Source organism: Vibrio sp. R12-SW3-ISO1, from assembly GCF_059834005.1.
On record NZ_JCBDGK010000052.1, the window covers coordinates 115343 to 173013 of the forward strand.

At 49.2% G+C, this 57671-nt stretch carries 49 protein-coding genes (2 of these 49 running past the window's edge); 34 read left to right on the forward strand and 15 right to left on the reverse strand.

The window, feature by feature from the left end; genetic code table 11:
* On the reverse strand, positions 1 to 406 hold the 5' portion of the coding sequence (locus AC6R0R_RS17310) for a hypothetical protein (RefSeq protein WP_500627622.1). 2 nt of this gene lie to the left of the window's left edge; the window shows 406 of its 408 coding nt (coding positions 1-406); it begins with the start codon at positions 404 to 406; only part of the stop codon is in view: it crosses the left edge, with 1 base visible at position 1.
* Between the two features lie 314 nt (positions 407 to 720).
* On the opposite strand from AC6R0R_RS17310, the gene AC6R0R_RS17315 reads away from it, so the two are divergent.
* The 5 genes from AC6R0R_RS17315 to AC6R0R_RS17335 all read left to right on the forward strand — a co-directional run bounded on the left by AC6R0R_RS17315 (position 721) and on the right by AC6R0R_RS17335 (position 4997).
* The gene (locus AC6R0R_RS17315) at positions 721 to 984 is read left to right on the forward strand and encodes a hypothetical protein (protein ID WP_500627623.1); all 264 of its coding nucleotides are present in this window, start codon (positions 721 to 723) and stop codon (positions 982 to 984) included.
* Positions 985 to 1077: 93 nt separating this feature from the next.
* A complete protein-coding gene (locus tag AC6R0R_RS17320) occupies positions 1078 to 1587 on the forward strand; it encodes a hypothetical protein (protein WP_500627624.1) in 510 nt (169 codons plus the stop codon).
* A gap of 215 nt (positions 1588 to 1802) precedes the next feature.
* Entirely contained in the window at positions 1803 to 2846 is a 1044-nt protein-coding gene (locus tag AC6R0R_RS17325; protein WP_500627625.1) for an AI-2E family transporter, read from the forward strand.
* Positions 2839 to 3096 (forward strand): YrhK family protein, encoded by a 258-nt coding sequence (locus tag AC6R0R_RS17330; RefSeq protein ID WP_500627626.1) that lies wholly within the window; start codon positions 2839 to 2841, stop codon positions 3094 to 3096. Before AC6R0R_RS17325 ends, AC6R0R_RS17330 begins: the two co-directional genes overlap by 8 nt.
* A gap of 233 nt (positions 3097 to 3329) precedes the next feature.
* Positions 3330 to 4997, forward strand: coding sequence for an EAL domain-containing protein (locus AC6R0R_RS17335; RefSeq protein WP_500627627.1), 1668 nt, complete (start codon positions 3330 to 3332; stop codon positions 4995 to 4997).
* An 86-nt stretch (positions 4998 to 5083) separates the two neighbouring features.
* Here AC6R0R_RS17335 and AC6R0R_RS17340 read toward each other — a convergent pair whose 3' ends face one another.
* The 3 genes from AC6R0R_RS17340 to AC6R0R_RS17350 all read right to left on the reverse strand — a co-directional run bounded on the left by AC6R0R_RS17340 (position 5084) and on the right by AC6R0R_RS17350 (position 7211).
* The gene (locus tag AC6R0R_RS17340; protein WP_500627628.1) at positions 5084 to 5986 is read right to left on the reverse strand and encodes a homocysteine S-methyltransferase family protein; all 903 of its coding nucleotides are present in this window, start codon (positions 5984 to 5986) and stop codon (positions 5084 to 5086) included.
* Between the two features lie 112 nt (positions 5987 to 6098).
* Positions 6099 to 6494 carry a hypothetical protein gene (locus AC6R0R_RS17345; RefSeq protein WP_487903783.1) on the reverse strand — a complete coding sequence of 132 codons (396 nt, stop codon included), beginning with the start codon at positions 6492 to 6494 and terminating at the stop codon, positions 6099 to 6101.
* Between the two features lie 174 nt (positions 6495 to 6668).
* Positions 6669 to 7211: a carboxymuconolactone decarboxylase family protein gene (locus AC6R0R_RS17350; protein WP_500627629.1), complete on the reverse strand. Its 543-nt coding sequence runs from the start codon at positions 7209 to 7211 to the stop codon at positions 6669 to 6671.
* A 110-nt stretch (positions 7212 to 7321) separates the two neighbouring features.
* Here AC6R0R_RS17350 and AC6R0R_RS17355 point away from each other — a divergent pair, with 110 nt between their 5' ends.
* The 3 genes from AC6R0R_RS17355 (at position 7322) to AC6R0R_RS17365 (ending at position 8642) form a co-directional block, all read left to right on the forward strand.
* A complete protein-coding gene (locus tag AC6R0R_RS17355; RefSeq protein WP_500627630.1) occupies positions 7322 to 7915 on the forward strand; it encodes a TetR/AcrR family transcriptional regulator in 594 nt (197 codons plus the stop codon).
* 118 nt (positions 7916 to 8033) lie between these two features.
* On the forward strand, positions 8034 to 8255 hold the full coding sequence (locus AC6R0R_RS17360) for a VF530 family protein (RefSeq protein ID WP_334552347.1): 222 nt from the start codon (positions 8034 to 8036) through the stop codon (positions 8253 to 8255).
* 162 nt (positions 8256 to 8417) lie between these two features.
* Positions 8418 to 8642 carry a hypothetical protein gene (locus tag AC6R0R_RS17365; protein WP_500627631.1) on the forward strand — a complete coding sequence of 75 codons (225 nt, stop codon included), beginning with the start codon at positions 8418 to 8420 and terminating at the stop codon, positions 8640 to 8642.
* 60 nt (positions 8643 to 8702) lie between these two features.
* Here AC6R0R_RS17365 and AC6R0R_RS17370 read toward each other — a convergent pair whose 3' ends face one another.
* Positions 8703 to 9059 carry a CcdB family protein gene (locus AC6R0R_RS17370; protein ID WP_500627632.1) on the reverse strand — a complete coding sequence of 119 codons (357 nt, stop codon included), beginning with the start codon at positions 9057 to 9059 and terminating at the stop codon, positions 8703 to 8705.
* Between the two features lie 8 nt (positions 9060 to 9067).
* Positions 9068 to 9304 (reverse strand): type II toxin-antitoxin system CcdA family antitoxin, encoded by a 237-nt coding sequence (locus AC6R0R_RS17375; protein ID WP_500627633.1) that lies wholly within the window; start codon positions 9302 to 9304, stop codon positions 9068 to 9070.
* Positions 9305 to 9465: 161 nt separating this feature from the next.
* Between AC6R0R_RS17375 and AC6R0R_RS17380 the strand changes: the two genes are divergently transcribed.
* On the forward strand, positions 9466 to 9900 hold the full coding sequence (locus AC6R0R_RS17380; RefSeq protein WP_500627634.1) for a GNAT family N-acetyltransferase: 435 nt from the start codon (positions 9466 to 9468) through the stop codon (positions 9898 to 9900).
* 27 nt (positions 9901 to 9927) lie between these two features.
* Here AC6R0R_RS17380 and AC6R0R_RS17385 read toward each other — a convergent pair whose 3' ends face one another.
* From AC6R0R_RS17385 to radD, 6 genes are all read right to left on the reverse strand, one after another.
* Positions 9928 to 10494: a hypothetical protein gene (locus AC6R0R_RS17385; protein ID WP_500627635.1), complete on the reverse strand. Its 567-nt coding sequence runs from the start codon at positions 10492 to 10494 to the stop codon at positions 9928 to 9930.
* A gap of 95 nt (positions 10495 to 10589) precedes the next feature.
* Complete coding sequence (rplY, locus tag AC6R0R_RS17390) at positions 10590 to 10868, reverse strand: 50S ribosomal protein L25 (RefSeq protein ID WP_334552334.1); 279 nt, start codon at positions 10866 to 10868, stop codon at positions 10590 to 10592.
* A gap of 187 nt (positions 10869 to 11055) precedes the next feature.
* Positions 11056 to 12462 carry an ATP-binding protein gene (locus tag AC6R0R_RS17395; protein ID WP_500627636.1) on the reverse strand — a complete coding sequence of 469 codons (1407 nt, stop codon included), beginning with the start codon at positions 12460 to 12462 and terminating at the stop codon, positions 11056 to 11058.
* A complete protein-coding gene (locus AC6R0R_RS17400; RefSeq protein ID WP_500627637.1) occupies positions 12455 to 13111 on the reverse strand; it encodes a response regulator transcription factor in 657 nt (218 codons plus the stop codon). The genes AC6R0R_RS17395 and AC6R0R_RS17400 overlap by 8 nt, the downstream gene beginning before the upstream one ends.
* 15 nt (positions 13112 to 13126) lie before the next feature.
* Positions 13127 to 13513: a PepSY domain-containing protein gene (locus AC6R0R_RS17405; RefSeq protein WP_500627740.1), complete on the reverse strand. Its 387-nt coding sequence runs from the start codon at positions 13511 to 13513 to the stop codon at positions 13127 to 13129.
* An 87-nt stretch (positions 13514 to 13600) separates the two neighbouring features.
* A complete protein-coding gene (gene radD / locus AC6R0R_RS17410) occupies positions 13601 to 15340 on the reverse strand; it encodes a DNA repair helicase RadD (protein WP_500627638.1) in 1740 nt (579 codons plus the stop codon).
* Between the two features lie 270 nt (positions 15341 to 15610).
* Between radD and AC6R0R_RS17415 the strand changes: the two genes are divergently transcribed.
* From AC6R0R_RS17415 to AC6R0R_RS17430, 4 genes are all read left to right on the forward strand, one after another.
* Positions 15611 to 16516 (forward strand): LysR family transcriptional regulator, encoded by a 906-nt coding sequence (locus tag AC6R0R_RS17415; RefSeq protein WP_500627639.1) that lies wholly within the window; start codon positions 15611 to 15613, stop codon positions 16514 to 16516.
* Between the two features lie 60 nt (positions 16517 to 16576).
* Positions 16577 to 17278 carry a 16S rRNA pseudouridine(516) synthase RsuA gene (gene rsuA / locus AC6R0R_RS17420; RefSeq protein WP_500627640.1) on the forward strand — a complete coding sequence of 234 codons (702 nt, stop codon included), beginning with the start codon at positions 16577 to 16579 and terminating at the stop codon, positions 17276 to 17278.
* 141 nt (positions 17279 to 17419) lie between these two features.
* Positions 17420 to 18625, forward strand: a complete 1206-nt coding sequence (locus tag AC6R0R_RS17425; protein ID WP_500627641.1) for a Bcr/CflA family multidrug efflux MFS transporter — start codon at positions 17420 to 17422, stop codon at positions 18623 to 18625.
* Entirely contained in the window at positions 18625 to 19278 is a 654-nt protein-coding gene (locus AC6R0R_RS17430; protein ID WP_500627642.1) for a DUF2913 family protein, read from the forward strand. Before AC6R0R_RS17425 ends, AC6R0R_RS17430 begins: the two co-directional genes overlap by 1 nt.
* 61 nt (positions 19279 to 19339) lie before the next feature.
* Here AC6R0R_RS17430 and AC6R0R_RS17435 read toward each other — a convergent pair whose 3' ends face one another.
* Entirely contained in the window at positions 19340 to 20767 is a 1428-nt protein-coding gene (locus AC6R0R_RS17435) for a DUF2867 domain-containing protein (RefSeq protein ID WP_500627643.1), read from the reverse strand.
* 118 nt (positions 20768 to 20885) lie between these two features.
* Between AC6R0R_RS17435 and AC6R0R_RS17440 the strand changes: the two genes are divergently transcribed.
* The 12 genes from AC6R0R_RS17440 to mnhG all read left to right on the forward strand — a co-directional run bounded on the left by AC6R0R_RS17440 (position 20886) and on the right by mnhG (position 34263).
* Complete coding sequence (locus AC6R0R_RS17440) at positions 20886 to 22259, forward strand: MATE family efflux transporter (RefSeq protein WP_500627644.1); 1374 nt, start codon at positions 20886 to 20888, stop codon at positions 22257 to 22259.
* Between the two features lie 123 nt (positions 22260 to 22382).
* On the forward strand, positions 22383 to 23054 hold the full coding sequence (locus AC6R0R_RS17445) for an ABC transporter ATP-binding protein (protein ID WP_334552321.1): 672 nt from the start codon (positions 22383 to 22385) through the stop codon (positions 23052 to 23054).
* The gene (locus tag AC6R0R_RS17450) at positions 23035 to 25488 is read left to right on the forward strand and encodes an ABC transporter permease (protein ID WP_500627645.1); all 2454 of its coding nucleotides are present in this window, start codon (positions 23035 to 23037) and stop codon (positions 25486 to 25488) included. Before AC6R0R_RS17445 ends, AC6R0R_RS17450 begins: the two co-directional genes overlap by 20 nt.
* Positions 25488 to 26612, forward strand: coding sequence for a lipocalin-like domain-containing protein (locus AC6R0R_RS17455; RefSeq protein ID WP_500627646.1), 1125 nt, complete (start codon positions 25488 to 25490; stop codon positions 26610 to 26612). Before AC6R0R_RS17450 ends, AC6R0R_RS17455 begins: the two co-directional genes overlap by 1 nt.
* Before the next feature lie 337 nt (positions 26613 to 26949).
* A complete protein-coding gene (nhaA, locus tag AC6R0R_RS17460; RefSeq protein WP_500627741.1) occupies positions 26950 to 28116 on the forward strand; it encodes a Na+/H+ antiporter NhaA in 1167 nt (388 codons plus the stop codon).
* 392 nt (positions 28117 to 28508) lie between these two features.
* Complete coding sequence (locus AC6R0R_RS17465; protein ID WP_500627647.1) at positions 28509 to 30794, forward strand: putative monovalent cation/H+ antiporter subunit A; 2286 nt, start codon at positions 28509 to 28511, stop codon at positions 30792 to 30794.
* Complete coding sequence (locus AC6R0R_RS17470) at positions 30794 to 31231, forward strand: Na+/H+ antiporter subunit B (protein ID WP_500627648.1); 438 nt, start codon at positions 30794 to 30796, stop codon at positions 31229 to 31231. The genes AC6R0R_RS17465 and AC6R0R_RS17470 overlap by 1 nt, the downstream gene beginning before the upstream one ends.
* Positions 31232 to 31585 carry a Na+/H+ antiporter subunit C gene (locus AC6R0R_RS17475; RefSeq protein ID WP_334552316.1) on the forward strand — a complete coding sequence of 118 codons (354 nt, stop codon included), beginning with the start codon at positions 31232 to 31234 and terminating at the stop codon, positions 31583 to 31585.
* Positions 31582 to 33075, forward strand: a complete 1494-nt coding sequence (locus AC6R0R_RS17480; RefSeq protein WP_334552315.1) for a Na+/H+ antiporter subunit D — start codon at positions 31582 to 31584, stop codon at positions 33073 to 33075. Before AC6R0R_RS17475 ends, AC6R0R_RS17480 begins: the two co-directional genes overlap by 4 nt.
* 1 nt (position 33076) lies before the next feature.
* On the forward strand, positions 33077 to 33550 hold the full coding sequence (locus tag AC6R0R_RS17485; RefSeq protein ID WP_334552314.1) for a Na+/H+ antiporter subunit E: 474 nt from the start codon (positions 33077 to 33079) through the stop codon (positions 33548 to 33550).
* Between the two features lie 7 nt (positions 33551 to 33557).
* The gene (locus tag AC6R0R_RS17490) at positions 33558 to 33830 is read left to right on the forward strand and encodes an MrpF/PhaF family protein (RefSeq protein ID WP_500627649.1); all 273 of its coding nucleotides are present in this window, start codon (positions 33558 to 33560) and stop codon (positions 33828 to 33830) included.
* The gene (mnhG, locus tag AC6R0R_RS17495) at positions 33820 to 34263 is read left to right on the forward strand and encodes a monovalent cation/H(+) antiporter subunit G (protein WP_500627650.1); all 444 of its coding nucleotides are present in this window, start codon (positions 33820 to 33822) and stop codon (positions 34261 to 34263) included. Before AC6R0R_RS17490 ends, mnhG begins: the two co-directional genes overlap by 11 nt.
* A gap of 111 nt (positions 34264 to 34374) precedes the next feature.
* Here the strand turns inward: mnhG and AC6R0R_RS17500 are convergent, their stop codons facing one another.
* Together AC6R0R_RS17500 and AC6R0R_RS17505 are read right to left on the reverse strand one after the other, a co-directional pair.
* Positions 34375 to 34992 (reverse strand): OmpA family protein, encoded by a 618-nt coding sequence (locus AC6R0R_RS17500; protein ID WP_500627651.1) that lies wholly within the window; start codon positions 34990 to 34992, stop codon positions 34375 to 34377.
* Between the two features lies 1 nt (position 34993).
* Positions 34994 to 36268 (reverse strand): TolC family outer membrane protein, encoded by a 1275-nt coding sequence (locus AC6R0R_RS17505; protein ID WP_500627742.1) that lies wholly within the window; start codon positions 36266 to 36268, stop codon positions 34994 to 34996.
* Positions 36269 to 37131: 863 nt separating this feature from the next.
* Here AC6R0R_RS17505 and AC6R0R_RS17510 point away from each other — a divergent pair.
* The 9 genes from AC6R0R_RS17510 to AC6R0R_RS17550 form a co-directional block, all read left to right on the forward strand.
* Positions 37132 to 40020 carry a pyridoxal phosphate-dependent class III aminotransferase gene (locus AC6R0R_RS17510; RefSeq protein ID WP_500627652.1) on the forward strand — a complete coding sequence of 963 codons (2889 nt, stop codon included), beginning with the start codon at positions 37132 to 37134 and terminating at the stop codon, positions 40018 to 40020.
* A 13-nt stretch (positions 40021 to 40033) separates the two neighbouring features.
* Positions 40034 to 41278: a carboxynorspermidine synthase gene (locus AC6R0R_RS17515; protein WP_500627653.1), complete on the forward strand. Its 1245-nt coding sequence runs from the start codon at positions 40034 to 40036 to the stop codon at positions 41276 to 41278.
* 129 nt (positions 41279 to 41407) lie between these two features.
* Positions 41408 to 42541, forward strand: coding sequence for a carboxynorspermidine decarboxylase (nspC, locus tag AC6R0R_RS17520; RefSeq protein WP_500627654.1), 1134 nt, complete (start codon positions 41408 to 41410; stop codon positions 42539 to 42541).
* A 284-nt stretch (positions 42542 to 42825) separates the two neighbouring features.
* Positions 42826 to 51936 (forward strand): T1SS-143 repeat domain-containing protein, encoded by a 9111-nt coding sequence (locus AC6R0R_RS17525; RefSeq protein WP_500627655.1) that lies wholly within the window; start codon positions 42826 to 42828, stop codon positions 51934 to 51936.
* A gap of 18 nt (positions 51937 to 51954) precedes the next feature.
* Complete coding sequence (locus AC6R0R_RS17530; protein WP_500627656.1) at positions 51955 to 54099, forward strand: type I secretion system permease/ATPase; 2145 nt, start codon at positions 51955 to 51957, stop codon at positions 54097 to 54099.
* Entirely contained in the window at positions 54092 to 55411 is a 1320-nt protein-coding gene (locus AC6R0R_RS17535) for an HlyD family type I secretion periplasmic adaptor subunit (RefSeq protein ID WP_500627657.1), read from the forward strand. The genes AC6R0R_RS17530 and AC6R0R_RS17535 overlap by 8 nt, the downstream gene beginning before the upstream one ends.
* Positions 55412 to 55429: 18 nt before the next feature.
* Positions 55430 to 56740 carry a TolC family outer membrane protein gene (locus AC6R0R_RS17540; protein ID WP_487903135.1) on the forward strand — a complete coding sequence of 437 codons (1311 nt, stop codon included), beginning with the start codon at positions 55430 to 55432 and terminating at the stop codon, positions 56738 to 56740.
* Positions 56737 to 57351 (forward strand): OmpA family protein, encoded by a 615-nt coding sequence (locus AC6R0R_RS17545; protein ID WP_420378205.1) that lies wholly within the window; start codon positions 56737 to 56739, stop codon positions 57349 to 57351. Before AC6R0R_RS17540 ends, AC6R0R_RS17545 begins: the two co-directional genes overlap by 4 nt.
* Positions 57341 to 57671 carry the 5' end (the start) of a PstS family phosphate ABC transporter substrate-binding protein gene (locus AC6R0R_RS17550; protein WP_500627658.1) on the forward strand. 596 nt of this gene lie beyond the right edge of the window, so the window shows 331 of its 927 coding nt (coding positions 1-331); its start codon is at positions 57341 to 57343; the stop codon falls past the right edge of the window. Before AC6R0R_RS17545 ends, AC6R0R_RS17550 begins: the two co-directional genes overlap by 11 nt.

Sequence of the window (57671 nt, forward strand, 5' to 3'; positions counted from 1 at the left end):
AGAGTTGGAGCTGCTTTTCTATTTCATCATTTTCCATCTGCATTGCGGCGACCCAATACGAAATTTGCAGGGTCAATGAACGATCCGTTATCTCTTGTAAATTAGTGCGAAGAGCTGTGATCAGTTGGGTATTCGCATGATACATGTGCTGATAGCCATCAAACGATTGGTCATCTTTTGAGTGAGAACGTTGTGCTTGAGCAAGGCGTGACAATACCTGCTGAGACTTCTGTTTGAAAAGCAGCTTGGCGACTCTATTCATTAGCGCTTGCTCTACAACGACAAAGCGATGAGCACTTCTCGTTAATGTATTGTTGGGCCGCTTTTTAAGCAGAGTTAGACTACGGGCATGATGATGGATAATAGAGGTCAGCATATTCTCTAGCGTATGGGTAGTTAACTTCATTGATACCTCTCATGATTCATCAAGATTATTTCTCACATTTCAATTTTTAAAAATCATCTGTTTTATTGGTGCAGGTAATATGCCAGTACGAGTTGTTTGTTTAGTGTTGTTCTGTACGGTGATATTTTTATTTGTTCTCTATATGCTATGAAAAATTTACCGACTTTTTGGCTTAACAAAGAAAAAATTACATCAACATTCAACCATGAGAGCATTTAAAGTCATTATTTTATGAGGTGTGGAAATAAATTTATGGGTGGCACGGTTCTCGCTTGTTCTACTTTGAACTCATTACTCATTGTTAGGAGATTTCCATGGCTACAGCAAAACAAACAACAGCGAAAGAAACAGCAGAGAAATCCAAAGAGCAGTTGGAAGAGGCGTACGAACTCGCAGAAAAAGCGGCGTTCGAAGCCGTTAATGCTATCAAGCAAGAAACACAACAAAAGTTGGGTGAAAGTAGTCACCAAGCAGAGCAGGTCGCTCATTCAGCGGGCGATGTCATTAAGCAGAGGCCACTGTTGAGTATCGGCTGTGCGTTTTTAGCTGGTTGGGCAGTATCTAAATTGATCAAATAGCACTGAGACAAATACGGAACGATTGATGCGCGCAACAGGCACGTTGCACGTTTGAATCCACCTGTTTAAACAGCATAACCAGTGAGTAACCGAATGACAAAAGACGAACAACACAGTGACAGTGCAGGTATCGACTCAGAGGTGGAGAAAGCGCAGTTGAGCGAGCCTCATCGATCACAGCCTCAGGAGATCTGCGACGACTTGGCTGGCATCGCAGCAGAATCAGAACGCTTGAGCGTCCTCATTCGCTCTTGGCTGCTGTCGAGCGCGAAGCTATTTCGGCTAGAAAGTCAATTGAGTGCAAGAGCGTTGGGATCGGCGCTGCTATGCTCGATCCTATTTGTGCTGTTATTGGTGCTTTTTATTTTTAGTCTTTCGGTTTCACTCGGCATCATCATTTATTGGTGGACATCCCAACTCCCGCTTGCGGTTTTGACTGCGCTATGTTCACTTGGTTTGAGCCTTATCTTGCTGATATGGCGACAAAATCAGTTACTGAGGCTTGTGGGCTATACACACACTAAACAGCAAATTAAGGAGGGTTGGGATGCGCTCACTCAAGCAGTTGAAAAAGGAAACCGAGCTCACTCGAATGGAGAGTAAAGTGGCACTCAATCAGTGTTTACTGCATTACCGATTATGTCGGCACTTAACGGCTCGTTTCATTGATAGGCACCCTTGTTTTGCCTTTGGTGGAATGGCGCTTTACGGTGCAGCTGTGGCACATCAAGCCAGTCTGAGTCCGTCACTTTCGAGGTCCTTCAGTCGACTCGTTGTCCGGTCTGTGTTACCACGCATCGCGGGGAGTGCATAGCAAGATGAAGAGTTGTATCACCATTTCCATGAGTCTCGTCCTATCGGTACTGCTTGTCGTTGTCACGGTAGTGCCGGCTCTTTACTTTGCGAAAGCGTTTTTAATGCCGCTGGTTGTCAGTAGTTTTATTGCGCTGATGTGTAGTCCTTTCATCAACTACGTCGAATCCAAGGGGATACCTAGAACCTTAGTCGTTGTTCTCGTGCTGTCTTGCTTAGTGGGCGTGTCGTTGGTAGGTTTTTCGGCTATGTCAGAGCCCGTCAAGCAGTGGTGGTCACAACTGCCTGATATCGTAAAAAGCGTCACTCAGGAAGTGAGCGAAGTGGCCAAGACGACAGAACAACAAACCGGAGAGTCGCTATCCATAGCCGGTGATATGGATGACATGGGTGACAGTACGCTTTTTTCGTTGCTGAAAAGCTTAGCAACGGCAACGCCCGCCATCGTTATTAACGCGATGATGGTGCTGTTTATGGTGTATTTTATGCTCAATCACGGTCGTGGTTTATATAGGCAAACGGTACATTGTCTGGATAGTTTTTCGCAGCAAAAACAAGTCGTGGGGTTAGTTAAAGCATTGCAAAGCGATCTCTCGCGTTATGTCAGTACCATCACTTTGGTCAACGTAGGGTTGGGTGTCGCGGTGGGCTTAGTGTTCTGGATATTAGGGATGACTGACCCCTTTCTTTGGGGGGCATTGGCAGGCATGCTGAATTTTGCCCCTTATGTCGGACCGCTCATTTCAGCCTTAAGTTTTACTCTTGTGGGCTACTTGCAGTTTGATTCCTTGAGCTTAATGTTGGCGGCGACCTCGCTTTATTTAGTGTTGAACTTAGTTGAGAGCCAATTCGTCACGCCGACGCTGCTCGGCCGACGATTCAATTTAAATCCACTGGTTATCTTCGTATGGTTATCCTTCTGGGGATGGCTCTGGGGGGGGATCGGATTTTTGGTTGCAGTTCCTTTGCTCGTCAGTGTCAACTTGTTGAGAGAGCGTGTCCAATTGGTCGACTGGCCAACACTGAGCCAAGGAGGTGAGCATGAATGAATATGTGAATGAGCTCGATTTGGGTCTGGGAAAGCGTCACCTTGTTGTTCAAAGGCGTTATGACGCCCTCGGGGCAGTCAACGATTTACTCATAGCGATTTGGTTTTTGGTCGGTAGTATTTTTTTCTTAAACGATGCACTTGTGTTGGGTGGTACTTGGTTATTTATTGTCGGTAGTGCCCAGTTGCTTGTTAAACCGGCTATCAAGCTAACTAACCTTGTGCATGTCAGTCACATCCAGCGAGAATGATGCCTACAAACATTGCTCCGTTCACAGTCATCTTTTTATCCATGAAGTCCGTATATATGAAAAATTGTCGTCGATTCGTTAATCGGTCACATTTCTTATTTATTTATGGTAAGTGTTTGACGATATTAGGCAACCTAACGTATTGAGAACTATAATAAGTCTGTTGTGGTCAAGGATGGCACGCAGCGAAAAATGACGTCGTGAGACTGGTTGAACCGTTGATGGAGTACGGAATGAAAGAAAAAGAGATCGAATTGCTGCTAAGCAAAATGAGCCATATTTTCGATATGAGTCGAGATGGTTCATGGTTTATGGGTAGGGATAGAGTGATTCGACACTACAACCAGCACTTTTATAGTCAGTTTGATCTGCCCTCCGATGAGATTACTTTGGAACAGTGGTTGTCATTGGTTCATCCTATCGACAAAGCACTGTTGAGTGAACGTGTGGACGAGCATGAGCAAGGCGACTCTCGTGAAATGGTCACGGAGTACCGCGTGAAAACAAAGAGCAACGGGTACATTTGGCTTGAGGCAACGGGCGTCATTGTTGCCGATGAGGGAGGCAATTATATGGTCGGCTCTCACCGTGATATCAGTGAACAAAAGTTGCTAAGAGAGTATTTCTATCGTGTCGCCTATCACGATGGCGACACTGGGCTGTACAACAGGCTTAAGTGGATCGAGGATATCGAGCATAGTGAAGATTCTGCTGTGCTTCTCACTGTTTCCGTAGACAACTTCAAAGATTACGACCGCCTCTGGGGTGGTAGCTTTGCTAAAGAAGTCGTTGCACGACTCGTTAAGTGGGTTAACGAGCAAAATAATGATTACGAAATCTATCGAGTTTCCGAAACCCAATTCGTATTAAGAACCCTATCTGAACTGTCTGTTGATGCGTTGGCTCTGGCATTGAAATCATTGCTTGAAGCGTTCAATGACGAGATCTATGTCGATGAGCATCTGTTGACCGATGATGTTGCAGTCGGCGGTTTGTATGAATGCGATTTGGATCGCGATAGCCCATTAAGTCTTCTTTATCAGATTACCGATTATGCGTCTGATAATGGCGGGATCACCGTCTATCAAGGGGATGTGAAAAATGCTATTGACCGCTGGTTTGTTATCAAAGATTCGATTCGATCGGCGATAGAAAATGAAGACATCACCATCGCTGTGCAACCGATTTTTGACAGTGTAACGAATCAAGTCATCAGTTATGAGGCTCTCGCCAGGTGGACACATCATGACTTAGGTTATGTGTCGCCGGTTGAATTTATTCCACTCGCTGAGCAGCGTGGTCTCATTTCTGCATTGGGAAAGCTAGTCTTTAGTAAAGCGTGTGAGTTTGTGCGTCGTTGCCCCATTGATAGTGATAATCGACCTAAGGTCAATATTAATGTGTCGGTGATTCAATTGAGAGATCCAGACTTCGTGACCGATATCGTGTCGATTGCAAGTCAACACAAGGTGCCGACTTCGAGGATTGTATTGGAGTTGACGGAGTCTCACATTCTCGATAGTAGTACGGTGTGTCATGACCAAATCTCAAAAGCAAAACAGGCGGGATTTGAGATATCTCTGGATGATTTTGGCGCAGGTTACAGCTCGATCATAAGCTTATTTCGACAACCACTGAATCAAATTAAACTCGATAAAAGCTTAGTTGAAGATTGTCAGCACGATGCGTCCTGCCGAAACTTGGTGACTTATCTGGTTCAGCTATGCAAAGACAAAGGAATGAGCCTTGTCTCTGAGGGGATTGAAAGTGCGGATATGCAAGCTTTTATGCAAGAGCTAGGCGCTTCTCATCTGCAAGGTTTTGGATTGGGTAGGCCTAAACCGATCGAGGCGTACCTACACGAAGAGCCGATTGAAGAATTGGATCAGAGTGTCGAGTGATAGGACACCTCAGTGCAGAGGCTAAAGCTAGGCTATCTCACATCGTTATCACATTTGTTTGTCGACAGGTGGGCGTTGTAACCCACCTAGCGACACCTCAGAGTATGCTTCCACTCTGAGAGGTGATAAATGTGCTCAGGTCCAATCCCACAACAGCCACCAATGACGCTCGCGCCACGTTTCGCCCACACTTTGGCGAGCTCTAAGTACTCTTGCGGTGAAAAGTGTCGCATTTCTTGGAGTGTACCGTTGGCTTGGTGCCCCGATAGAATAGGAGAAAAGCTATTGGCATAAACCCCTAGCGTCATCGTAGCATTGAGGGCGTTGATGACCGAAGTCGTGTCGATAAGTGCTTGTTCGATCACTTCGGGAATCGAACAGTTAAAAAACAGACCATCTGTTTGGCGGCTTAGCATTAAAGTCACCGCCTCTTTTACCGATTCACCCGAACGAAGTTTTGCTTCCTCAGTGACTTCATCGATAAGCGTAAAAGCAAAGTGGACGGGCTTGTCGCTGATACTCATTGCCTTTGCTATCACGCGCGCTTCTTCCAAACTTGAAATCGTCTCGACCAGCCAGAGATCAACATAAGGTGCTTGAGCTTGATACAACGCGTGAGTCAAAGCGCCGGCTCTCTCGGCGTCGAACAATTCAGGCCGATATGAGCCAAAGAAAGGCGGAATAGCACCTGCGACAAGAACGTCGCGTTTGCTTTCGTCAGCGGCTTGTCGAGCAAGCTTTGCTGCTAACTTGGCCAGCTCGGGCCCTCGTTCTGAAAACAAGGTTTCACCCAGGTGAAACGGTACGCACGCGTAGCTATTTACTGTGATGATTTCAGCGCCTGCATCGATGAAGCTTTCGTGGGCTTGTTTCACGTAATGAGGCGCCTCAATTAGGGCTTGAGCACTCCAAAGTGGTTGAGAAAAAGGAGCGCCAATTCGCTTGAGCTCTCTTCCCATTCCTCCGTCAAGAATCGTCAATGTTGTCATTTTTAGCCATCTATACTTCTAACTTTTCTAAGTCCCAATGTAGATCACTTTTTCTTTAGAGTAAAACCCAGCCTTATTCAATTTCATCATGAGCTATGTACAGAAGATGCGCTCAAGTCATTTGGTCGAAGTCACAGATCAACGTTGGCGCCTGGCGTCTAAACATTTTGTTGAATAGTGATTTGTGCTGCCACCCAAGATTTAATAGCCGTTTTGCTAGGCTCTGGTTTTGTATGGTGGCCACCTCAACACCTCGATATTGGTAAGGGTGGCTTTGAATGTAGCGAATAAACCGCTTTAACACACCTTGACCACGAACATAGGGGGCAAAATTTACCGAAACAATGGAGAGTCTCTGGCTGCCGAGCGGGCAGTGAACCAAGCAATGTCCGTGTTCATGACTTATGGTGGCGGAAAACTCGGGAAATGGACTCGTTTGATGAAGTTCTGAGAGCGAGTCGTACTCTTGGCAAAGGTGTTGAAGTAAGTGCTGGGCGTGAGGATCCATAATTAGCCTCCAAGTTGGGTGCTTTGGGTTGCGATGCTTCAGTGGCTATTTTAAGGGTAAAAGTAGAAAGAAAAACGGAAAAGAACAGCGGGGCTATTTACCGCATTTTTTCTTCATTAGAAGAAACTAGCGCTGGTCCTTGATTCAGAACCAGCGTTACTCGCTGAATGCGGGTTATTTGACGAACTTTTTAAAAGGCGCGTCGATCGGTGTATCAGCAAGGTGATTGGTGTAGTTACTCATTACTTTTTGTGCAAGTCCAAGTACGATTTCCAACAGCTGCTGCTGACTATAACCAGCCGCAAAGAATTGTTCGATCTGCGTATCGTCAATCACGCCACGCTGACGCACCATCTGCAGTGTTGTTTCGCGAAGCGTCTCGAGTTTTTGGTTCGCCAGTGGGGTTTGGTTAACCAACGCATCGACAATCTCTTGGTCCACTTTCATTGACGCTGCAATAGCGCTATGAGCCGGTACACAGTAGTGACAGCCATGCTCGACGTTGATGGTTTGCCAAACGACTGTCAATTCTTCTGCGTTGAATGAAGTGCTTTGAAACAGACCATGTAATACCTGATACCCCTCCAGCAGTGCTGGAGATTCAGCCATCACAGCATGAAGGTTGGGTAGCATCCCAAATGCTTTTACTGAGTTTTCGATTAGAGGCTTGGACTCTTTTGGCGCGTTTTCTGCGGTGTATAGTTTAAATTCTGCCATGTTTCATCTCCTGGTAGTGATGTTGATTAAGTTCGACAGAGTCAGCATAGTTGATTTTGAGCGGTCGCTCAATATAAAATTGAGCACATGTTCAAAAATGGTGGTTAATCATGGCGAATACAAAAAAATTTCAACGTGAGGAAGTTGTGAAGGTCGCATCCGATCTATTCTGGAAGAAAGGCTTTCACGCGACGTCTACCCGAGATTTACAAGAAAATGTGAACCTTCGCCCTGGTAGCATCTATGCGACATTCGGTTCTAAAGAAGGCTTGTATTGTGAAGCATTAAAGATGTACGTCGCGAATCTTCAGGCCCAGTTTGAGGATCACTTAGCGCAACATTCAGCGGTTTTGTCCGCGTTAGAAGCGTTTGTTTTAGATGTAGTGATCACGCAGCGCCATACAAATCCCAGTGCCATTTGTATGTTAGTTAAATCGGCCAGTGAGTTTGACGAAGGATTTGATACGCTTCGCTCGCAAACGCAGGGCTTAGCGAATCAATTTGAAGCTTTTCTTGTCACATTGTTCGAACAAGCGATTGCCAACGGTGAGGTAGAAGAGCAAGACCCACTGCACCTTGCACAATGGTTCCAGATCCAGTTCACAGGTCTTAGAGCATACTCACGTCGCAGTGACGACAATACGTTAAAGGGATTGATCGCAACCATGATGAACGGTTTTCGGCGCGAATTGCATCCCCACTGATTGATAGCAATCCGCTGTTTATCCTGACGGTATGGATGCCGAGCCCAGAGTTAAGAACACCGGCAAGTATTAATCTGCTAAACTCTCCACCCCTTACCTTGATTCGGAAATGCTGACAATGAGCCAAGAGCAACCCAATAACCCATTACATGGTTTAACCCTTGAGAAAATACTTGTACGTTTACAAGAGCACTATGGCTGGGAGGGATTGGATGCAGAGATTCCAATTAACTGTTTCTATAACAATCCTTCTATCAAATCGTCGCTGAAGTTCTTACGCCGAACTCAATGGGCAAGAGACAAGGTTGAAGCGCTCTATATTGAAACATTCTGCCAATGATCAAACAAGATCGCAAAGCCATAGGCTACGTCAACCTTACGCTTGAGAGAGATTGACGGAAGATACGGTTTGAGTGGCCGATGCAGTACTTGAGATACATCAAGTCGACTTTCCAAAATTTGCAGTATCTTGATATGGCACTGGTTGATTATGGAGTAAGCGATGAAAATGTTCAGAATCGAGACCTACACGAACGAAGTGAAAGAAAGTACGGTGAGTGTTCCATTGGCGTTAGCAACGATTGCTATAAAACCGTTCTTAAGCCGCATCATGACCACACAGAAAGACGTAATCTTAGCCGCGTTAGAAGACAAAACCTTTTTAGGTGTGATTTTGGAGCTGGATGATCATGCATCGGGTGAACGAGTGATCTTTTCTGTAAGTTGAGCAAGACGTAGTCTACTTATGGAATTTGACCATTGGCTTCAAGAAGCAGTCATTGATGTTTCATCTCTTAAAATGTGCTGCATTGTAGTGGCTTTTTAATTCGACCAGAGTGATGTGGTTGTTGAGGGGTGAGATAATTTCGTTTCTAAATGTGCTTAGATCGTTGACTGGGGTCGTGAGGATTTGAGTTGGTACACTGGCCATTTGTTGAGTAAGAATCACAAAGTCACCTTCATCAATATGGATCGTAGGGGACAGATGGCTGGGGGCTTTGTTCTCTAGCCGTTCGATAGGAGTTAAGGGAATGACCAAGCGACTATTTAGTGAATCGAGCAACTCGCTTTGAACATCAACAAAATACGGGTAAGTGCTTGCGGTGCTCTTATCGTTGTTTTTATAAAGTGTAAATTGTGACATTAGAATACTCAGTATGAATCAGAAAATAGTCCGTGTTTTGCAGTTAAGTCGTTACACGCTTCAATTGCTTCGGCGTTTTGTTCTAACCATTCGGCTTTCAATTGTTGCTTTACTTCTTTTTCCAAAGCCTTCTCCATTGTTGCTGATAGGTTGATGTTTAGGCGCTTAGCTTCGGCAAGTAACTCACTGTTTAAACTAAGGTTTGTCGCCTTTTTAGGTGCATGTGTGCTATATATATTTTTCATGAAGTGTTTCCATGCGTATTAATGATGCGCATTTAGTGTAGGTAAAAGCTAGGCATACGACAAATTGTTCAAGAGGGATTCATCCCGCGTGGCATTTTTACTATGCGGTTGTCAGTTTCACATTGGTTAGGCCATGTGTTTGTTGTTGGAGATACATAGCAATGGAAGTCACTATTGGGAATGATGCCGAGTTGATAAAGAGAGCTCAAACTATCCGCTATCAGGTGTTCACACTTGAGCAACAGATCCCTAAAGAATTAGACCTTGATGGACTAGATGAAGAGTCAATCCACGCGTTAGTTGTGGAACAAGATAAACCCATCGCCACTGCTCGCCTAACAGTGAAACAGGGCAGTACGTGTACTTTGGCTAGGGTAGCGGTCACAAAAGCATATCGAGGTGATGGAGTTGCCTCAAAAGTTGTCCAGGCTTTGATGGGTTATGCGCAGAGTAATGGTGTTGAGTCTATTGTGATCCACGCTCATAGTTATCTTCGAAATTACTATGAAAGGTTTGGCTTTGAGTTCATCAAAGAAGTGGAGATTGTGGGTGAACATCAGTTAGTTGAAATGCGGCATCAAATAGTAAAGAGGTAGTTGCTCAAAGGAAATCTGATGAAACTCTTACTGGATACCTCTTATTTCTCTACCATCTTGCAGGACTTCTTCAATCTCCGCTCCATCAAGCATTTTTCCTAGTGGCGACTGAGGAGTGATGACAACAACGCGGTCGTTATCGAGTTTGTAGCCACCACATGCAGGTAAAAACCAACACGTCATGTCATCTGAGAGCGTCACTATCGCGCCGAGTTTGATCTCATCTTCTTCGTCAAAATCAATAAGCGGCAGGGACTTAAGGCGATTAATGGTTATATCAAATTCAGCCACACGTTGCGATTGGCCATGTGCTAAGTACGCGGCCTCTAGTCCAACGGTATCGTACTGTGTTTCTGCGACACTTTGTTCATGCGTAGCAAGATCATGGGCGGTATCCGCCGCATCCAATGCATTTTTGCGTTGAGTGGAAAGGGTCTCTAGGAGCTCGGTGCGCAGTTGTTCTTTGTTCAGCATGGTGTACAAATGTTTGAGTAGACGCGTTGATAATACTGGATTAGCGATCAGAGTGCGATAGGGGATATAGAAACGACTTTCATTGTTCCAAAAACGGTGAAACCCCGATGTTGGTAGCATCGGGGTTTCGAATTTTTAGAAGTCTCGGTTGGTAAGGCCGATATTCTTTATGCAAAAGGCTGGATTACAATCCGGCTATTCCTTGGTAGGAGGAATTAGATGCGGATGAAGTCCATGTGCTCAACTTTTGGCTTGAAAGCGTGACGTTGAACGTCTTGTGGCTTAACTTTCACTTCAGCGCCGTCGATCACTAGAACGATACCTTCGTAGAACTCAGGCTTGTCCATTTGGTTAACGATGTCATCGTGGTTAAGAACGATCGATACTGGTGCAGCTTCGCCACCGTAAACGATAGCAGGGAATTTACCAGCGTGACGTAGGCGGCGGCTCGCACCTTTACCTAGTTCAGTACGTACTACTGCTTCAAATTTCATAGTAATTACTCTCAAATATGAAAAAATTAACTTCACATCTCGCAATGCGACCTTGCAGATGTGGTGTGCGCTTTAGAGAAATTGGTCGTAACTCTTAAAACGAGCGCGGATACTACCATCCATACCGTTTTCTCGCAATAGATATTCGCCGTACGCGCGACAATTTCGCCTATTTTGTTTCAACGGTTTAGCGCTTGTGCTTCTTAGTTGCACTCGCGCGTTGCATGGTGAGGATGGCTTTCAATCCACCTTGAGCACCCGCTTCTAAGCTCAGTGCGCCGCGATAGCTGTGTGCCATCTCTTGTACAATGTTCAAACCTAGCCCCGAGCCAGGGGTGTGCTCGTCTAAGCGCACGCCGCGTTTTAGCACTTGCTGAATGTGCTCTTTGGCAATTCCGGGGCCATCATCTTCAATCACGATGGAGAGTTGATGTCCGTCGTCGGCTTCGCGTTTTGCTTCATCAGTGATGACATCCACACTGTAGATTCTTATCATGCTGCTGGCCCATTTATAGGCGTTCTCCAAAAGATTACCCAGCATCTCGTCGAGGTCGGTTTGTTCCACAGCAAGCTCAATATCAGAATCCAGTTCATTGATGACGGTTAAGCCTCGGTTGGCGTATATTTTGTCAAACGCGAGCGTGATGGCATCGACGCGCTCGGCGGGATTGGATTTTACCGCGAGAATGTTTTTGGCGCCGGCCATGCGCGCGCGTCCGAGGTGATAATCAATTTGGTGCTGAATTTGATCGATGGCTGGGGTCAGCTTCGCTTGTTCAGCCTCCCCCAATTGACGGATTTCATTCTTGAGCACAGACAGCGGCGTTTTTAAGGCATGCGAGAGGTTCCCAGCGTGATGACGGGCGCGTTCGAGAAGCTCTTGATAGTGAAACAGCAGCGCGTTGAGGTCACTGATCACCGGAGCTACATCTTTGGGGTAGGCTTCATCAAGGCGATTTTTTTCGCCACGACGCAGCTCGGCCAACTCTTTCTTCATCTTGCCCAGTGGGCTTAATGACCACTCTACTTGCAGCATAATAACAGTCAGAAGCCCAAGATAGAGTAAGCCGAGAATCAGCCACAGCTGACCCATCAACTCGGTGACGGTCGCTTCGATGGGCTGTTCATCCATGCCAATCGTCACTTGAATAGGGCCGCTGTAATCGGGGAAATAGAGGGTCGAATCTATGGTGATGAGTTTCTCGCCTTTTGCCCCAAATACAGCGCTTTTGCCTTTGTGTTTTTTTGCGCCTTTGAAGGTCAGCGTCTGATCCCACAGAGAACGCGAACGCAGCGTGTCGCTATCAGTGCTCGCTTGCCAGTAGAAACCACTATAAGGGCGAGTAAAGCGAGGATCGGATAAGCCCGAAGAGAGCGAGAGTTTACCTCTATCATTGACGTTAAGCGCACCCGCCATTTCATCCATATAAATAGAGAGCTGATCGCGGCTGTCCTCAACCATATAGTGCAGAACTTGGGTCGGTACCGTCACGCCGGCGGCGATGATCATCGCCGTGAGCCAGATGATAGCGGCAAAGACCAGGCGACTTTTTAGGCTGAGCTTTTTAAGGTTGGCGACGCGGAGCTTAGGCATTGAGCTGGTATCCTAGCCCACGCACGGTTTTGATGACGTCAGGCGCGATTTTTTTGCGGATACGGCCAATAAAGACCTCAATGGTGTTGGAATCACGATCAAAATCTTGCTTGTAGATGTGCTCGACCAGTTCGGTGCGAGAGATGACTTTGTCTGGGTTGTGCATAAAGTAGGCGACGACTTTGTATTCTAGCGCTGTTAGTGTGACGGGGGTTTGCTGCCAGAGTACGGTAGAGCTGCGGGTATCGAGGCTCAGGTTACCCACCTGCATGACGGGTGAAGCATTGCCAGAGGCTCGGCGAAGCTGGGCGCGAACGCGGGCGATCAACTCAACCATCTCAAACGGTTTGGTGAGGTAATCATCGGCGCCAGCATTTAGCCCTTCTACTCGCTCGCTGAGCGCGTCACGGGCACTGAGTATCACCACTGGGGTATTGATGTTGTTGGCGCGAATGCCACTCAACACCGAAAGCCCATCCAGTTTGGGTAGGCCCAAGTCCAATACAATTGCGTCCCACTCTTCGCTGGTGGCACGATATAGACCATCCTCACCATCGGCAGACCACTCACTAACCCAATCTGCATCGTCAAAAGACGCTTGAATTTGTTGCCCAAGGCGAAGGTCGTCTTCAATCACCAATATTTTCATTCTAACCGAGGCTCCTTATTCAGTGGGTTTAAGCGCGTCGCGAAAGTGTCGGCCTTTGATTTCCAGCATTTCTAAACTGGCTGCATTGTACTCGACTTTAATGATGTTGTTATTGTGGTTGAGTTTGAGCTCATAGATCCAAATGCCATCATCTTGATCCAGTTCGACTTGGATGATTCTACCATGCAAGTCGCGCTCGACCGCTGCGTACATCTCGGAAAAGGGTCGAATGTCGCCATTTTGTACCGCTCTGTAGACTTCGTCTTGATCGCCCTCGAGATCGACGCGGGTTCCCGGGTGGTACTCATCTTGAACTAGGGCGTGGCCGTCTTGCGCCGCACTGGGCAGAGAAAAGAAGACGGCACTAGCAAGAAGAAAGGAAGCCGGTAAAAATTGACTCATACGGGGTGTTCTCAGTGTATTCATCAGTATATTCCTCTGTTCAGAATCAACATGAGCATACACGCAACAAGATGAACCTTGAGTGAATTATCCGCTCAGCTCATCGTCAAAGATTTTATCGCGCATTTTCCAAAAGCGCCCGACCTTACGCGCAATCACAAACTGCGGCGGGCGAAAGCGGTGTTGATTATCGACCACTTTACTCGGTGATAGGGTATCAAAGGGGCGATGCTTGTCCGCCAAATGCGGACGAACGAAGCGATCTTTGAAGGTCTTTTTCTGTTTAGGTGTGGTGAGAGACCAAAATTCATGCACCTTGGCATCGTTGTCACCCACGTAGCTGACCCGGAGCTGGTTTTTACCTTGGCCATCTTTGTGCAGTGAAAAGTCCATCGCCAAGCACTCAAACACTAAAGCATCTTTAAGGTTTAACGCCTCTTTAAGCTTCTTATCTGGGTCGACTAAGGTGGCGTCACACTCATGGCAAATACGCGCAGCTATATCGTTATCGGCGCCGCAATCACCGCAGTATTTTGCGCGAAAGCGGTAGTTGCAGTGCTCGCGCTCGCCCGTCTCTTCATCGGTAAAATACCCTTGGCACTTACGGCCAAAATGTTCAATTAAAAAGCCATTGCTATCGAGCTTGCCCCAAAAGTTGTTGTTAAAGCCACAAGCCGGGCAGGGGATGGTGATGATCTCGCTGTCCGAGTCTGGTTTTGGATCGCCCACTTCGGGTTGATAGAGATCGTAAGTGTTGTCCGCGTAATCGAGTACCAAGCAATCACCTTTTCCTGGCGATAAACGTAACCCACGACCAACAATTTGCTGATACAAGCTGACCGATTCCGTTGGGCGAAGAATGGCAATCAGATCCACATGCGGCGCATCAAAGCCCGTCGTCAGCACCGAGACATTGACCAGATATTTGATTTGGCGCTGCTTAAAGCGTTCGATGATGCTGTCACGCTCCGTAGTAGGCGTATCACCGATGACCAGCTCGGTGTGATCGCTAGGGAGAAGCGAAAAGATCTCCTGCGCGTGCCTCACCGTGGCGGCGAATATCATCACGCCTTGCCTGTGCTCGGCGTGTTGGATGATTTGTTCGACGATTTGTGGTGTTGCGCGCTTGGCATTGTCAATCACCATATCAAGTTCTGACTCTTTATAGCGCCCGGTACTAGCGGGTTTGAGTTGCGAGAAATCATAGCTCAGTATTGGGGCATCGAGCAGCGTAGCGGGCGTTAGAAACCCTTCATCAAGCAAATATTGGATAGGCAGTTCAAAGATGCAATCGCGGAAGAACCTCGGTTCATCGCTGCGTACTAAGCCGCGTGTGTGGTACTGGTAAATCCAACCCATACCCAGGCGATAGGGTGTGGCGGTGAGACCAAGCACTTTAATGCCCGGGTTAAGCTCGCTCAAGTGGCGAATGACTTTTTGATAACTGGTGTTTTTGTCATCCGGTACGCGGTGGCATTCATCGATCACCAGTAGCGAAAATTGGTGACTGAACGCGTCCAAATTGCGCACAACCGATTGCACTGAGGCAAACACCACTTGCTGATCGGTCTCCTTACGGCCCAGCCCGGCAGAAAAAATCGCGCCCTTTAACCCGTAACCTTCGTACTTGGCGTGGTTTTGCTCAACCAACTCTTTGACGTGTGCCAGCACTAAGACTCGCCCTTTTGCCAAACGCGCTAATTCTGCGATGACTAAGCTTTTCCCCGCACCCGTTGGCAACACAAGCACCGCAGGGGTTTGATTGGCGCGAAAGTAATGGATTACCGCTTTGACGGAGTCTTCTTGGTAGGGTCTGAGGGTGTACATGGTAATGCGTAGCTGAGAATTTTTTACAATTATACACAGGTAAAAATGTTATTTTAATATGAATTAAATTCATATTAAAACTGTCTTTTGTTCTGTCTATACTCATCTCAATATGTGGTATCTTGATAGACAGTACTGATACGTAGACATTGTGTAGATAAGAGTGCAAATAAACAAACCCGTGTCACAATCAACGAGCATCGCCCTTGCTACATAGGGCTAGCCTTTGCTGTATTGGTGATAGAAGTTTCGCTTTAATCAGGTAAATCGATGCCAAAGGCCACCCATTTTGATTTTAATCTTTTGCGCGTATTTCTTAGCGTCTACAAAAGTCACTCATATACTGTGACCGCCGAGGAGTTGGATTTGACCCCCTCAGCGGTGAGTCATGCGGTCAAGCGACTCAATACACAATTAGGGGAAACCTTATTTCAGCGTAAACACGTCGGTGTAGAGCCAACGTTTGTCGCGCATGATCTGTTTAAGCAAGTCGCTGAACCATTTCATTCGATAGAACGGACCATTCTCGGTTATGAGGATTTCTCGCCAAGCAAAACGGATAGAGCGTTTCGTGTCTATGTGCCTGACGTGTATATGTCAGACCTAATTCAGCGTTTGGTTGGCCAGCATGACATTAGCGCTGAGGTGATATTCGCCGCGTTACCTTCCGATCAAGATGACACTTATGATTCACTCGCCAGCGGGGTGGTCGACTTGGTGGTGGATTATGTTGCGCCCAGACTGGGAGGTATTGCCTCTCAACTAGCTAAAGAGGAGTCGATGGTGTGCGTGGTCCATCGTGATCATCCTCGTATTGGCGATACCATTAGTTATGAGCAGTATTTTGCCGAGTCTCACGCTTTTCTGAATTTGGTTCGATTTAATACTCGTGCTGCGGATACCTTGGCTAAGCAGCCGATCCCACAGCGTAAAATACACAGCGACCACAACTCACTGTACTCAATGCTACACACGATTGCACATACAGATGCTATTGGTATCTGTACACAAGACGTCGCCAGCCTTATGCAAGCATCATTACCCATTAAAACGATGGCTGTACCTTATGAGATCAACAAGGTCGCGCTATGGGTCAATTGGCCGAAGAAGCTGGATAATAACCCAGCGAATCAGTGGCTCCGCTCATTGGTGATTGAGTTGCTGGCGCAAGCGTAAAGGGTTCGCAGCGCGCAGTGAACTCTGTATACTGCGCGGCGAACACAGAGTGAGGTAAAAATGCGTTTAGACAAATTTCTCTGCGATGCCTTAGGTGCGACGCGAAAAGAAGCCACGAAAATCATCAAAAGTGGCGAAGTGACGGTCAACGATGTGGTGCAAAAAAGCGGTGCAGTTAAAGTTTCCGACACGTGCGTCGTCGAGTGGCAGGGTCGTGAAATCGGCAAACCAGGACCAAAATACATCATGCTTTACAAACCTGAGGGATTTGTCTGCTCTCATGAAGACGGTTTTAATCACACAGTGTTTGTGCTGCTAGATGAGGTGAAAATTGAGAACCTGCATTTTGCTGGGCGATTAGACGTCGATACCACAGGTTTGGTGTTGATTACCGATGATGGCCAGTGGTCGCACCGCATCACTTCACCGAAGCATAAGTGTGAGAAGACGTACCGAGTGTGGCTGGCCGATCCTATCGGTGACGACTATGCTGAAAAACTCGCCCACGGTATCGAACTGCGCAATGAGAAAGAGCCGACGCTGCCCGCGAAACTAGAGATAGTCAATACAGATGAGCACGAAGTGCTGCTGACGATTACTGAAGGCAAGTACCACCAAGTGAAACGCATGTTTGCTGCACTGGGCAATAAGGTTGAGCATCTTCACCGTGAACGCATCGGTGCTATAGCGCTGGATGATTCGCTTGAACCGGGTGAATACCGTTACCTGACTCAAGTAGAAATTGATTCTATTTGGAATTAATACCCCAATTTGGAAGAGCTTTATTTCCTAATAGGAACTAGTAATTTGAGCTCAATCGGTTGAATATAGTCCGGTTAACTTCATTTCTTTTGACGAGCCGCCTTTCTGCGGCTCGTTTTTTCGCTATCGGATAGGAGACTTATGTCTGATACTGCTATTACCAACACCGACACGCCTCAGTTGAGCTTTTTGTTGTTTTTGGTTTTGGGCGCCATTGGTGCCTTAACGCCACTGGCGATTGATATGTATTTGCCCGCGATGCCCTCCATCGCTGCCGATCTCGGTGTCGAAAGTGGCGCGGTGCAAATCACCCTTACGGCTTATACCGCGGGCTTTGCTATTGGTCAGTTGATTCATGGTCCATTGGCGGACAGCTATGGTCGTCGCCCGGTGCTGATCCTTGGCGTGCTGTTTTTTGGTTTGGCCTCATTGGTGAGTGCAACCACCACAAGTATTGAAGCGCTCACTTGGGTGCGTACCGCGCAAGGCTTTGCGGGCGCTGCAGCGGCCGTCATTATTCAAGCTGTCGTGCGTGACATGTTTGATCGTGAGGATTTCGCGCGCACCATGTCATTTGTGACCTTAGTGATTACCATAGCGCCTTTGGTGGCGCCGATGATCGGCGGTCACGTCGCCATTTGGTTTGGCTGGCGAGCAATTTTTTGGATCCTGGCAATTTTTGCCGCCATCGTGATCTCCTTGGTGCTTTGGAAAATTCCAGAAACCTTGCCAGTGGAGAAGCGTCAGCCGCTGCGTTTTCGCACCACGATGCAAAACTATGCCCGATTGTGCGCCAACCCTGTGGCGATGGGGTTGATTTTTTCCGGTGCGTTTTCATTCGCCGGTATGTTTGCCTTTTTGACCGCAGGCTCGTTTGTCTACATTGATATTTATGGCGTACGCCCAGATCACTTTGGTTATCTGTTTGGTTTGAACATCGTTGCGATGATCATTATGACCAGCATCAATGGCCGCTTGGTACGTAAAGTCGGCTCGCACACGATGCTAAGATTTGGTCTTGCGGTGCAATTGCTCGCCGGCGTTGGGATGTTCATTGCCTGGATGCTGGATCTTGGTCTTTGGGGCACTGTGCCTTTTGTGGTGCTGTTTATCGGCACGTTATCGACCATCGGCAGTAATAGTATGGGGTTGCTGTTAAGCGGTTACCCGTCGATGGCTGGTACGGCTTCATCATTGGCGGGCACGCTGCGTTTTGGTACGGGTTCCGTGATTGGCGTGGTGGTGGCGATGTTGCCAAGTGACGCAACATGGCCGATGATAGCGACCATGACGGCATGTTCGATACTCTCTGCCGCGTTGTATGGATTTTTTGGAAGAAAGGCGTAATGTCTGAATACACAGTTGAGATGCGCAAGTTAGTCACACTTGCGCTTGAAGAGCTCGATGCGCAGCATCGTTTAGGAAAGCTGACCGACGCTCCGGTCGCCAACAATCACTATTTAGTGCGTTGGGTGACCAGAGCGCTTAAAGAACAGCGTTTTCATCGCGTGGTTGGCAATGACCTGACGCGTTGGCAAAAAATGGGGCGCTCAAAAGGCAACGAAGCAGGGCTGTTGTTCACGTTTAAACGCATCGCTAAGCTGTACGATACCTTCTTTAGTGGTGAGGAACGAACGCTGAAAGACAGTGATATTGAGCAGTTCCTGGATCTGATGGAGAACGCGGATTGGGAAGTCTCTACCTCAGAACCCTTAGTGGGTGTGGGTAAGGTGCAACTCTTTACGGAAGGGCAAAATTCCTTGGCGCTGTGCGCGGATCAATGTGACGCTTGCTTTGAAGGCGAGACTTTAGTCAAGCCGATGAGTTGGTTTGTGCGCGGTAATCACGCTGAGTTCGTCGAAAAAGCGACTGACGCAGGTTTTTTGGTGCACAAGGTGACCGACTACAAGTCGAATGTGAAGTACCACGGTGAATACCTTATTTTTCCTGCCAATCGTGGAACGCAGTTGCCTGAAATTCCCCTTAGCTTGACGGCTTAGCCTGAGTTCTTAATTATAAAAACAACGCCTTGCTGACACGCAAGGCGTTGTTTTTCGCGCTCTATGTCGCCGCCTTTCTCACAATAGCTCTCACCATACCTTTGAAGATAAACAGGTGTGGCAGCATCATGGCAAACCAATACATTAGCCCCCAAAAACCTTGCGGGTGCCACCAAGCGGTGACGCTGAGTGCGCGCTGGGTACCATCATCCTCAATAGAAAATTCCAAACGACCTAAACCTGGCCCTTTCATACCAAACAGCAACGAGAGAAAACGCTTGGGTTCACAGCGGATCACTTTCCACGAGTCAATAAAATCACCCACTTTAAGCTCTGGCCCAGGAGGTTGACGCCGAATCGGCGCTCCAGCGCCAAACAAGACGTCAAGCCATTCGCGTGTTCGCCACAAGCCATTGGCGAAAAAGTAGCCTTGATCGGGTTGACCGATGGTTTGAATGATTTGCCACAGCGCGTCGGAACTCATTGGCGTTTTTATCGTCGCGCCCGCCTGTTTCGGATAATAGCCGTAGCCCGGTTGCCAGCGACTAAGCGCCGCAGGGTCATAACCCCACACGTTACTGCGCACGAATTCTCCCTCTTGCTCTATCGCGCGCTCAATCATGGTTTGAAAGTCAATTAAGGTCTGTGGGTAGCGAGTGCGTATCTTGGTTGAGTCCGTGACAAAGTCATGAGACAGCCCCGCCAGAAGCGCCGAGCCGACCGACGCAGGAACGGAGGTCACCAAGGCGAGCCAACGCGAGGCCATCTTAGGCGTGAGCAGCGCAGTGCTCACAAGTCGAACCCGTTTGCCCGCCGCTTGACCGATAACCTGAAACTGTTCTCGATAGGTCAACACATCTGGGCCGCCCACTTCAAAGCATTGATGCTGAGTCACTCGCTCTTTGATCAGGCAGAGTAGGTAGTGATTAAGGTTCGCCAATGCGATGGGATTCGCTTTTGAATCGACCCATTTAGGCGCGATGAGGATAGGCAGGTTGTAAACAAAGTCGCGCATGATCTCAAACGCCGCCGAGCCAGGACCAATGATGACGCCAGCACGTAACTCGGTGATAGGCACGCCCGCTTGACGGATGATCTGTCCGGTCATCAAACGCGCTTTAAGGTGTTGTGAGTTGCCTGTTTGCGGTTGGAGCGCACTTAAATAAATCACATGTTTCACTTGGCTCACTCGAAGTGCGTCGCGAAAATGTTCTGCCAAGCTGATTTCATAATCGACAAAGTCAGAACCGTGGGCCATTCCGTGAACCAAAAACAGGACGATATCAAAGGCGCGCACTACTTTGATGGTCTCGGCGCGATCTGCCAGGTCTATGTAAGTCAAGGTAAGGTTGGGGTGCGGCGGGATACGCGCCTTCAATGCCGAAACCTCTCGCGAAGCAGCAGTGACGCTGTAACCTTTTTCGCACAGCTGAGGAAGCAGTTGTGACCCGACATAGCCAGATCCGCCCAGCACCAACACTTTTTTCATCGACATTCCTTATGGTCTTGAGCAACAAAGTGATTCACACCTATAATAGCGACAAGTTGCAGCTCTGCCCAAACCCACCGCTCAACGCTTTGATCACCTTACCAAAAAGGACGTGCTCTTGTTCATTTCTCAGGTTTTGTCGCACACTCGTGGCGATTTTATTCGTCGCCTTATTGCTATTGCGCTGCCCATCACCTTGCAAAGCATTATGTTCTCTAGCCGAGGCTTGGTGGATGTGATCATGCTGGGTCAGTTAGGTGAAGCGGAGATCGCCGCGGTGGGTGTGGCCGCGCGTGCGACATTCGTGACCACCATTATGCTGGTTGGGGTGACCACCGGAGGCGCACTGCTTACGGCGCAGTATTGGGGCGCCGGTGATCAGCAAGGGGTGAGGCAGAGTACGGCGTTAACTTGGCTTGTTTCGATGGTATTTGCGGCGTTGACCGCCGCGTTTTTCCTCCTCTTTCCGAGTGAGATTATGGCGCTGACAACAGATTCCGCAGAGGTCAATCAACTGGGCAGCGACTACTTGGTGTTAACCTCGGTGAGTATGTTTGCTGTGGCCTGCGTGGCCAGTATGTCTGTGGGTTTGCGCGCCATGCATCGCCCCGGCATTAGTACTTTCTTTAGTGGCATCGGCATTGTTGCGAACATCTTTCTTAACTGGGTGCTTATCTTTGGTCAATTTGGTATGCCAGCCATGGGCATCAAAGGGGCGGCAATTGCCACCGTGCTTAGTGGTGCGATTGAAGTGGGCACCTTGTATGGTTATCTCTATCTGCGTCGACACTTACTGGCGTTTGGTGTTGATGACATCAAAGCTATCCTAAAGCTAGATAAGGTCGTGCGCTTCTTAAAACTCTCTCTGCCGACGACCTTTAATTTTCTTGCTTGGGCTGGGGGACTTTTTGTCTATCACGCGATTATGGGACAATCTGGCGTGCAGGGTTTGGCGGCGCTCTCGGTGATGACGCCAGTTGAGTCGATCTCTCTCAGTTTGTTGATTGGTATGTCCAATGCAGCGGCCGTGTTGGTCGGAAATCAAATTGGCGCTAAAGCGTATCAAGAAGTCTATTATCAAGCGATTGGCGTCACGATATTGAATGTAGCGGTCAGCGTGATCGTGGCTATCTTACTCTATATGGTTCAAGGGGCGGTGCTTGGTGCCTTCAGTGCTCTCACCGATGAGACCCGCGCGTTGGCCGATCAGTTCATTGTGATTTTGAGTGTAGGGATTGTGCTTCGCTCTGTCCCCATGATGCTGATCGTAGGTGTATTGCGTGCGGGGGGCGATGTGAAGTTCTGCCTCTATCAAGATCTTGTCGCGCAGTGGCTGATTGGGATTCCTTTGGCCGCGTTTGCTGCTATCGGTCTTGGGATGGAACCTCAGTGGATTTATCTGCTGTTTCTAACCGAAGAAGCGATCAAGTGGTTTGGATCCATATACCGTACCAAAAGTAAAAAATGGATTCGAAATTTGATCGAAAATTAGACATCGTGCAGCGAAGTGGTGGGGTTTGATGCATATGTTGTGATCTCCCATCCAAAACACTTTCTACTCATCACAATTTAGTGTAGATTCACAGTCCCATTTCTATCAAAGGTGAGACGGTTAATGCTACAACTTACAGACCTGTGTAAAGGCTATGTCGACGGCGGTGAGTTTCACCCTGTCTTACAAGGTGCTGAGTTGTTGTTAAACCAGGGGCAGCAAATTGCATTAATGGGCGAGAGTGGGGCTGGCAAGAGTACCCTGCTCAATCTGATTGCTGGGCTGGATGTCGTTGATTCTGGCACCATTCGCTTCCCTAACATGTCGATGGACAGCGCCACCGAAAGCGAGCGCACCCTCTACCGTCGCAATAACATTGGTCTTATCTTTCAGCAGTATAACTTGCTGCCCACTCTTAATATTGCCGATAACATCCGCTTCTGCCGCCAATTGAAAGGCTTACCAGAAGACGCCGGATTGTGGCGACAAATATTATCTGCGTTGGATCTCATGCCGCTGCTTGGCCGTTACCCTGAAGAGGTATCGGGCGGTCAGCAGCAGCGAGCCGCAATTGCTCGCGCGCTCTATATGGAGCCTAAATTGCTGCTTGCCGATGAGCCAACAGGAAGCTTGGATGAGCGCAATGCTGAAGCCGTGATGCGACTTTTGACCTCATTGAGTCGCCAATTAGATTGCACCCTACTGTTGGTGACGCACAGTGAGCGCGTAGCTGAACACATGCAAGGAAAGGTACGTCTGCAAGGAGGGCAACTCCATGTTATGGCCCGTCATTAAGGCATTACTGGGGCATTACCGACGTTATCCTTTTCAAATTCTGCTTGTTTGGCTTGGCCTGACACTGGGCGTCTCGTTATTGGTTGGCGTAACCGCGATCAATGAGCATGCGAGACAAAGCTACGCGCATGGCGAAAAACTCTTTTCTAATCCTTTGCCTTATCGCATCCGCCCCAAACACGCGACCAACAAGATTCCGCAAGGTTTTTACATTCAACTGCGCCGAGAAGGCTTTCATCAATGTGCGCCGTTTGATTTCGTTCGCGTCAGAACCAACGATTACCGCGATCTGGTCGTCGTGGGCATGGATCCTATGTTCATGCTCAAAGGTACGCCCGCGACACGCTTAAAAAGCGCTTCAATTCTTGATCTGATGAAGCCGCCATACCCGATTATGGTCAGTGCTGAGTTGGCCGAGCACATGCGTTGGCACAATAACGATTTTGTCGAACTTGGCGATGGCAGTAAGCTAGGGCCGATCATCGTTGATAAGCAAAATTTGATCCACGGGACTCGTATCGTCGCGGACATGTCGTTGGTACGAATGATTGAACGCAGTTCTGGTCTGTCGGTCATTGCGTGTGGTGAGATGCCGCTCGAGAAAGTCGAGCGGTTGAAAGAGCTATTGCCCAACGGCATGAACTTGGCGCGCAACTCTCGAGTTGAACTCGAAGCGCTCACGGAGGCGTTCCACGTCAATCTCAGTGCGATGGGGATGATGGCGTTCTTAGTGGGTCTTTTTATTTTTTATCAAGCGATGTCGCTCTCTTTAATTCAACGCCAGCCATTAGTGGGTGTACTTCGTCAAACCGGTGTCAGTGGCGTTCAATTGGCGGCGTCGCTGTGCATTGAATTAGTGGCGCTAGTCTTGGTGAGTTGGCTTTGTGGTAACGCCTTTGGCATGGTGCTCGCGAAGCAGTTGATGCCAGCGGTATCGGCAAGCCTTGGTGACCTCTACGATGCGAATGTTGGCTTGGTGATTGGTTGGAGTTGGTCTTCCAGTCTTTACAGCCTCTCTCTGACCTTACTCGGTGCCATTATCGCCTGTGGTTGGCCTTTGGTGAGATTGCTGCGCTCTCAGCCGGTCCGTTTAACCACTCGTCTCTCTTTAGTGCGCTTCGCCGGCCGTGAATTCTCTATTCAAGCGCTGATTGCTGTTGGATTAGCGGTGGCGGGGATCGCCATTTACCAAGCGCCACAAACTCAACAGACAGGCTTTGCCATTATTACTTGCTTGCTGCTTGGTGCCGCGCTCATCACGCCGTTTATTATCTGGAAAGTGTTCAATATCCTTTCCTATAAACTGCGCTGGGTGAAAGCGCGTTGGTTCTTTGCTGATGCGGCATCTAGTATGAGTTACCGCGGTGTGGCAACCATGGCCTTTATGCTGGCGATGGCTGCCAACATTGGGGTGGAAACCATGGTGGGTAGCTTTAGAGATACCACGGATAAGTGGCTATCCCAACGTTTGGCCGCCGATCTCTACATTTACCCGAGTAACAGTGCGTCGGTTCGCATGAGCAATTGGTTGACCAAGCAACCCGAAGTGAAGTCGGTCTGGTGGCGATGGGAAAAAGAGGTCACGGAGAAAGAAGGCGTGCTGCAAGTGGTCAGCACCGGTGGTTCCGAAGGGGAGCTAGAAGCGCTGACCGTTAAACTCGGTATCCCGAACTATTGGTACTATCTGCACAACACCAAAGGGGTGATGGTCAGTGAGTCAATGGCGTTAAAGCTCGGCATTCGTCCCGGTGATACCTTGGATTTGAAAGGTCGACTTGGCAGTGGTTGGCAAGTGGTCGGCATCTACTACGATTACGGCAACCCTTACAATCAGGTGCTTTTATCACACAGAAATTGGTTGTACGCCTACGCAGGACGCGGCAATGTGGCGCTCGGCGCTGTGCTCAATGATGGCATCGATTCCAGTGCCTTGAAACGCCGTTTGGAGACGGTGTTTAGGATTGACGCTGAGCGTGTGTTTGACAACAGTCATATTCATAAGCAAGCGCTGCACATTTTTGACCGCACCTTCTCTATCGCAGACACCTTGGGCAACATTACCTTGATTATTGCTGTGTTTGGTATCTTTTTCGCCACTGTCGCGGGCGAGATCTCGCGCCAAAAACACGTCTCTTTGCTGCGTTGTCTTGGCATGAAAGGGTGGGAGCTGATCGTGATGGGTGGTTTACAACTGTTTGTCTTTGGTACCATCGCGATGCTGATTGCATTGCCGCTCGGTTGGGTACTGGCGGAGTTGGTGGTGGACATTATCATCAAACAGTCGTTTGGTTGGACGCTTGAGCTGCAATTGATTCCGCAAGCTTATCTCATCACTGGTTTGTTGGCGATGGGCGCGTTGATGGTAGCCGGGGCTCTGCCGGTATTGCGGATGGTACGAAACACGCCGATGAAATCGTTAAGGGATGCATTGTAATGACACAAGGTCGAGTGTTGAGTCGTTCAGCCATTATGGCAGTGGGTTTGGTGGTCGCAGGGCTCATTGCGCTGTTGATCATCTTTCGCGAGACGCCATCTGAAGAAACAAATGACTTTGATAGCATGAATGACATGCTGCGCGCGCAAAAAAGGCAGGTCTTTGAGCCTGTGCTGCCCAACTACCCCGTGATTTTACCCAACGACTTTTCCTTCAATAATGAGTACCAGCACGGTTGGTGGCAGTTTTTTGCTAATGTGCAAGATGAGGCCGGCACTGAATACGGGATTCAGTGGAGCTTTATTCGGATTGCCAGTCATGATCAACCTTTGCGTGGTTGGTTAAGCCCCGAGGTCTACGTGTCTCATCTTGTGGTATCGAGTCAATATGGCGTTTGGAAAGAGCAGCGGGTGGCTCGAGGTGGGATTGGCCAAGCAGAAATGACGTCACAGCCTTTTCGCATGTGGATCGATAATTGGAACTGGCGATCGCTTGGCAGAACGCCGTTTCCTGGCATGCTCACTGCGCAAACCGATGAGTTTAGTGTCCAGTTGAGTGCGTCGACCAATGGACCTTTTGTCCTGCCGGGTGAGCGTGGCTATGTGGCCAAACACGATCTGCTGCCGATTGCGTCCTACAATATTTTCGCGCCTTTCCTTAATGTACAGGGCTCAATCACGTTGCCGGGCGATCGTCAGATTAAGGTCGATGGCAAAGCGTGGATGAGTAAAGAGTGGGGAAGTGGCTTACTCGCTGAAGGGCAACAGGGCTGGGATTGGTTTGTCGTCCATCTGGATGATGAAACTACGTTATCTGTGAGTCAATATCGTCAAAACAAGCAACTTCCCTATTGGTTTGGCACCTTATCCAGTAACGATGGGAAAGTGATTAATCTCGCAGACTCTGATCTTGTCGTTACGCCCTATGCGCCAAGTCTCGTCGCGCGTGGCAAGCGAGTGCCGATGAGTTGGACGATAGAAGTGCCCGCGCATAATATTCATCTCACCGTATCTGCGACTAATCAGAATCTTTGGCTGCCCTTTTTTGTGCCTTATTGGGAAGGACCAATAAAAACTACGGGTAGTCATAAGGCACAAGGCTTCATGCAGCTGATAGGGTATTAACTTTACTCATTGTTTCTAATTGATTATCGTTGTTAAGAGCAGGTTACCTCAGGGTAATCTGCTTTTTTTTTGCATGTTCTATACTAATGATTCAGTTTGGTGATAGAAGTGAGGTTAAACCTATTCGTTGGTGCTATTTATGCTGGGTATTGCATTGATTTTATGGTTTGTCGCCTCAATTTATGATACACAATCAGAGAGTTAGGTTGATTGTGTCCGACAGGTGACATGTTTAGCGACGACATCAATGCGGCATGATAGCCCTAGTGTCTCTAAGCATTCATTGGGTGTTCTCGTTAGTTTTTTATAAATAGCGTTATCAGATAGGTCTTAAATGATGAACAAATGGGTCCGCGACTTCTTCCGATTGGAGTCAGCCAGTGGGATTTTACTTATCGTCGCCGCTGTCGTGGCGATGACTATCGCAAACTCACCTTTAAATGAGCATTATCAGCACTTTTTACACATCTATATCTTCGGGATGTCGCTATCGCATTGGATTAACGATGGTTTGATGGCGATTTTCTTCCTTGTGATTGGCCTTGAAGTCAAGCGTGAACTGGTGGAGGGGGCGCTCAAGTCAAAGGAAACCGCCACATTACCAGCGGTTGCTGCCGTGGGGGGAATGGTGGTTCCTGCTTTGATTTATGCTGGTATGAACTGGGGTAACGACAACGCAATGGCAGGGTGGGCGATTCCAGCCGCAACGGATATCGCGTTTGCACTTGGTATTATGGCGCTCTTGGGTAAACGCGTCCCGATCGCTCTTAAGGTGTTTCTATTGGCACTGGCGATCATCGATGACCTAGGCGCGGTACTGATTATCGCCTTCTTCTATACGTCAGACTTGTCGACGCTTGCGTTGACCATGGGCTTTGTCTCTACGGGCGTGTTGTTTTGGCTTAACGCGAAGCGTGTAACACGCCTGACTCCCTACCTGATTGTCGGGGCGATTTTGTGGTTCGCGGTGCTGAAATCTGGCGTTCATGCGACACTGGCTGGCGTGGTGATTGGTTTTGCTATTCCGCTAAAAAGTGAGAAGGAGCTCTACTCACCACTCAAATACCTTGAGCACTGGCTACACCCTTATGTCTCCTATGGCGTGTTGCCTCTGTTTGCATTGGCGAACGCGGGGATCTCGTTGCAGGGCATTTCAATGGACGGCCTAATGTCAACGGTGCCACTCGGCGTCGCGATGGGGCTGTTACTCGGTAAACCGATTGGCATCATGTTGTTCTGCTGGGCCTCACTGGCGCTGAAAATTACTGTGTTGCCAGAAGGCATCACTAAGCGACATCTGTTTGCCGTCTCTATTTTGTGTGGTATTGGTTTTACGATGTCGATCTTCATCTCTTCGTTAGCCTTTGGTTTTGATTTTGCCACGCTCGACACTTACGCACGTTTAGGTATCTTGATGGGGTCAACACTGGCAGCGGTATTGGGCTACATTGCTCTGCGTGTTTCTCTGCCGAAAGAGCCTGTGGCCGTGTCCGCCTCATCCTAGTGATATAAACATTTAATTTAAGCCCGCCAGGTCACCCCGGCGGGCTTTTTTGTTAAGGGCCTGCGGAATCGTTAAAAGGGAAAGTACGCGAAGAGGCAAGGGTAAGTAACACGACAAAAAAGTGTTTCATCGTGTTTCGTAAATGTGACCTATGCGAGAGGTTGAACTATCATCAATGCTTATGTTTGATGGTATTTCCTACTAATTTCCACTTTAAGTTCGCTTTTTTCGAATATTTAGCTCTAGAGAAGCGAATGTTATTGTTAACAGGATTTGAATAAACTTTCGCACATTCAACGTAAGGTGAGCTAGATCAACTATTGTTTCACTAACGTGTGAGTTTCACTCATGTTCTAGTTTCGCTAACGCTTTATAGCTTGGAGGCTTTTTCGATGCTGTATGCAGTCCTGTCCGGTTTTTTCCTGGCAGCGTTTGTTCCTTGGCTGTTTCGCCAATTTGGTGAGAAGACCAGTAAACTGTTGGCGCTATTGCCAGCGGGGTTGTTTGTCTATTTCTCAACCTATTGGACTCAGATAACAGAGCAAGGACCACTTCTGATTCGTTATGACTGGGTCCCTTCGTTGGGTATCAGTCTCGATTTCTGGTTAGATGGCCTGAGTTTACTCTTTGCGCTGCTGATCTCTGGGATCGGTTTTTTTGTCGTTATCTATGCGGGCAGTTATCTGGCCAACAAACCGGATCAACGCAAACTGCTGACCTATTTGATGGCGTTCATGGGCGCGATGTTGGGCGTGGTGTTATCCAACAACCTGATGGCGATGTTTGTCTTTTGGGAGCTGACCAGTATTACCTCTTACATGCTGATCGGTTACTACCACGAAAAAGAGTCGTCGCGTAAATCTGCGCTGCAAGGTCTGTTTGTCACCGTCGGCGGCGGCTTGGCGCTATTGGCTGGTATTATTCTGCTTGGCAGCCTTGCAGGCACCTATCAGATCGATGAGATCCTTTCGCAAGGTACGCAGCTGCAAACGCACGCGCTGTTTAGCGTGATGATGTTGGCGATTTTGGGCGGCACCTTTACTAAATCGGCCCAGTTCCCATTCCACTTTTGGCTACCTAATGCGATGGCAGCGCCAACGCCCGTTAGTTCTTACCTGCACTCTGCGACCATGGTCAAAGCCGGTGTCTACTTGATGGCACGTTTGCAACCGACGATGGCGGGGCATGAGCTCTGGACCTGGCTACTGACGTTTGTTGGCGCCACCACTATGCTCCTGGGCGCGGCCATGGCGGTGACCAGCACGGATCTGAAGCGTATTTTGGCCTATTCAACCGTGATGGCACTGGGAACCTTGACCATGCTGATTGGTATCGGCACGGAAGCGGCGCTGGTGGCGGCGGTGGTGTTCTTACTTGGCCACGCCCTCTACAAAGGTGCACTCTTCATGGCAGCGGGTACCATAGATCACGAAACGGGCACCAAAGATGTGCGTGAGTTAGGCGGGCTACGTAAAGCGATGCCGTACACCGCGGCGTTCATGTCACTTGCCGCACTGGCTTTAGCAGGCGTTCCACCTCTGTTTGGGTTCATCGGTAAAGAGATGATGCTCGAAGGCGTGTTGTCCAGCCCTTGGGCAGCGTTGCTTGCGCTTATGGCGCTGTTGACCTCCATCTTTATTGTCGCTTGTGCAGGGCTATTAGTGATCAAACCCTTCTGGGGTGAGAATAAAGCCACGCCAAAAGAGGCGCACGAAGCGCCGCTTGGAATGCGTCTTGGCTTTACGGTACTTTCGGTGCTAGGTCTGGTTCTTGGCTTGATTCCTTCATTGGCTTCGCCGCTTGTTGTATCTGCATCGACGGCGATTCTCGGTAATCCTGCGAGTAAGGTGGATCTCGCGCTGTGGCACGGTCTCAATCTTCCGCTGATGCTGAGTATTACGGCTATGGTGGTCGGTTACCTCCTGTTTAAGCAGTGGGATAAACTCGGCAAACGTGCAATTAAAGCCAAACCATTACTCAACTACGGGCCGGAAACGGGTTACTTTGTCTTTATGGACAACATGGTGAAATTCGCCAAATGGAGTACCGCCAAACTGCAAAATGGTTATATGTCGAACTACATTTTGACCATTTTCCTCACGACGATCGGTTTGGTGGCGTACGCCATGGTTACCCGCGTTGGTTTCCACTGGGATTTGGATTTCTCTGACGTGACGCTCAAAGAGATCGGCCTATCGATTCTGATCATTGCGGTGATTACGTTTGCTTGTTTGACCAAAGTACGTTTGAGCTCGGTGGCGGCCCTTGGCGCACTCGGTTTTGCCATGGCGCTGATTTACGTCTTCTTCAGCGCGCCTGATTTGGCCATCACTCAGGTGCTGATTGAAACTCTGACGGTAATCATGTTGGTGTTGGTTTTGTTCAAACTGCCTAAGTTCCAAACGCTCTCAAGCGCGGATGTACGTTGGCGTGACACCATCGTCGCCCTGTTGTTTGGTGCAATGATGGCAACGCTATTGATGACAGTGGTGCATTTCTCGATGCCTGGCGGCATCAGCGGCTACTTAATCGAAAACAGTGTGCCGATCGCGAAAGGGCGCAATATCGTTAACGTGATTTTGGTCGACTACCGTGCACTGGATACGCTAGGTGAGATTTTCGTCTTGTCGTTGGCGGCGATTGGTGTGACTGCGATGCTGCGTTCGAAGAGGGACTAATGATGAACAAGACAAGTACTTCTATGATTTTGCAGGTCATCGCACGCTTTCTGCTGCCGATGTTGCTGCTGTTTTCTGTGTTTTTATTGGTGCGTGGACATGATGAGCCGGGCGGCGGTTTTATCGCGGGACTGGTGGCGTCAGCGGCCTTTGCATTGCACTTGTTCGCGTTTGATGCCAAAGAGACGCGCAAGTTGATTGGTATCGACAGCACCTACCTGATGGGTGGAGGATTGATTATCTCAACGCTCAGCGGTTTTGTCGGTGTGATTAAATCTGGCAGCACGTTTTTGACCGCGCAATGGTGGTACGTCAATGTGCCGGGATTGGGTGAGCTTAAACTGAGTACGCCGCTGATGTTTGATGTGGGCGTCTACTTTGTCGTTGTCGGCATGGTCACGACACTGCTTTTCTCACTGGCACAGTTGGAGGATTAAATGACCACATTATTTGCTTTGGTGATCGGTGCGCTCTACGCCGCTGCTCTGTACATGATGTTGCGCCGCAGTGTGGTGAAGTTGGTCATTGGCCTCATCATTCTGTCGAATGCGACCAACTTGCTGATCTTTACTGGTGGCGGTCTGGTTCGCGGAGCGCCACCACTGATCGCTGAGGGTATGACGGCTCCGGTGGGCGCGATTGCTGACCCTCTGCCCCAAGCCCTTATTCTGACTGCTATCGTCATCAGCTTTGGCGTATTAGCCTTTGCCGTGGTGCTGATTAAGCGCGCTTACAGCGTGATCGGTCAAGATGACATGAACGAAATGAAGAGTACAGATTCACAATTATGATGCTTCTATTGCCCGTACTGATCCCTATGTTTGCCGCGGCGTTGTCGATGACGCTGTGGAAACATCAAACGCTGCAACGCTGGATCAGTGTGTTCTCTAATTTTGCGTTGCTGATTGCCGCGGTCACCTTGTTCTACACCGTTTATAACGATGGGATCCAAGTGGTCACCTTGGGAGACTGGCAGCCACCTTATGGTATTTCAATGGTGGCGGATCTGTTGGCGGTGATTATGGTCACCGTGTCAGCAGTCGTGGCGTTTTGTATCTCCATTTATGCCTTGGCCACCATGAGTGAGGAGCACGAAAAGTTCGGCTTCTACCCGCTACTGCATCTGATGTTAGCCGGTGTCATTGGCTCTTTCCTAACCGGTGATATTTTCAACCTCTACGTTTGGTTTGAAATCATGCTGGTGGCATCGTTTGGCTTGCTGATTTTAGGCGGCGAACGCAGTCAAATGGAGGGCGCGCTTAAATATGTGACGCTTAACTTGCTCTCTTCTGCATTGTTCCTCAGTGCGATTGGTTTGCTTTACGCCTATGCAGGTACCTTAAATATGGCGGATCTGGGGCAAAAATTGGCGACCACAGACAGCCCACAAGTGGTGACAGTAATTTCACTACTTTTCTTGGTGGCGTTTGGCATTAAAGCGGCGGCATTTCCGATGTTTTTCTGGCTGCCAGCCTCCTACCATACACCACCGGTCGCCATTTCTGCGGTGTTTGCAGGCCTGTTGACTAAAGTGGGCGTCTACGCACTGTATCGCGTGTTTAGCCTAATCTTTGTCGGTGATATCGCCTTTACTCACGGTACTTTGTTGATGTGGATGGGTATTTTCACCATGGTGACGGGCGTGCTGGGTGCGGCGGCGCAGTTTGAAGTGCGTCGTATCTTGTCTTTCCATATCGTGAGCCAGATTGGCTACATGATTTTAGGTTTGGCGCTCTTTACACCATTGGCGATTTTGGGTGGGGTATTTTATCTCTTCCACCACATCGTGGTGAAAACCAACCTGTTCCTTATCGGTGGTGTGATGCACCGTATGCACGGCAGTTACGATCTGGGTCGGTTAGGTGGTTTGTATAAATCCGCGCCGTTCCTCGCGATTTTGTTTGCTATCCCAGCCATGTCTCTGGCGGGTATTCCACCGTTGTCAGGCTTCTTCGCTAAGTTTGTCGTGATCAAGGCGGGTATTGATGCTCAAGCATGGATAGGGGTGATTGCTTCGCTCGCCGTGGGGCTATTGACGCTCTATTCGATGGTAAAGATTTGGGCGGAAGCGTTCTGGAAGAAGCTGCCAGAGGATGCGGAAGTGTTGCCAGCGATGTCTGATTCTGAGCGATTCTTCCTTTACCTACCGATCATCTTGATGGCAATCATTACTGTTACGATTGGTATTAACGCTGAATGGTTTGTTAATCTCGCGAGCATGACCGCGGATCAGCTACTGGATCCTGCGCAATACATCGATGCTGTGTTAGGAGGTCAATAAGATGAAAGCCTTTGGTTGGAATATGTTATTGGCGTTGGCGTGGGTGATCTTATCGGGTACCTACACCATCTCAAATCTCTTTGGCGGCATGTTGCTGAGCTATGTGGTGCTGGCTTACGTGCTGCGCGATCAGCCTGCGTTCAAACGTTACTTCGGTAAGTTTCCTAAGTTTGTTAAGTTCGCGCTGTTCTTTATCTGGGATTTGATTAAATCGAACGCTCGCGTGGCATACGATGTACTGACGCCGACGCATTTGATGAAGCCTGCGGTGATTGCCGTCCCACTCGACATTAAAAGCGATGCCGGCATCACGCTATTTTCGAACTTAATTACCGTTACACCAGGTTCATTAGCACTGGATGTGTCCACCGACAAAAAAGTGCTGTTTGTCCACCTGATGTATTTTGAAGATGAACAACAGCATGTGGCGGAGCTGAAAAAGCTTGAAGCCATGGTGCTGGAAATTATGGAGTAAGGCGACGATGGATACTGTATATACCCTCTGTTTTGCCATGCTAATTCTTGCGCTGCTGATCTCTTCGGTCCGTTTGCTGAAAGGACCGTCTCTACCCGACCGAGTGGTTGCGCTTGAGCTAATGGCCTCACTTACCGTCGGTTTGGTCGTGCTGTATGGACTGACATACAAAGAGCCAGCATTCATTGATGTGGCTATTGTGCTGGCGTTGACGTCGTTTTTAGCGGCTGTCGGGTTCTCGAGCTTTTTGGAGAAAAGAGGAATTCAAGATGATGACTGAGTTTTTTGTTGCGCTATTTGCACTGCTGGGCTCTTTCTTGATGCTCCTTGCCAGCATTGGCTTAAATCGTATGCCTGACTTGCTGACCCGTATGCATGCGACCACTAAAGCAGGTGCGTTAGGGGTGGGGCTACTGGTAATCGCCTTTGCGATTGTTTTTTGGAGCGACGCCGCCATCGTAGTTCGCGCAGCAGCGGTTGTCGTGTTCATCATGGTGACGGCGCCGATTGCGGCGCATGTCGTGGCTCGTACCAGTTACTTCGTCGGTGTCCCTGTTTGGGAAGGCACGGTAAAAGATGCCATCAAAGAGCAGTACGACATGGATACGCACCAACTGTCTAGTCAAAACTGTACCGAGGCGACACCCAGCGCTGCAGAGATGCCCGCTGCGGTCGAAACGCCGGGAGTTAAAGACGAATCATCGTCATCGTGATTTTTCGACGTCGAGTTGTAAAGAAAACCGCCCCCATTGCTCGCAGTGGGGGCGGTTGTATTATTAGAGAGCCTTATCGATTTAATCCTTAAAGAGTCACTTATCGCAGTGTTACTTAGGAATAGTGGTAAATATCGTCCACTCTTGGACCACTTCTCGGCTCATGCCGATCACGGTGGCGGACACTTTGCGATCTAAGGCTTCAGTAGTCGCGTCACCCGCGCTCTCTTCGGCTACGCTGTCGCCAAAACCAACGATGGCAATCCGCTCAGGCTCTACACCGTAATAGAGCAACTCTTGCTCAACGGCATTTGCTCGTAGCTTTGACAGCTCTAAATTGCGTTCCGCGCTGCCAGTTTTACTGGCGTAGCCTTGCAGTTGTATTGACGTCTCTGGATATTGGGCGAGAAACTCAGCCATCGCTTCAATTTGGGTTGAATATTGCCAATCGACTTCGGCCGAATTGTTTGCAAATAAGATAAATAGCTGTGACTCTTCGCGTTTCGCGAGGGCTTGGCCGCAGCCATCGTTGTCAATAAGGGCTCCCAACGGTGTACCGGGGCAGAAGTCACGTGCGTTCACTACGCCATCACTGTCGTCATCGGTGAGATCAAACGGTTGTTCTGCTGTGGGAGTGTCAATATAGTCATACTGATCGTCTTCGGCTTGTGCGGTAAAGGCAAGCGCTACACTGAGCAGAGAAAACGGGAATAGCATCAATTTGTTCATCTTAATACTCCATCTTCTCTTGCCACTCTTTTGGCGTATCCACTAATAGTGCGTCGAGCAAGTTGCCGGTTGCATTCATCACTCGATACTTGGCGTACTGCTCAGCGTAGTGGGCGTCGAGGTAATCTTTACGCGCCTCAAACAGTTCGTTTTCGGTGTTGAGTAAGTCAAGTAGGGTACGTTGGCCGATACGATACTGTTTCTCGTAGGCAATCACTGTTTCTGAGGCGGAATCGACATGGTCGGAGAGAAACTGCTTTTGTTGCAAGGTCAAATCAAGCGCACTCCAGGAAAGGCGCAAACCTTCCTCTACTTGACGAAACGCGTTGTCGCGTAAATCTTTGGCCTTGTTAAGTTGATAAGCCGCTCGTTCTGAGAGATCGCTGTCGCTGCCACCGTTATAGAGGTTGTAGCGCATGCGAAGCATAGCGAGAGTTTCGTCACTCCGCCCTACATCGCCGCCAGCGTCATCTCGCCAAGTTTGACTCGCCTCTATAGAGAAGGTGGGGTAGAAGTTGCCTTTAGACTGCTTGTATTGGAAACGTGCAGCATCGACATCCGCGTGTGAGGTTTGAATCACAGGGTGAGAGGCGATAGCCTGATCAAGTGCTTCTTCCAGCGTAAGAGGGATACGTGATTCGTCGGCACGCGGGTAAATGAGCCCAAGCGGTACTTGACCTACGATGCGCTGAAATTGCGTGTGGGTATCAAAGAGGTTATTTTGCGCCGCCAACAAATTACCATGTGCTTTGGCGATACGGGCTTCAACCTGGGTAACGTCGGCGGTCGAACCGACGCCAGAATCGGCGCGGCGTTTGATGTCTTTATAGATGTCTTTATGAACCTTGAGGTTACTCTCTGAAAGCTGCAATACCTCATAGGCTTTGACGGCATCTAAGTAAATCTCGGTGACTTGAAGTGCAAGGTCTGAAGCCTGTGACAAAAGTTGTAGCCTCAAAGACTCAGCATCCGCCGCGGTACGGTCGATATCGTTTAATGTTGCGTTACCGTCCCATAGTAACTGCGTTAAGCTTACGGTCGCTTCCTTTCGGGTGAGGTCAGTACTTCCTCCACCCACGCTTTCAGCCTCGTTAATTCCTTCATAACCGATACCCGCATCTAAATCGATACTCGGCAAGTATGCACCGACTGCCGCATCGCTAGATTTCACGGCACTGCGAAACTCGTTGTAGCTCGATTTTAGATCCGGATTGGTGGCAATGGTATAAGCCACCGCTTGTTCTAACGTTTGTGACTGTGCGGCGAGGCTCAACATCAGTGTGCTCGCGGCGACGCATGATAACTTCCAGTTCAAGGTGATCTCCCTATACATCTCGTTACAGATAAGACGCTGTCACATAAGGTGTTTGTATTTCGTTATAGTTGTTACTAGCTTAGCCTTTCTAATGACAAAGTGAGAGGGGCAAATTCAAAAAATGACCGAATGTAGTACTCATTTACAGGTGCTGTCTCATTTTTGAGATGTTAGATGTAGTTTTTACTGATTGAGTTTGGGGTGGGACGCAATTTTACAGCGAGTTTTTTGTCGTTCATTTTCCTATGATTTGCGTATACGCCAATACACGCAATGACTCTTATACCTCCCTGTTTTTTGATTCAGCCTATTAACATGAAATCATGTTGATTGATGTGGTCTATTAACGCTTTTGTTTTGATAGATTAATTAATAATTTGATTCGATAGTGCGAAAATGAGTTGCCAATTTCCGGCAAATTATGATACTTTCGCGCGCAATCTCGGAGGGCAGTCGTAGTGACGCTCTGGGGGACACGCGTGAGGTCATTCGGGCTGAGTGAACACCACGTAGGGTAGGTATCGATAAGTCCTTTTATCGATAGACGGGATACTGTTGTCGTATAGCGACATATGAATGGGAAACCCAACATTGAATCCACTAAACAAACACACATTGATCAGCTTAGTTCTTCCTGAGTGCCCTGTTTTACAAGACAGTTGCATCACTGAACCTTGATTTTCTACTAAACGTCGAATCCATCCCATGTGATGGTCTGTTTATGCTTGGTTGCGATTTGCTATCGACACCGGGCCGTTTGCTGTTCCTTTTCCTCTCCCATTTTATCTCGGAAAAGGCCGAAAATTGTTTCAATGGAACTTATCATGAGCACAGCTTTTGAAGTCGATACCAACGCTATCGCAACCCCTTTTTCAACTCAGATTCCCGTTGTGGATGGTCTGTATGATCTCACGCCTGATCAAGTTTTGCTTGATCAGCAGCAGCACGAATCTGAAGTTCGCTCTTACCCTCGACGTCTACCGATCGCGATTAAACAAGCGTACGGTGCTCTAGTTGAAGATACACGTGGTCAGTTATTCCTCGACTGTCTGGCCGGTGCGGGTACATTGGCTTTGGGTTACAACCACCCAGAGATCAACCAAGCACTGAAAGATCAACTCGACAGTGGATTGCCGTATCAAACGTTGGACATCGCCACCCAAGCTAAGACTCACTTTATCAAGACGGTGAAGGAATTCTTGCCTGAGCAATTAGGCGACAATTGTGTGATTCAATTTTGTGGCCCTTCAGGTGCGGATGCTGTAGAAGCCGCTATCAAATTGGCGAAGCAGACCACCGGTCGCAACACCATGTTTGCTTTCCGTGGTGCGTACCACGGTATGACAAACGGCACTATGGGCATGATGGGTAACCTAGGCACTAAAGCGCGTCGTACTGGTCTGATGTCTGATGTGCACTTCATGCCATTCCCATACAGCCTACGCTGCCCATTTGGGTTGGGTGGTGATGAAGGCGCCAAAGCCAGCATTCGTTACATTGAGCGTCTACTTAACGACGATGAAGCGGGTATCATGAAGCCGGCAGCGATTATTGTTGAGCCGGTTCAAGGTGAAGGCGGTGTGATCCCTGCACCTGCATTCTGGCTTCAAGCACTTCGCCGTATCTGTGATGAGCACGGCATACTACTGATTTTTGATGAAATCCAATGCGGTGTAGCGAAAACAGGTTACAACTTTGCGTTTGAAGAAGCGGGTATTGTGCCAGACGTGCTCTGTCTATCGAAAGCGATTGGTGGCGGTATGCCGATGTCGCTGTTGGTCATCAACAAGCAGCACGATACATGGAAACCGGGCGAGCACACGGGCACCTTTCGTGGCAACCAGTTGGCAATGGTCTCTGGTGCCAAAGCACTTGAAATCATTCAGCGTGACAACTTAGTGGAGCACGCTAACATCGCCGGTCAATACTTGCGCCTTGGTTTAGAAAATATCCAAAAGCGTGTCAACTGTGTCGCAGAAGTTCGTGGTAAAGGCTTGATGCTAGGCGTTGAAATCAAGAAAACCAACGGCGAGAAAAACAAGTTTGGCGAGCCAGCCTCTGATGGTGCGATGACGTTGCGCATTCAACGCGCGGCACTAGAACGTGGTTTGATGGTTGAAAAGGGCGGCCGTGACGGTTCGGTTATCCGTTTCCTACCACCGCTGATTATTTCGTTTGAACAAATTGATTTTGCGCTACGCACACTTGAAGCGGCGATGATTGCTGCTGGCGCGGATTACGTTGAAGCACCTGCGGACAACCAAAAGTGGAACAAGCATTTTATTCACACCGGTGAGCAGGGTGCGGATGAGTTCGCGGCGGTGATGTCTCACACTACGCGTGTGATGAAAGCGATGTTTGAGCAAGTGGAAAAACCATACTCAGGTATGGACCCTAAATTGCTTGAAGCGCAAATCAATGCGGTCAACCTTGATGCCTCTGAAACCAGCTTGAAAGAGGTGATTGCCAGCACGACCGACTTGGTGGCGAAAAATGCCATTTTCACTCAGCACCCAAGCTGTATTGCTCACTTGCACACACCCCCTTTGATGCCATCTGTGGCGGCAGAGGCGATGATTGGTGCGCTCAACCAGTCAATGGATTCATGGGACCAAGCGTCTTCTGCAACTTACGTTGAGCAAAAAGTGATTAACTGGCTGTGCGACAAATACGACATGAGCCAAGACGCCGACGGCATCATGACCAGCGGCGGCACGCAAAGCAACCAAATGGGTCTTATGCTGGCGCGTGATTGGATCGCCAACAAACTTTCAGGTCACTCTATCCAAAAATTGGGTTTGCCTGATTACGCCGACAAATTGCGAATCGTCTGTTCGGCTAATGCGCACTTCACCGTGCAAAAATCTGCCTCTTGGATGGGCTTAGGTGAGAAAGCAGTGTTACCCGTTCCAGCAAATATCGACGGCACCATGAAAACAGAGCTGCTTGAGCAAGTGGTTGCGGATGCAAAAGCGCAAGGCTTGATTCCATTTGCGATTGTCGGTACGGCAGGGACCACCGATCATGGCGCGATCGATGATCTTGAGCGTATCGCCGAGGTTGCCGAGCAGCACGAACTCTGGATGCATGTCGATGGTGCATACGGCGGCGCACTGATTCTCAGTGGCTCAAAAGGTCGCCTCAAAGGTGTTGAGCGCGCAAGCTCCATCAGCGTGGACTTCCACAAGCTGTTTTTCCAAACCATTAGCTGCGGCGCTTTGCTAGTGAACGACAAAGCAAACTTTGCGTTCTTGCTTCACCACGCGGACTATTTGAACCGTGAGCACGATGAGTTGCCAAACTTGGTCGACAAGTCTATCGCGACCACCAAGCGTTTCGATGCACTGAAAGTCTTCATGACAATGCAAAGTGTCGGACCAAAGGCGCTCGGTGAGATGTACGATCACCTGTTAAAGCAAACTCAGCAAGTGGCGGATATGGTTGAGGTGGCACCTGGTTTTGAACTGTTAGCCAGACCTGCACTATCGACGGTGCTGTTCCGCAGCACGCTGGGTGACGAAGCGAACTTGGATAAACTCAACCAGAAAGTGCGTATTGAAGCGCTGGTACGCGGTATTGCGGTATTGGGCGAAACCGTCATTGCGGGCAAATCAGCTCTCAAGTTTACGATTTTGAACCCAACGCTTTCATTGAAAGATTTTGAGAAACTATTAAACGACATCAACCAGCTTGCGGTTGAACTAGTAAAATAAGGTAACAAAGACCATGGCAATTCTACAGATTGGTGCCGGCGGTGTTGGCTGGGTAGTCGCGCACAAAGCGGCTCAGAACAACGACGTCCTCGGTGATATCACTATCGCATCACGTACTTTAGGTAAGTGCGAGAAGATCATCGAATCGATTCAGAAGAAAAATAATCTGAAAGATTCAACTAAGAAACTAGAAGCGCGCGCAGTGAATGCGGACGACGTGGAGGCACTGGTAGCCTTAATCAAAGAGGTTCAGCCTGATCTTGTGATCAACGCGGGTCCTCCTTGGGTCAACATGGCGATCATGGAAGCATGTTACCAAGCAAAAGTGTCATACCTAGATACTTCAGTAGCGGTTGATTTGTGCTCAGAAGGTCAGCAAGTGCCTGAAGCGTACGATTGGCAGTGGGGCTACCGTGAGAAGTTTGAAGAAGCAGGCATCACAGGCATTCTTGGTGCTGGTTTCGATCCAGGCGTGGTATCGGTATTTGCCGCATATGCGGTCAAACACTTGTTCGATGAAATCGACACGATTGACGTGATGGATGTCAACGCGGGTGATCACGGTAAAAAGTTTGCGACTAACTTTGATCCAGAAACCAACATGCTTGAAATCCAAGGCGATTCTTTCTACTGGGAAGACGGTGAGTGGAAGCAAGTACCTTGTCACTCTCGTATGCTTGAGTTTGATTTCCCTAATTGTGGGGCTCACAAGGTGTACTCTATGGCGCACGATGAAGTGCGCTCAATGAAAGAGTTCATCCCTGCAAAACGCATCGAATTCTGGATGGGCTTTGGTGATCGTTACCTTAACTACTTCAACGTGATGCGTGATATTGGCCTACTGAGCCCAGATCCGCTGACGTTACATGACGGCACTGTAGTTCAGCCACTGCACGTATTGAAAGCGTTACTTCCTGACCCGACCTCATTGGCGCCAGGCTACACAGGTTTAACCTGTATCGGTACTTGGGTGCAAGGTAAGAAAGATGGCGCAGAGCGTAGCGTGTTCATCTACAACAACGCGGACCACGAAGTCGCCTATCAAGATGTGGAGCATCAAGCGATCTCTTACACGACAGGTGTGCCAGCTATTACGGCTGCGCTTCAGTTCTTCCGTGGTAAATGGGCGGATAAAGGCGTGTTCAACATGGAACAGCTCGACCCAGATCCGTTCCTAGAGACCATGCCTGAGATTGGTCTAGATTGGCATGTTCAGGAACTCGAGCCTGGCCAACCCGTGATTCATAAACTCAAATAATCGAGTATCGGGTGTGAGTCCACACCCAGCGATGCTCATCAAAGCAGCCATTGGTCGTGTTCAATGGCTGTTTTTGTCATTTAGGGTTCTGTGGCGGTACAGCACAGTAGAACTCTTAAGCAGGAACTCGTGATGCACAACGAATTGAAAACTCCGTACTTTATGATCAACGAAGACAAGTTGATTGAAAACCTAGAGAAAGCCAAGCAGCTCAAAGAGATTTCGGGTGTTAAGCTGGTGTTGGCGCTGAAATGTTTTTCAACCTGGGGTGTGTTTGACATCATCAAGCCCTATCTTGATGGCACCACCAGCTCTGGCCCATTTGAAGTGAAACTCGGCTACGAAACGTTTGGCGGCGAGACGCACGCCTACAGCGTGGGTTACAGTGAAGAGGATGTGCGTGAAGTCGCGGACATCTGCGATAAGATGATTTTCAACTCGCAATCACAACTTGCTGCGTACCGTCATATCGTTGAGGGCAAGGCGTCGATTGGTTTGCGTCTCAACCCAGGTGTCAGCTACGCAGGTCAAGATCTGGCTAACCCAGCGCGTCAGTTCTCTCGTTTGGGCGTGCAAGCGGACCACATCAACGCAGAGGTGTTTGATGGCATCGATGGCGTGATGTTCCACATGAACTGTGAAAACAAGGACGTCGATGCGTTTATTGGTTTGCTCGATTCTATCTCTCATCAGTTTGGTGACTATCTAGATAAACTCGACTGGGTGAGCATGGGCGGTGGCGTCTTCTTCACTTGGCCAGGTTATGATATTGAAAAGCTGGGTCTGGCACTCAAAGCCTTTGCCGACAAGCATGGCGTGCAAATGTATCTTGAGCCGGGAGAAGCCATCATCACTAAGACCACCGATTTAGTGGTCACCGTCGTGGATATCGTTGAGAACGGCAAAAAAACAGCGATTGTTGATTCGGCGACCGAAGCGCACCGCTTAGATACGCTTATTTACAACGAGCCTGCCTCGATTCTAGAAGCGTCTGATGATGGTGAGCATGAATATGTGATCGGATCATGTTCGTGTCTTGCTGGGGATCAATTCTGTGTTGCACACTTCGACCAGCCGCTTGAGATTGGTCAGCGCCTTCATATTCTTGACAGCGCGGGCTACACCATGGTGAAACTGAACTGGTTCAACGGCCTGCGCATGCCATCTGTGTACTGCGAGCGCTCGTCTGGTGAGGTACAGAAGCTGAACGAGTTTGATTACTCGGATTTCAAACGCTCTCTCTCGCAGTGGAGTGTCCGTTAAACATCAATATAATGTGATGAGTAGACGGCTCTACAAGCCATTTCTCCCAAACCCTGTCTTCGGATAGGGTTTTTTATTGTCGTCAGAATTGTCTGAAAATTCGACGCTTTAGCTGCATCTGGTATCAGGTTCGCTACAATTAACCATGATCTAGGTTAAATTCTTGACTATTAGGCGTTAACTGTGTGTACTGAGTGTGCACATTATTAAATATACCTATAAAAAATTTGTTGCTGGGTTGTTTTTGATTCGGTTGTCAGGTGAGTTAAAGGCTAGGAGAGCAGATGCGCCCTATTATGTATATTGAAGTTGGCGGCGTCCTTTGGCAGATCATGCCAGATGGTAGCTGGCAACAAATCCCTTTCGACACCAGCAAAGAGCCAGATGCGCTGGTGATTACTCAAGATGTCGAGGGTGACAATCTTGTCCTGACGCCAGAGCAAGAAAAGGCCATTGAAGCGCAGCTAGACCAAGTGGTAGAAGAGCTGACTCAATACACGCTTAACAACCGAAGCGGAGAGGCGTACTCAGGCGCGAATTCACAAGAGAGTCAAAGCGCTTCTTTGATTAACTTTGTTCAAGCAACCCTTCAAGAAACCATCGCTAAAGCGGGCTTTGACACCCGTCCTAACGACCCTTTCGCCAACGATGATGCCCAGCCTGAGCCAGAAGTGCTCGATCTCCTTAATCAAAACGCCCAACTGAGCGTGGATATCCTCGATGGCGGAGACGGCTACGAAAACCGATTTGAATCGCCAGGTGTGGTGATCCAAGGAACGGCGCCGAATATTCGTGACGGTCGCACCGTCAACATCACCATTACCGATATCAATGGTAAGAGTGTATCAACCACTGCAGTGACGAATGATGAAATCTACTCGGTAAGCGGAGTGGATTTGACCTCTCTCGCCGAGGGCCCCCTGTTGGTCAACGCCGTGGTCGCAGACAACTTTGGCAATAGCGTAAGCGCCCAAGACAACACAATCAAAGATACCCTTGCCACCATTGATGTCGACTTTGATGGTGAGGGTGACGAATACTACAACCAGTTCGAAGTGAGTAACGGCGCCTTAATCGGGCGTGTCGAGTTCGTCCAAGATGGTCAGCCCATCACAGTGCGAATCATTGACAGTGTGGGAACAACGTTAACACTGAGCTCTGTCGTTTCCGGCGGAACTTGGGCGATGGATAACCTCGACCTCAGCGCACTCGCCGAGGGCACCTTAACCGTTATCGCACAAACCATCGATGTGGCGGGAAACCCTGCGATTGCGCAAGACACCATCACTAAAGATACGTTGGCGTCAATTACGGCGGATGTCGAAGATGGTGGTGACAACGTCATCAATATTAATGAAAAAGAGAGCGTGACGTTCTCCGGCGCCGTGGCCAATGTCGAAAATGGTCAGCCTGTTCATGTCGTGATCACCGATGGCAGTACAACCCTTGAATTTGACACTGTGGTGGTGAACGGTCAGTGGCAGGTAGAGGATGTCGATATTGGTGATTTTGTCGACGGCACTTTAGAGGTCACGGCCAGTACGCAAGATATTGCAGGAAACCCTGCTACCACGACCGATACGAGTACCATTGTCGATACCACTGTCCCTACCATTGATATCGACACCCTGTCGGGCTTTAGCATTTTAGATTTTCGCCAAGGCAATTTGACTACGATGCAAGGCACAACCACGGGGGTTGACGATGGATTGTTGGTCACCATTACCGTTTCAGACGGTACGCAGACGTTAACCTTTCAGGGCGCCGTAACGGGCGATGCATGGAGCGTTGAAGATATCGATATCTCGTCGCTTGACCTCAGCCAAACGTGGACCATTGATGCGTCTGTTTATAACGCCATTGGCAACCAAGCTGTCGACGATATGCCGACGATCGTCCTGCCTGACTCGCTCTCATTTTCTGAAACCGTGGTGGGCATATTTGGCAGCGAAGCAAAAGATGCCAGTATTAATGTTGATTTCGCCGATTTTCGTTTTTATTCCGATCAAAGCTTTCTGACCGATAGTGTCACCTCGCAAAACAGCAGTATCACGGTGACAGTCGCTGGCGATGGGCAAAGTCTTGAAGGGGTGAATAACACTGATGAATTGGTGTTCAGAGCACAAATCGTCGGCGATGAAGTTCGCGTCACCTTTTACAAAGCGATAGATCAAGGCGAAGGGTTAGATTCACTGCAAACGGCTTTGTTGCTTGAAGGGGTACAAATGGACGCCGACGGGACAACCGAAACCGTCATTGCTCATTTACCCATTACGATTAAAGACTCCGATCCGCTAGTGTTTGGCGAAAGTTACACCATGACAGAAGGGACAACGTCATCAGGCAACTTGCTCAACAATGATATTGATTTGGATACGCAACTTCTGATACGAGAAGTAGAAGTCGGTGGTGACACGAAAGCCATCACCGGCAATCAGCCAGTCAGCTTTACCACCAGTGATGGCGTATTGACGGTATTTGCCAATGGTCACTGGACGTTCACCGCATCGCGAAACTTAGATCACAACGCAGAGCACTTGGTTTCTATTAACTACAAGGCGGGGGATGAGAGCAATGACTTTGGCACCGCAACCGCTACGATCACCATCAACGATGGTGGCGCGAGTGATATTCAAAACGGTGTGGCAAGTAGCACAGAATCCGACCTAAGCGATGTTTCTGCTCCTCTTAACGCAACGTTTGAAGTATTGGCTGGCTCGGATAATCCCGATCCGTCCTCCCTTGTGTTTGCCAATGGCACGCTCGCTTTGCTCGACGCTTTGGGTTTGCAGTCGACCTTAGATTTAGCCGATATCACTTATACTTTAAGTGGCGATGGTACCCTTATTACTGCCAGTTCGGCTGGCGAAACCATCTTTACTTTAACATTGAGCGCAGTCGCCAATGGCGATGATGTGACGGCAACGGTCACCCTTAATCAGTCGCAGCCCATCAGTCACACCTTAAAAAGTGATGCTGTCACTATTCCTCTTTTGATTGCCGGTAGCGATTTGGATGGCACGCCATTGTCATCCGGTGCATTTGAGTGGGTGATTCACGACGGTGCGGATCCTGAGTTGGCCAATGCCACCAGCGTGACGCTCAATGAAAGCGATCTTGGCTCAGCACCGTTAAGTGCAAATGGTAGTTTTTCTCTCACGATCGGCAGTGATTACCTCGATAGTCTGTTTTTTGATTTGGCCGACCAACCAATGTTAAGCAGTGGCGGGCGCGATATTGTCTTTGTTTTGAATGACGACGGCTCGCTCTCTGGCTATACAGAAGATCTGAACACTCGTCTGTTGCCCGATGAACTGGTGTTTACCGTCACCTTTGCTCAGCCTGACAATGACGCGGATGCAACCGTTCCCTATACCGTCACTCTCTATCAAGCGCTCGACCAACTGGATGGTGATAGCACGTTGCCGATCGTGGTCACCGCCAAAGACAACGATGGCGATGAGTCGAAATTGACCTTGGATATTACCGTCAGCGATGGTGGCGTGCCGAGCATTGGTTCTGGGAACGTCGATTTGTCTGAAACGCCAAGAGCAACAGGCGTGACAGCGAAAGCGACCGCCGACGTTTCGTTTGATGTCAGTGCAGCGTTTGACCCGTTGGTTTATTTGGGCTTGGGCGTTGCAACGGGTGATGCCGTGTTGGACTCGAATGGCGATCCCATCACCCAAAACGGTCAAGCGATCACATGGCGAGACAATGGCGATGGGAGTTACGATGCCATTCTCGCCAATGGTCAAACCGTTTTAAGCGTTTTTCTGCCTAGCGATTTTGTACTGGCGGCAGGCGACACAACAACGATTGATGTACGTCTTGAGCTGTATCAGCAAATTGATCACAACCTTGCAGGCAATGATTTAAGCTTAACCATCCCCGTACCGGTCTACACCGTGGATTCAGATGGGACGGAAAATACCGTTGAATCGAGCATCACCATTTTTGATGGCGCGGATCCTCAAATTGAAGTGATTGGGTCGATGGATGTCGATGAAGAGGGGTTGACCTCAGCTCAGCAAGACAGCGGTATTGAAACGTCGACGCCTTCGATCAATTTGATTGAAGGTTCGGATGATATCGTTTCCTTGAGTTTAGATCGTACCGCGTTTGATGTACAAGGCTATACCAGTGGCGGCGTCGCACTGACATTGGCTGAGGTCGACATCAATGGTTGGTACTATGCGATGGCTGATGGCGACGAAGCGTTTCGTATCCGTTTCAACCTAGATGGCAGCGTTGAATTTGAATTGTACCGCCCATTGGATCACGAATCGGGGTTAGGTGAGAACAACCTCGAACTCAACTTTTCTTTGACGGCGACCGATGCGGATGGCGATGTCTCTAGTGCCGTAGACTACACCGTCAATGTCAAAGACGATGTGCCGATCACGGTGGATTCGACGCTCAATTTGGTCGAAGGGGACAGTCAATCAGGCAACATGATCACCGCATTTGGCCGTGTTGGTGCCGATGGCGGGCAGTTGGCCAGTATCGGTTATGATGTCGATGGCAATGGTAGCTATGATCAGTATGTCTTTAGTGATGCCAATCCGTCATATACCATCAATCTCTATAACGACAACACCCCATCAGTCAGCTACGGCACGCTAACGGTCAATCGAGACGGTAGTTACACCTTGGTGACCAACGATAGCGTAGATGCAGACCCAGTATTGAATGACTTCCTGCAAATGGTAGTGCGGGACTTTGATGGCGATGAAGCCACCAGTACGATTAGCTTTGTACTGGGGGACAACGAAGGCTTTATTCGTGTTGCTGATACGCAAACGACCGAAGACAATCTCGCTACGCTGGCGATTGAAGTCTCCACAGGGGATGTCGACCAAGAAGAGCAGGTGACGCAAATCGCCATCAGCGAAAGTTCGCTTCAAGGTGGTTCACTCTATCTCAATGGTGTGCTGCTTGTTGCCGTTGACGGATTGATTACCCTCTCTGGCAGCCAACTCGATAGCTCGAATCCAAGTTTAGTGGTACCCAATGGTACGTTGACGTATCTTCCTGCGGAAAATCAGTCAGATACTACACAGTCGATTTCTCTTGAAGTCTCTGCGGTGATCAGCACGGATACGGGGCCTCGAGATCTAACGGAAACGCTAGAGGTCTCGGTGTTACCGATTGCTGATACTCCTGAATGGGGCGAGTCCCAGTTTACTTACAGCACGGTTGAAGATGCCGACGAGGCGCTGTCACTGGATATCACGGCCAACCTTGTCGACCTTGACGGCTCTGAATCGCTTAAATATGAGATCTCAAATATCCCCGACGGGATCACCGTTACCCTTAATGGCTCGCCCATCAGTGAAGGTAAACAGTACACTCAATCTCAACTCGATCAGATGAAAATCGAAGCGGACCCGAATGTCGCGGGGAGTTTCACGTTCGATATCAAGGCGATTGCGATTGAAGCGGGGAATAGCTTTGCTAGCAGCGATGATAAAACCGCTGAAACCACCTCACAGGTGGTGGTCAACGTGAGACCGGATGCCGATACGCCGTCCCTTGAAGTGAAAGATATCAAAGGGTTGGAAGATGAGGTGATCAATCTTCAAGATTACATCTTCGCTGACCTCACCGATACCGACGGCTCAGAAAGCTTGCGCATCAACATTCAAGTACAAGACGGCTGGACTATTGAAGGCGGCAGCTATATCGGTAACAACCAGTACACGGTGGTTGCGGCGGATTTGGCGGCTGGTTCGGTGACGTTGGTGCCTAAGGAAGACATCAGCTCCTACACGGAATCACTCTTTATCAATGTCACCGCTGTGGCGACAGAATCTACCCAAGATGGCTTGATTCCAGAGAACTCTGAAGCGTCAAGCAACACTGAAACGATTCAAATTTACCTCAAAGGCGTGGTGGATGAGCCGACGGTCATCGATGGCGGCCAAGGGCATTGGCAGTATGACGCTGAGAACAAGGTGATCAGCAATCAAGCGGACATGTTGGAAGATGCGTTAATCGCACTCGATTTTATTGTCCAAACCAGTGACGACGATGTCTCAGAAGCGATCAATATTCTACTCACCAATATTCCAGAAGGTACCCAGTTAGTTGATGCTTCTGGAAACCCTGTTGCGTTAACCATCGCGTATATCGATGACACCACAGGTCCTGTATATCAGGTCAGTAATGACGATTTAGCGTCGCTCTATCTCAAACCAGTTAAAGATTTCAGTGGCCAGCTCACCTTGTCGGTGATTGCGGTGTCGACCGAGCCTGACGGTGATGCCGGCGAGTTCCCAATGACCGTCGAGATTGAGGTGTTGCCTCAGGTGGATCAAGCCGATGGCCAAGTGATTGCGACCCAAGGGGTCGAAGACCGATTGATTTCACTATCGCTTCAGCCGTCCATCAATGCCGATCAGGATGGCAGCGAGACCTTAACCGGTTACGTTATTACGTCACTAGATAATGACCTTACCCTCTACTTTGATGGTGCGCCCATTGAGATTGGAAGCGGCCTCGATTTGAGCACCTTATTGGATGGCGAGACGCCAACCCTCGACAGTTTATTAGCCAGTGGCCGTTTGAGCGTGCTGGCCAGCGAAGACTTAAGTGGCGTGTTCAGTGTGGGCATTAAATACCAAGTGACGGATACCTCTAGCGAAAGCGCGACCGATGTCCGCTGGCTTGACGGTTCGCTGAGTGTCAATGTGAGTGCAAAAGTCGAGCTGGATACGCGTCTTGAAAGCTCCGGCAAATTGTACAGCAGTGATGATGGCTCCGCGGTGGATATCTCTGATGCGGTCATTTTCATTGACGAAGATCTCGATGGCTCAGAATACCTCGATTACATTTTGCTCGTCGTTCCGGATGGCTACACCTTGATTGTGACGCATCCTAATGGTGCCAGCCAAGACGGTGATGGTAATTGGCTGATTCCAGCAGCGGGTTTGACTAGTGACAGCTTCCAGGAGAGCGTGACACAAATTCTAAATGGTGCGACTATCTCCAGCGCACAAAACACCCCTGTGTTGGATATCGTGGTTCGCGCGCGCGTGCTTGACGGCAGCGATGACCGCTTTATCGATACCAGTTTTGAACTGCAGATCACCGGTCATGATGGCAGCGGAACATGCGATCCAGTCGGAACGCCCGGTGATATTCAGTCAGGCGATATTACGCAACCGGAAGGCGACAACATCGATCTCTCAGGGCTACTCAATAGTGATGTTGCTAGCGATCCTGACAACGTCATCTCGTTCTTTGTGCCGGCCGATTCACTGCCCGAAGGCGTTGAGATTCAGGGCAGTGGTGTCACTGTCGAGTATGATCGTCTGGGGAACGTGATTGGCTATTCCATTACTGCTTCGGCGCTGGACAGTTTAGTCTTGACCGGTATCGATGAAGACTATGCGGGCATCCTTACTTTTACCGTTCAAACCATAGAAACCTCAGCCTGTAATGGCACCTCGGTGACCACTGACCAAACCATTACTATCAAGATTACGCCCGTGGTCGATGACATTGCGGTCATGGCTGATACTTACACGATTCAAGAGGATGCGGTCAGTGACCTCAACCTATCGCTCATTCTTGGCGATAGCATTGAAGACAGCCAGACGATCACTGGCGAGGGCGCCGAAGCAACGGGTAAAGAGACAGTCAATAGCTTAACCGTGACCTTGACTGCCGGTGCGACGCTGTCTGGACCTGAGGATGTGTTGCAAGACAACGGCGATGGAACGTGGGCTATTTTGCAGCCTGCTCGATTAAATGAAGTCGAGTTGGTACCGCCAGCGCATTACAGTGGAGACGTCGTGATGACCTTCACTGCCAACATCACCGACGAAGCGAGTGACATCGCCGAAACTGACACACAAGATAAATCCACCACAGTCACCGTCAATGTTGAAGCTGTCGCTGATGAAGCGAATCTTGTGACAGAGAACGTAACTGGTGACGAAGACAGCTATATTTCTCTCGGCTCCATGAGAGCGGTGCTGATCGATCAAGACGGATCGGAAAGCCTCTCTTTGAGTTTAAAAGGTGTCCCTGATGGTGCGGTTGTAGTTTACAAAGTGGGAGACAGTTACGAGCTTGCACCAAACAATGGTCCTGATGGCGGCACTTTTAACGGCAGCAACACCTATGAGTGGCAGTTAGACAGTGCTCGCTTGAGCGATGTGTACATTCTTCCGCCACGTGACTTCAGTGGTGATATGCCTCTCTCCTTGGAAGCGATCACCCAAGAACTTGAAAACAGTGATGTCAATTTCACCAGCTCTGAATTCATTGTCGGTGTATTGCCGGTAGGTGACCGTGTAGAGTTGGTCGACCTTGCTGATAGCTTGACGAGTGAGGAAAACACCGGTGTGGAGATTACACTCAATGCCTCGAGTTTTGAGACCAACAGTGATGAGTACCTACTACTCAGTTTTATTATTGAACCGACTTCTGACGCTAGTGCGTTTACGGGCTTAGATCGGATAAAAGTGGGATTGCAAACCTCGGTGTTTTTGTCGACAGGCGATGGCCGAGCGATCGCGACTGTACAGGTTAAAGCGAGCGAAATTAACAACGTCACTTTCTTCCCGGGTGATGCTTTTGGAGAGTTCGACGTGACGATTTCTGTGTCGAGCTATGATCAAGCGATCGTGTTGGGTGAGCTTGCCGATGATCTGGGCGAGGCGACCGAGGAGAGTTTAACATTAACCATTACGCCGGAGCCTGATGCGCCCAATCTGACTGTGGATTATGACACCATTGTCGCCGATGCCGATGGCACCATACCATTGGGGCTGAGTCTTGAACTTATCAATCCAGCCGATAATGAAACGGGCAGCGTGATCATCTCTGGCTTACCGAGTGGCCTAGTGTTAAGCGCGGGTACTAGTCAAAACGGTAAGTACACCGTTGCGATGGAGGACATCGCTGATTTATCGATTGTTGGCGGCTACGATGGAGCCAGCGATTTTCAGTTGTCGATTGAGCCGGTGGCCAGCATAGGTTCCGATTCAGCAAGTGGTGTCGCGCAAGTTATTGACATCAGTTTGCAAGACCCAAGCGTTGTCTCAACCACGTTGACGGGTACTGATGGCGTTAATGACCGATTTGTGATTGGTCAAAGTAGCGGCACCGATACGATTACGGATTTTGAATACAGCGCCGATAGCGATGCCATCGACTTAAGTGCGATTTTAACTGGCGTGACCGACGGCGATAGTGCGGCGCAACAACTTGATATTCGAGATGACGGCGGGGATGTCTTGATTGAGGTGACACCAGATGGCAGCACAGTTCAGCAATCCGTGCGTATTGCGGGTGTGAGTCTGAACGACTTCGCGCCGAGTGTGAGCGGGGAAGCCGAGATTCTGCAAAAAATGATTGATGATCAAAACCTCATCGTGCAGTAAAAGATGGGAAAGAAGGCTATGGAACAAAACGGGGCGTTAGACCCTTGGTATGCAGCCCTTGAGTGGTGGGTAAACCACTTTGATAAACGTTGCCACAAGGATTTGTTGCTGACGGGGTTGCCGCTGTCTGAACACGGTAGCTTGGATCATCAGCTCTTTTTCCGTGCGTTGGAACGGGCACAGCTATACGCGACGCCGTTGCCACTGTCAGAGATCACGCCACAATCCTTACCCCTCTTGCTGGTGGATAAACACAGTAATCAACCCTATATCGTCACCAAGCACGATGAGCAAGGCTATCAGCTGTGGTCGGCAGAGGGCGAGAAGACCATGAGCGCCGAAGAGATCAAGCGGTGCTCAGAGCCTAACCTGTGGCGCATTGACGTTCAAGCACACTATGACGAGAGAATCGAAAACTCGCAGCCTCGTTCCCAAGGGCATTGGCTATGGAACGTGGTCAAAGAGGTGAAGCCTTGGTATCGAGATCTGCTCGTAGCGTCTTTACTTATCAACGTGCTCGCTCTGGTTGTCCCGCTGTTCACGATGAATGTGTATGATCGAGTGGTGCCCAATCAAGCCTTTAGTACCTTGTGGGTGTTGGTGGTTGGGGTCTGTGTCGTGATTGTTTTCGACTGGTTGCTGCGCGAGGCGCGAAGCTCAGTGACGGATGTCGCTGGGCGTTATCTGGATAATAAGCTGTCTGCCATCTTGCTTGGTAAAGTATTGGGGATGAAGCTAGAAAACCGTCCGCAATCGATCGGGGCGTTTTCTCGCCAACTTCAAGATTTTGATAGTGTCCGTGACTTCTTTACCTCCATATCGCTAGTTACCTTGATTGATCTGCCTTTTACCCTGCTGTTTTTGCTCCTTATCGGCTGGCTAGGTGGCGCGATGATGTTGATTCCTGTCACTGTGATGCTGGTGCTGATCGGATTGTCGGTCGCGATGAAAGGCAAGATAGAACAAACCCAACAGGAGACGGCAGCGCTGTCGAGCCAGCGTCAAGCGCAACTGTTTGATTGCTTAAGTTCGTTGCCTGAAATCAAACAGAATAACGCACAAGGGACGATACAAAAGCGCTGGGAGCAGACGGTCGCGTCCTTGTCCGACTGGCAAAATCGTTCTCGTCATTATTCCAACTTAGTGGCGCACTCAATTCAATCGAGTCAGCAAATCGTCACCATTTGCCTCATCGTGTTTGGTGTCTATCAGATTTCTGAGGGCTTGCTCAGTATGGGCGGGTTGATTGCAATTGTGATGCTCAGCGGCCGAGCGGCGGGCAGCATCAATCAACTCTCTCTTCTCATGCTGCGTTATCAGCAAACTAAGACCGCTATCGAAGGGCTTAACGCTATCATCGATTTGCCTCAAGAAGATCAAGAAAGCAGTAAATTGTCCCAAGGCCAGTTCCAAGGTGGCGTGCGTTTAGACAAGGTGAGTTACCAATACCCTCAAACTCCCACACCTTGTTTAGAGAGCGTAAGTATTGCTATTCCCGCCGGTGAGCGTGTTGGGATTATTGGCGCTGCGGGCGCGGGAAAGTCTACGTTACTTGCCATTATCGCCAAGCAGGCCAATCCAACCCAAGGACGCGTCTTTTACGATGAGATTGATAGCCAACTTTGGCCGAGTGCCTCCATTCGTCATCACACCGGCTGGGTGGGACAAAACCCACAACTGCTCTATGGCACAGTGATAGACAATATCACCTTGGGCGCGAACGAGGTCGATCAGAAAAAGTTAGCGCAGGCGATACAGCTTTCGGGATTGGGTGCCTATCTCGATCGTATGAGTAACGGGTTGGAGACCCAAGTGGGTGAAGGCGGACGTTTTTTATCCGGCGGTCAACGTCAAGCGGTGGCGTTGGCGCGTGCGTTTTATCGCAACTCAAGTTTATTGATTTTAGATGAACCGACCGCTTCCTTAGATAGCGATGCAGAGGCGCGTTTATTCCATAGTTTGCAGTCGTTGCCGCGTGACAAAACGATGTTCATTAGCTCGCACAAACACTCCTTCCTCTCCTTGTGCGACCGTATTTTGGTGGTTCATCAGGGGCAGATCGTTGCAGATGGTTCACCCGCAGAGATCTTGCATGCGCGTAAAGAGACCAACAAAAAGCGTGTCCGCTCTGTCTCAGTGGTCAAAGGAGGCAAGCATGAGTAGCACCGCGTGGAACAACGCGCATCTAGCCTATCGCTCACGTCGCTTGATTTGGGTAAGTGGTGCGCTCATTGTTGCCATCATCGTGTGGGCCACGTGGGCCAAACTGGAAGAGGTGGTGGTGGGCGAAGGAAAAGTGGTACCGAGCCTTTCTGTCCAGACGATACAAAGCCTAGAAGGGGGCTTGGTAAAACAAGTGCTCGTCACTCAAGGTGAGCGCGTTGAGCTTGGTCAGCCCATAGCGATTTTAGACGACACGCGTTTTAAAGCGAGCTTTCAAGAGTCGGCTCAGCAAGCGCAATCTTTGCTAGCACAAAAGCAGCGGCTGGAAGCCGAATTGCTGAGTGTTCAAGTACAAAGCTCGCAAGTTGACTGGCGTGAGCAGGTCAACGTGGTCACCGCGCCCTTTGTGTTAGAAGAGGGCAGCCATAACGCACTATTTAATGAACGCGCGAACTACTTGGAGCGTATCGGCCAGCTCAATGCAGAGCTTGAGGAGTCGACGCTGCGCATAGAGCAGCAAGCCCAAGCCTACAACGATACCTTGAATGCCATCAAAACATTGCAAAGCAGTCTGGCCATTGTCACGCAAGAGCGCGACATGTTACGTGACGTCGTTGCCAGTGGCGCAGTCGCGGAAGTTGAACTGCTCAAGCTCAATCGCGATTACGTCAAGCTACAAGGTGACATCGCCAGCTCACAAGTGATGGCGCAAAAGCAAAAAGCCGCCTACGCCGAAGCGATTGCCGATAGGCGAAGCACGGCGCTCGATTTTCGCGCTAAAGCGCAAGGACAACTGAATGAAGTCGCCACTAAACTGGCTCAACTGCAAGAGAGTCAACAGGCGATAGCGGATCAACTTAATCGCACGCAGCTTGTCTCGCCAGTTGATGGACGAGTCAAAGAAGTCTTTGTTCGCACTATTGGTGGTGTGGTGAGACCCGGCGAGCCGATCATGGAGTTGATTCCTGAAAACAGCACCTTGATAGTTGAAGCGAGGATCTCGCCGCAAGACATTGCTTTTGTGCGCAGCGGCCTTGCTGCGACAGTGAAATTCAGTGCCTACGATTTTGTCATTTATGGTGGATTAGCAGGCAAAGTCACCTATGTCAGTGCTGACGCCCTGCAAACGGAAGAGGGCAATGCCTACTACCGTGCTCACATCACGTTGGATGACAACGAAAAGGTGTCGCAATTTACCATTATTCCGGGCATGCAGGTGGCCGTGGATATCTTGACGGGGGAAAAAACCGTCCTGAGTTATTGGCTAAAACCTATTTTGAGAGCAAAAGAGAATGCTCTTCGAGAACGATAATAAACATAAGGATAGATAATGCGTTCCAAATCGCTATTGTTAGGCGTGTTGCTGTCGAGTTCAGCGCACGCCATTTCTCTGGAAGAGTCGGTGGCGTTTGCCATCGATTACAGCCCAGAGTTGTTGGCTCAGTATTCCCGCTATCAGTCTGTAGTGCGTGATGGTGATGCCGCAAGTGGACTTCAGCTTCCACAGGCCAACCTTTATGCTGCAGCCGGTTATGAGGAGACGCGTTACAACAGTGGCTCATACATTGATCCAGATGATAGAGGCTTAACGCGCACCGAAATTGGCCTAAAAATCTCTCAATTGCTGTTTGATGGTTTTAGCACCAGTTCAAATGTGGCTCGTTTAGGGTATGAGGCAGAAGCAGAGCGCCTAACGTTAATCTCAAGGGCAGAAAACGTATCACTCGACATTGTGCGTATTTACTTGGAACTGCTGAAAGCGCAAACCTTACTTGAGCTTGCAGAGCGCAATGTTCGAGAGCACCAAGAGATCTACCAAAATGTATTGGACAAAACGCAAAAAGGGTTGAGCAGCAATTCCGATTTAGCGCAGATTTCAGCGCGTGTCGCCACGTCTCAATCTTCTCTCATTGCTTCGCAGAACAATCTCGTCGATCTTCAGACTCAGTATTTACGCTTGGTGGGCAAAATGCCTACGGACTTGGTCGATCCTGTGTTTGATGACGCGCTGCTGCCGAGCAGTGCGGAGGTAGCGAAAACGCAGGCCATCGACAATCACCCCGAAATTAAGGCGGCGGTATTGGATTTGGATGCCGCGCGTAAAGAGGTCCGCCGAGAAAAAGGCGGTTATTACCCAGAGATCAAGCTTGAGTTACATGCCAACAAGAATGACAACGTCAGCAACGCTGAAGGGCCAGATGAAGATGCGCGCATCATGCTGACGATGGATTACGATATTTTCAATGGCTTTGCCACCGATGCGAGTGTTGAGTCTTCCGCTTGGCGCGTAGAAGAGGCTCGCGCCATCCGCTTGCGCACTGAACGTGAAGTCGAAGAGGGCACGCAACTGGCTTGGAATGCCTACGACATGTTAGAGAAACAGATGATGTTACTGCAACAAAACGTGGATGCAGTGAAAATCGCAGAGCTTGGTTATATCCAGCAGTTTAACGTGGGTCGCCGCAGTTTGCTGGATGTGTTGGATGCCAAAGTGGAAGTGTTCTTGGCGAGAAAAAATTATGTTTCTGCTAAATACGATCATACCTTAGCCGCATACCGACTGTTTAATGCGATGGGTATTCTCACTTATGCGCTTCGAGTCGAACATCCAGAAGAGTGGCAAGGGGAGGAGAAACAATGATGAAGTGGTTACCCCTTTCGCTTGTGCTGCTGACCGCTTGTGCGCAAGAGCCAAATATTGAAACGACGCGTCACCAAATTGATGATCTGACCGATGACGATCGCGACGGCGTGATCAATCAGCGTGATTTGTGTGCATTGACGCCGGACAATGTGGCTGTCGACAGACAAGGTTGTACGCAGTGGCAAATTGAAGAAAAAGCCAACGTGATCAGTTTCTTCTTCGACATGGACAAGCACCAAGAAACGCCGGAACATCAGGCGCCCCTTGAGCAGCTTACGCAACTGCTTGATGCGCACCCCGATGCGTCGGTAATATTGCTCGGTGATACCAGTCCTGAAGCGAGCTTGGCGTACAACCAGGCTCTGGCTAAGCGTCGTACCTACACCATACGTTTGATGCTTGAGCGACAAGGCATCGACCCCAACCGTATTTCAGAGCAGGAGTTCACCCAAGTGACGGCATTGACTCAGTATCTGCATGCGCGTAAACGCCGTGCCATTGCCGTCGTCATGACCGACGTCATGAGCGTAAAGCCAACGTGGACGATTTTCAGCTCCGAGCAACAATTAACACCCAAAAGCAACGCAGAGGTGAAAAATGAACAGTAAACTTTTGCCACTGATGTCGACGGCGTTGTTTATTATGCCTTGGAGTATGGTCTCTAACGCATCGGCGCAAGACTCGATCACCGCAGTGGCGGTGGACAGTCATATGGTCTCTCTCATCGGTGCACTAACGGATGGCAACTTTGAGCAGTTGGACATTCTTAGCCGAGAAAATATTCCTGCCGCTATGCTTAGCCGAGAAGTTAGGGTCGGTGTGAGCGCTCGTCGTTGGACGGACTTAGAAGTGGCCAAATTTGAAAAGCTCACCGGGTATCGTCCGACCGAGCTTTACTTTACCGCTGATGTGGTGGCCGTATTAGCCA

Coding starts and splice junctions, on each gene's coding strand:
- radD (WP_500627638.1), bottom strand. CDS start 15,340: ATGTACACCCTCAGACCCTACCAAGAAGACTCCGTCAAAGCGGTAATC.
- AC6R0R_RS17475 (WP_334552316.1), top strand. CDS start 31,232: ATGACCACATTATTTGCTTTGGTGATCGGTGCGCTCTACGCCGCTGCT.
- AC6R0R_RS17350 (WP_500627629.1), bottom strand. CDS start 7,211: ATGGCAGAATTTAAACTATACACCGCAGAAAACGCGCCAAAAGAGTCC.
- AC6R0R_RS17465 (WP_500627647.1), top strand. CDS start 28,509: ATGCTGTATGCAGTCCTGTCCGGTTTTTTCCTGGCAGCGTTTGTTCCT.
- AC6R0R_RS17510 (WP_500627652.1), top strand. CDS start 37,132: ATGAGCACAGCTTTTGAAGTCGATACCAACGCTATCGCAACCCCTTTT.
- AC6R0R_RS17385 (WP_500627635.1), bottom strand. CDS start 10,494: ATGCTACCAACATCGGGGTTTCACCGTTTTTGGAACAATGAAAGTCGT.
- mnhG (WP_500627650.1), top strand. CDS start 33,820: ATGATGACTGAGTTTTTTGTTGCGCTATTTGCACTGCTGGGCTCTTTC.
- AC6R0R_RS17530 (WP_500627656.1), top strand. CDS start 51,955: ATGGAACAAAACGGGGCGTTAGACCCTTGGTATGCAGCCCTTGAGTGG.
- AC6R0R_RS17370 (WP_500627632.1), bottom strand. CDS start 9,059: ATGTCACAATTTACACTTTATAAAAACAACGATAAGAGCACCGCAAGC.
- AC6R0R_RS17335 (WP_500627627.1), top strand. CDS start 3,330: ATGAAAGAAAAAGAGATCGAATTGCTGCTAAGCAAAATGAGCCATATT.
- AC6R0R_RS17445 (WP_334552321.1), top strand. CDS start 22,383: ATGCTACAACTTACAGACCTGTGTAAAGGCTATGTCGACGGCGGTGAG.
- AC6R0R_RS17540 (WP_487903135.1), top strand. CDS start 55,430: ATGCGTTCCAAATCGCTATTGTTAGGCGTGTTGCTGTCGAGTTCAGCG.
- AC6R0R_RS17315 (WP_500627623.1), top strand. CDS start 721: ATGGCTACAGCAAAACAAACAACAGCGAAAGAAACAGCAGAGAAATCC.
- rplY (WP_334552334.1), bottom strand. CDS start 10,868: ATGAAATTTGAAGCAGTAGTACGTACTGAACTAGGTAAAGGTGCGAGC.
- AC6R0R_RS17330 (WP_500627626.1), top strand. CDS start 2,839: ATGAATGAATATGTGAATGAGCTCGATTTGGGTCTGGGAAAGCGTCAC.
- AC6R0R_RS17405 (WP_500627740.1), bottom strand. CDS start 13,513: ATGAGTCAATTTTTACCGGCTTCCTTTCTTCTTGCTAGTGCCGTCTTC.
- AC6R0R_RS17380 (WP_500627634.1), top strand. CDS start 9,466: ATGGAAGTCACTATTGGGAATGATGCCGAGTTGATAAAGAGAGCTCAA.
- AC6R0R_RS17340 (WP_500627628.1), bottom strand. CDS start 5,986: ATGACAACATTGACGATTCTTGACGGAGGAATGGGAAGAGAGCTCAAG.
- AC6R0R_RS17480 (WP_334552315.1), top strand. CDS start 31,582: ATGATGCTTCTATTGCCCGTACTGATCCCTATGTTTGCCGCGGCGTTG.
- AC6R0R_RS17430 (WP_500627642.1), top strand. CDS start 18,625: ATGTCTGAATACACAGTTGAGATGCGCAAGTTAGTCACACTTGCGCTT.
- AC6R0R_RS17355 (WP_500627630.1), top strand. CDS start 7,322: ATGGCGAATACAAAAAAATTTCAACGTGAGGAAGTTGTGAAGGTCGCA.
- rsuA (WP_500627640.1), top strand. CDS start 16,577: ATGCGTTTAGACAAATTTCTCTGCGATGCCTTAGGTGCGACGCGAAAA.
- AC6R0R_RS17545 (WP_420378205.1), top strand. CDS start 56,737: ATGATGAAGTGGTTACCCCTTTCGCTTGTGCTGCTGACCGCTTGTGCG.
- AC6R0R_RS17400 (WP_500627637.1), bottom strand. CDS start 13,111: ATGAAAATATTGGTGATTGAAGACGACCTTCGCCTTGGGCAACAAATT.
- AC6R0R_RS17525 (WP_500627655.1), top strand. CDS start 42,826: ATGCGCCCTATTATGTATATTGAAGTTGGCGGCGTCCTTTGGCAGATC.
- AC6R0R_RS17490 (WP_500627649.1), top strand. CDS start 33,558: ATGGATACTGTATATACCCTCTGTTTTGCCATGCTAATTCTTGCGCTG.
- AC6R0R_RS17500 (WP_500627651.1), bottom strand. CDS start 34,992: ATGAACAAATTGATGCTATTCCCGTTTTCTCTGCTCAGTGTAGCGCTT.
- AC6R0R_RS17535 (WP_500627657.1), top strand. CDS start 54,092: ATGAGTAGCACCGCGTGGAACAACGCGCATCTAGCCTATCGCTCACGT.
- AC6R0R_RS17345 (WP_487903783.1), bottom strand. CDS start 6,494: ATGGATCCTCACGCCCAGCACTTACTTCAACACCTTTGCCAAGAGTAC.
- AC6R0R_RS17365 (WP_500627631.1), top strand. CDS start 8,418: ATGAAAATGTTCAGAATCGAGACCTACACGAACGAAGTGAAAGAAAGT.
- AC6R0R_RS17395 (WP_500627636.1), bottom strand. CDS start 12,462: ATGCCTAAGCTCCGCGTCGCCAACCTTAAAAAGCTCAGCCTAAAAAGT.
- AC6R0R_RS17435 (WP_500627643.1), bottom strand. CDS start 20,767: ATGAAAAAAGTGTTGGTGCTGGGCGGATCTGGCTATGTCGGGTCACAA.
- AC6R0R_RS17325 (WP_500627625.1), top strand. CDS start 1,803: ATGAAGAGTTGTATCACCATTTCCATGAGTCTCGTCCTATCGGTACTG.
- AC6R0R_RS17470 (WP_500627648.1), top strand. CDS start 30,794: ATGATGAACAAGACAAGTACTTCTATGATTTTGCAGGTCATCGCACGC.
- AC6R0R_RS17485 (WP_334552314.1), top strand. CDS start 33,077: ATGAAAGCCTTTGGTTGGAATATGTTATTGGCGTTGGCGTGGGTGATC.
- AC6R0R_RS17360 (WP_334552347.1), top strand. CDS start 8,034: ATGAGCCAAGAGCAACCCAATAACCCATTACATGGTTTAACCCTTGAG.
- AC6R0R_RS17455 (WP_500627646.1), top strand. CDS start 25,488: ATGACACAAGGTCGAGTGTTGAGTCGTTCAGCCATTATGGCAGTGGGT.
- AC6R0R_RS17515 (WP_500627653.1), top strand. CDS start 40,034: ATGGCAATTCTACAGATTGGTGCCGGCGGTGTTGGCTGGGTAGTCGCG.
- AC6R0R_RS17450 (WP_500627645.1), top strand. CDS start 23,035: ATGTTATGGCCCGTCATTAAGGCATTACTGGGGCATTACCGACGTTAT.
- nhaA (WP_500627741.1), top strand. CDS start 26,950: ATGAACAAATGGGTCCGCGACTTCTTCCGATTGGAGTCAGCCAGTGGG.
- AC6R0R_RS17505 (WP_500627742.1), bottom strand. CDS start 36,268: ATGTTGAGCCTCGCCGCACAGTCACAAACGTTAGAACAAGCGGTGGCT.
- AC6R0R_RS17375 (WP_500627633.1), bottom strand. CDS start 9,304: ATGAAAAATATATATAGCACACATGCACCTAAAAAGGCGACAAACCTT.
- AC6R0R_RS17320 (WP_500627624.1), top strand. CDS start 1,078: ATGACAAAAGACGAACAACACAGTGACAGTGCAGGTATCGACTCAGAG.
- AC6R0R_RS17425 (WP_500627641.1), top strand. CDS start 17,420: ATGTCTGATACTGCTATTACCAACACCGACACGCCTCAGTTGAGCTTT.
- AC6R0R_RS17415 (WP_500627639.1), top strand. CDS start 15,611: ATGCCAAAGGCCACCCATTTTGATTTTAATCTTTTGCGCGTATTTCTT.